Raw genomic sequence first — 57,671 nt, forward strand, 5'->3', positions numbered from 1 at the left:
ATTTGGAATGCAAATGCAAGAGGAACATATTTTGGGATAAATATCAAACACGAGAAAAGGCATTTTATACGTGCCACTATTGAAGGCATACTCTACGAAATTTATAGTATAGGCAAAACACTCGAAGACCATAGAACAATCAATTCCCTTACTGCAAACGGGAGCTTTGCTTCCATTCCATTTTGTACACAGCTACTTGCGGATATTTTTAACAAACCTATAAGTATAGGTGTTAACCCCGACAGTATTGCACAAGGGGCATTTTTGCTCAGCGCCACGGATTTAGGGATCTATGATTCTTTAGATAACGCTGCTAAATCTGTAAAAATGGCGACCACGTTCGAGCCTTTCAAGCAAAACAATCCTATTTATATGAAATATTTCGAATTATTTGAAAGATTAAGCGTTAAACTCCAAGAAGAATTTTCTGAAATAACACGTTTACAAAATGAGAATTGAAGTATTATTCCCATAAATTAAACCTTTGTTATAAAATTCAAAGATTATATCATTTATACCTCTACAATTTACCATGGTACATTGGTTAAAATCATTTTTTTATGGAAAAATAATTTTTTTAAACATCACATCCTACATCCTTTATTTTTTCTAAGACTACCTCTACCCTGCTAGGAATATAATTGTTCAAAATCCAACGGCGGTCATTTTTGGAAGACTGAAAACATACCTTTATATACATTTAGATAAATTAAATTTATACACCTAAATAGATTCATATTTAAATCTATATAACGTAGAAATCATTCTAAATATGCGTAAAATTTGGATATAGTAAAGTTTAATTTTCAATAGATAATTCAATCTATTTATTAACAATAAAACCCAATCAAATGAAAAACAACTACTTGTTGTACGGCATTGCTGTGCTCGTGCATCTGGGTGTCTTGTCCCAATCGGGACTAGCACACGCATCCACAGACCTAAGTTACAGTATCTCAAACCTATTATTATACGAACAGCCCCCCAATCAAGAACAGGCAGTCATTTCCGGTAAAGTGACTGATGAAAATGGAGAATCCGTACCGGGAGTTACCGTACTTATCAAAGGCACTACTATAGGTACCACCACTGATATCAACGGTGAATACACCATAGAATTTGAGGAGGATAACAGTATCCTCATCTTTTCCTTTATTGGATTCACTACCCAAGAAATCCCAACGGCAGGAAAATCCATCATCAATGTGACGCTGGCAATAGACGAGAAATCACTTGAAGAAGTGGTGGTAACAGCGTTGGGAATAGAGAAGGAGTCTAAAAAATTGGGGTATTCGGCCACTTCGGTGAATACAGATGAGCTGGTGACCAACAGGACAACCAATGTAATGGAGTCTCTGGAAGGAAAAGTAGCAGGGCTTAATATAACTCCTCCTGCAGCTGGTGCGGGCTCCAGTACCCAGATCAGATTGAGGGGACAGTCGGCTTTTGCCGGAGCGAATAATGCTCCACTGATAGTCATCAACGGCCTTCCTATGGATCAGGGAGCAAGAGGAGTAAATGGAGTCGGCCAACAACGGGATCGAGGAGACAACCTTCAAAATATCAATCCGGATGATATAGAAAGTATGACCGTACTCAAAGGAGCCACTGCGGCTGCTTTATATGGAGCCAGAGCTGCCAATGGGGCGATCATAATCACTACCAAATCCGGTAAGGCTGGTACAGGTATTGGGGTAGATTTTACCTCAAGTTATACCAGTTCCCAGCCACTGAATTTTATGGACGAACTGACCCAGACAGAATATGGGATCGGGACCGGTGGAGTCAGACCCCAGACACAAGGCGACGCACAGTCTTATGGGCAGTTTGGGTTTGGTGAAAGATTAGACGGAGCGCCTACCATAAATTTTGATGGTGAAATGCGCCCCTATTCAGCTTATCCTTATCAGTTATATGACTTTCTACAGAACGGATCAAACTGGACAAATACTATAGGTATTTCAGGTGGTACCGGAAAAGGCAGTTTTAGGGTGTCTTTTTCCAATGTAGATGCAAAAGGTATCCAGCCGATGAACGAATACACCAAAAGGATATTCAATGTAGGCATTAATCACAGTCTCTCAGATAAACTTAAATTCCAGCTAAATATCAATTATGCCAACGAGTACAATCTGAATCCTCCTCAAATCGGTACTCAAGGAGATGGTGCTATCAACTTCTTCAACAGGATGGGAATCTCCACCCCCATGGCCGCATATAGAGATAATGCGGTGGATCCAGCCACAGGTGCCGAGTTACGGACAAATGGATTTCTAGGGACTATAAACAATCCATACTACCCTCTTCAAGGTGGTCAATATTTCAAAGAAAGAAGAAACAGGCTTTTAGGAACGGCTACCTTACGCTATGAAATAACCGATTGGCTCTATGCTCAAGGAAGGATTAACTACGATTATGGAACTGTGTTCGCAGAATGGAACAGACTGAATGGTACCGGATCTGCTACCTTATTCCAGGACGATGGGACCTACCGGGGCAATTATGACCTGGCACAGACCATCACCACAGATATCAATGCGGACTTTTTAGTCGGGGTTGACAAGACGTTTGATAAATTCTCTGTTGAGGCAAGTTTTGGCGGTAACACCTGGCAGCCGCAGTGGCAAAACACAACCCAGTCTTCCAGCAATTTTGTGGTGGCAAACCTATATTCTATTGCAAACGGTACCATCAGAAACCAAGGCTATGGCTTTTCAGAAAGCCGTGTAAATTCCTTATATGGATTGGCAGAATTTGGTTATAACGGAATGCTATACCTCAACTTCACAGGTAGAAATGATTGGTTTTCAGTATTGAATCCTACAAATAATTCCAAATTTTACCCTTCTGTCTCAGGTAGTTTCATTTTTTCTGAACTACTGACCAATGTCACCTGGCTCTCTTATGCCAAACTACGGGGATCATGGGCAGAAGTAGGGAGCACAAACGGGGTGGGAACTTACGAAGGGCTCCTGACTTACAGCATAAACCAAAACCAGTTTAATGGTCAGACTTTAGCTGGTGTAAGCGGGAATTTTGCTCCCAATACTAATTTACAGCCATTCACAGTCACAGAAAAGGAAATCGGTCTGGAAGTGCGCCTCTTTGACAATAGATTGTTGCTGGATGTTGCCGCTTTTGAAAAAATCACCACTGATCAGATTCTAGATGTAAAACTATCCAATACTTCAGGATATACCGATTCCAAACAAAACACTGCTTCATTAAAAAACAGTGGACTGGAATTCCTCATTGAGTATGCCCCAATTGAAACAGCCAGTTTTCGTTGGACGAGTAGCTGGAACAGTGCTTACCTTACCACTAAAGTATTGGATGTGGGAAATGAAAGCGGAACTATGTTGGTGGTTTCTTTCAACGACACGGGGAATGAATTTCTAGGCCAGTTACGATACACAGAAGGATTCCCTATGAACCAGCTGTACACCAGAACCTACCTGAGAAATGAGAATGGTGACATACTGGTAACTGATCAAGGCCGGCTAAGAGCCACTAATTCCAGTACACCGGGAGGAGAAGATACAAATGGATTTCTGCCGATCGGAAGTTCTATCCCTAAGCATACAGGAGGTTGGACAAACACATTTACCTACAAGAAATTGAGTGTTGGTGTACATATAGATTACAAGTTTGGTGGGATGATTATGTCCTCCACTCATCTGAATATGCTTAGACAAGGGCACTCCCAGCTTTCTCTACAAGGCAGAAGAGAGGGCGAAAATGGACTGATATTCCCAGGTGTATATGATAACGGGGAGCCAAACACTACAGTGGTGTCAAATTTACAAGGCTTTTACGCTGACTATAGAAACCTACAAATCGGTGATCCGCTTGTTTTCAAATCGGATTTTGTAAAGCTGAGAAATGTATCAATATCCTACAACTTGACCGAAGCCATAAGCAGTTTGTCATTTATGAAATTCGTGAAAGGTCTGTCTATATCAGCTGCAGCCCGAAATCTCGCAATTCTTTATAAAGACCTGCCAGGCTTGGATCCTGAAGCAGTACAATCTTCAGGGGATTTTAGGGCAGGTTACGAAAACTCTTCCCTGCCTACTACCCGAAATTTTAACGTCAGCTTAAATGTTAAATTCTAAAGCCATGAAATCATTCAAGCAATATACTCTATTAGTGACCGCATTACTTCTTTTGGGGAGCTGTGACAAGGATTTTATAGATATTAATACAAATCCATATGCAGTGACAGAAATTGACCCGGCTTTGTTATTTGCCGGAGCTCAGAGAACCCATTTGGGAAATTGGACAGCAGAACACACCATTGTCCAGCAATTTGTAAATCCTTACAACCAAGGTGCTACGTTGGGATTTAATTTCAATGAAGATATAGATGGGGTAAGTAATCCCAAATGGGATCAATCCTATCCAGGCCCCATTAAGAACATGATGCAGGCCATGAGTTTATTAGGTCTGGATACGGAGCGAAGTAATCTGTACAATATGCTGAGGATATGGAAAGCCCAAGTATTCATGGGCTTGGTTGATTCCTACGGAGACATACCCTATTTCGATGCTGGAAAGGCAGTTACCGAAGGGGTATTCTTCCCGGCTTATGATGACGATGCGGCTATTTATGAAGATCTGCAAAAGGAATTGACTGAAGCTGTGTCTGCACTGAATCCGTCTGCAGACTATGTAGCAGAAGATTTGTTTTTTGGCAACAACAGTGAAAGTCCATCAGGCAATGCCTCAGCGCAGGTAGAGCAATGGAAAAAACTTGGCAATTCGCTTCTTCTAAGACTAGGAATGCGCTACTCGAAAATAGATGAATCCAAAGCTCAAGCCATAGTAACCCAAGCATTTAATGCCGGTGTGATGACTTCCAACGCTGACAATGCCTATGTGAAATACGACGGAACCTTATATACCCAAAATGAAAACAGCAACTTAAGGAATTTCTCCTATTTCAATTATGCGGCTGAGCCATTTGTGAACCAACTGAAGTCAACAAATGATCCCAGAGGTCAATATATACTGGCCATCTATGAGGATCCTGCAGCTGTGGCAAATGACTTTAATCCAGACACTGAACTAACCAACCAATACGGTGTTCCTGTGGGTGTGATCAGTACTGATCTGGCAGATCCAAATGGCCCATACCGGGGAGCCAGGGGTGGTGGACTTGACTATTCCCAGTTGAATATTTATTCAGTGGTGTCCCCCGCAGCTCCAGACTTTTGGGTTACCTATGCGCAGACATCCTTTCTGCTAGCGGAAGCTGTGCAAAGAGGATGGATAGCGGGAAACGCCCAGACTTATTATGAAAATGGTGTAAGAGCTGATTTGAAGGTATATGAACTTTATCCACAAACTAACCCGATTACTGATGCGGAAATCGAAGCATATTTGGCTCAGGATGGAGTTGCATATAATTCTGAGGATGCCCTGAAACTTATCAATATCCAGTATTGGATAGCAAACATCAGAAATGGAACAGAGGCTTTCGCAAATTTTAGAAGAAGTGGATTCCCAGAATTAAGCCCAAATCTGTCCAACAATAATCTCCAAGGTGGATTTGCAAGACGATTGTCCTATCCTGATTATGAAGGTTCTACCAATACGGATCACTACACCGCGGCTTCTGAAGCTATGGGTGGAGACAATTTACTTTCCCGTGTATTCTGGGATATTCCCTAAATTCCCGGAAAGAATCACGCATATTGTTTTCGTATGGGTCAATAATAGTATGAATAAAAAAATCGGATTTTAGGAATAGAGTAGAAAGATAGGGATTAGTTCCCTATCCGTCCTCTCACACCACCGTACGTACAATCCATGCACCTAAAAAAGGTGGCAGAACGTTCTGCCACCTTTTTTCATATTTAATATAGATCGGGTTATTATTTCTTTTGATTTGTAATCGAACTGATCTAACTACTACTTTACTCTCGTCCCTTCAGCATCAAACATGCCCATCAAATCACCATTCGCGTGGTCATCGTCCACTTTTGTCAGGGAAAGAGTTACATCATAGCCGCTTATGTTAAAGGCAGTATTGATCACATCTCCGCTGATCGTAGCTGAACTCATTTTCTTCTCTTCAGTAGCTCCTTCTTCCGTAAAATAGCCTGTTGTCTTACCATCTTTCGTTTCAAAGCGCAGAGGGATAGTAGCGTCGCCATTCGGGGTTCCTTTGACAAGTACATTCCATTTACCTTCAAAATATTTTTCATCCGGACTAGTTAGTGCAAACGCCAAACTAATCGATACTAACAGCACCAAGCTGCTTAAGAATGTAATTTTAATTTTCATATGATTATAATTTGATTTTAAAGGCCATCCCGATAGCTATCGGGAAGAATCTCGCATAACGGATAATCATCCCTCTGTGTGATGCTTTCGTCATGCTCGATTTCATAGGGATTTGGGTAAATGTTTTAAATTGATACAATAAGAAAAAAATACCTGAATACTCAAATTTTGGGGAAAGATTTTTTATACAAAAAGTCTTTATAGGTAAGATTTGATCCACGCAGATCCCTGATATAAACAGTAAGATCCTACAGAAAGTATGATGTGTAACGTCTCTGGGATTAGCAACATGGACATCAAAAAAAACCAAGCAAATTAGGGATGATGAAAGCTCGGCTGCCTTAAAAAGCAAATAGGAAAACATTTCTGTTTTCCTATTTGAGCCTCCTATCGGGATCGAACCAATGACCTACTGATTACAAGTCAGTTGCTCTACCAGCTGAGCTAAGGAGGCTTATTCCCTTATTGTGATGCAAATATAGCCGTTCACTTTATTTGCTCCAAACCCTCAGAAAAGAAAAATCCTATCTTCCTTATTCTGAGTGAGAAAAATTTAAAACTCCCTTAATATTGACAGCTTACTTTTCAATTTCCCGATTTCTTCTTCAGCTTTTTGAATTTTAAGATCAAACTGATCTTTCAACTTGTCTGCTGTTTTGGAGGCAGCAAAGAATTCTAAATTGTTTTTCCAAAGCGTGATGTTATTTTCCAACTCAGAAATTTGCTTACGGATACCATGCTCTTTCTTGTTCAGCGTTTTCACTGAATTAGGATCTGACTGTAGTCTGTTCAGATTTAACCTAAACAAAAAGTCTTCTCTTCCTTCACCTTCAGGACTTAACTTCTCCAGGTAAAGATCTACAGCTGTTTTGAATTGGGCTTGTATCTCTTTCATGGCTTTCCTTGGTACAAAACCTAGATCATTGAAATCACCAACTAACTTGGTCAACGCTTCCTCGGAAACTTCGCCACTGGCAGCTGCATCAGTTATCTGCTTGCAGATAGCCTGCTTGCTAACAAGATTATTTTCGAACTCAGCATTGGATTGCTTATTGGATTCTCTCCTATTGTCAAAGAAAGTATCACAAGCAAGCTTAAAACGCTTGTAAAGGCTGTCTCTGCTTTTCTCAGGTGTTGGGCCAAGTTTTTTCCAATCTTGCTGAAGCTTCACCAGAGCATTGGCTGTATTTTGCCAATCTGTATTGTCTTTTAATTCTTCTGCTTTAGTGATTAATTCCTCTGCTTTTGCTTGGTTAGTCGCCCGAATCTCATCTAATTCTTTAAAGAATAAATTCTTATTATGGAAGAATTGCTTGAAGGATGCCCAAAATGCCTTATTAATTTCCTTACCGGATTCTCTAGGCACTGGTCCTATTTTCTCCCAGCTTTTCTGAACTTCCAAGATCTCTTTAGTCTTGATATTCCAATCACGGATTCTATCAGCTTTAAATTCAGCGAAGGGCTTTAATGCCTCAATTAAAGCTTCTTTTTGGTCTTGATTTACCTTGAAAACTTCTTTTTGGCCTTCATAGAAGTCCTTTCTACGATCATATACCGCATCAGATGCACCTTTGAATTTTTGCCATAATGCCTCTTGCTCATCTCTAGGAACAGGGCCAATGTGTTTAAATTCTTCATGAAGGTCATTCAAAGCTTTGATTGCATCTTTTAGATCTTTTACATCTTTCAATGCCACAGCTTTTTCTACAAGCTCCAATTTACTTTCTAGGTTTTTCTTACGATCGAGTTCTTTGAGCTCAAAATAGATACTTCTATTGTCATAGAAGCGATCCATCAGTGCATTGTAGCTAGCCCAAAGACTTCTATTTTGTGAGGGTGGTACTTGACCTATACTTTTCCACTCTTCCTGTACAGCTTTGATTGTAGCCATACTTAAGGTGGTTTCTTCTCCATCGACTAGATCTCGGAGTTTATTTAGCAACTCAGTCTTCGCCGCTAAATTCGTTTCCTTTTTCTTCTCAGCCTCTTTACGAAGCGCTCCAAGTTGATGACGGTATTCGTAATAGTAAGTATTGAATTCTTTCTCTTCATCGCTTGGACGGAAGTCAAAATCATCTTCCATTCCACCTTCAGCTTTGAATTTCTCTAGCGCTTCCTCTTTTTCCTTTTGCGTGAATTCATCAAAAGCCGTCTTGATTTCATGGACAAGCTTATCAATTCTGTAAATATTATCTTGCTTAATCTTACTTTTCAGTAAAGCTACTAGTTCGATTTTGGAAAGTGTGGTGACATCAATTCCTTCTTCATGGTGTTCATCTTCTTCCTCTTCTGATTCGTTATCCTCAGACTCTGCATCTGTAGACGGTTTAGAGGGATTAGGCTCTTCCTCTGCTTTTGTCTCGGAGGTTACTCCTTCGTCACTTTCAGACGGAGCAGTTATTTCTTCATTTGAAGCAGGCTCAGTTATTTCGGATGATTGGATCTCAGCTTTAGCTTGGGATTCTTCAGCTAATTCTTCACTAGTTTCTGCAGGCTCAGCTGTGTCTTCTGAATCCTCGGATGGTTCTGTAGCAGTAGCTTTCTCTTCAGCAGTCTCAACTTCAGGTACAGACTCACTGGTCTGATCAGCCACAATTTCTTCGTTAGCTTCAGAATTAGTTTCCTTTTCGATACCCTTTGCCTCATCAGAATTGGAGGCTTGAGTCACCTTGTCCTTGTCGGACAAATCATTACTTTTATCAGTCATAAAAACAGTACTATTAGGCGGCAATATGGGCAAAAGTAGGGATTTTGCCTAATTTAATCTTGGATCAAGAGGATAATTTGCTATTACTTTAAACTCCCCTCCCATATTCTTGAGCAAGTTTTTCCATAGTTCTTCGGGGGTAAAATCAAACGTTTTCTCTCCTAGATTTTCTCTACAAATAATCCAAGTTTCATCTGACAACTCTTCATCCAATTGATCAGAACCCCATCCACTATAGCCTAGGAAAAAACGAACTGAATCCGGGTCAAATACACCTAATTTCAATTTTTCGACTAATGACTCATAATCTCCTCCCCACCAAATATTCTCCCCTAAAGAAATACTTCCCTCCAAGGTCTTTTCACCAACATATATAAAATGTAAGGTATTCTGTTCAACAGGCCCACCAACAAACACATCCTTATCCAAAAAAGCTAATGCTTCCACAAGTTCACCCAGTTTAAGGATTGAAGGTTTGTTAATTATTAGGCCAAAACTCCCCTCTTCGGAATGTTCACATAGTAAAACCACAGAGCGAACGAAATTTTCGTCTTGCAAAAATGGCTCGGAAATTAGAAGATCACCGGCCTTAGGGTTACGTTGTTCATCTTTACTCATTCTTATCTAAAATCTAATTTCTCGAAAAATATAGACCATAATTTTTTAAATGCAATGCCTATAGTAGTTTTATATGTAAGATTTTATTGATTAACAACCTCCTATGAACATCTCAGCAATACGTAAAGACTATTCTATTAAATCTCTGGATATCAGCGATGTAAATTCAAATCCAATTATCCAATTCGGGTTATGGTTTGAGGAGGCTATAAATGCAGAAGTTCTGGAAGTCAATGCCATGACTGTTTCTACTTTAGGCTTGGATGGCTCTCCCAATGCTAGAATTTTATTATTAAAAGGTGTCGATACAGGTTTTGTTTTTTTTACCAACTATATAAGCGAAAAAGGAAAGGAACTTGAAAAGCATAATACTGCTTCTTTGACTTTCTTCTGGCCTGAGTTGGAGCGTCAAGTTCGCGTACGGGGGGAAGTAGAAAAAATAACTGCTGAAGAATCCGATACCTATTTCTTCTCTAGACCTTTAGGATCACAAATTGGCGCATGGGTATCACCACAGAGTCAAGTGCTCGATTCACGAGCAGATCTTAATGATAGACTGTTAGATATTGAAAATCAGTTCACTAAGAAAGAAATAACAAGACCTCCTCATTGGGGTGGTTATCGATTGATGCCATCGACGATGGAATTCTGGCAAGGCAGACCAAGTCGACTTCATGACAGAATCAAATACGATCTAAAAGATGGTAAATGGACAATCGTAAGGCTAGCACCTTGATTACTTCAGCTCAAAAAGATTATCAGTACCTATCATGCGCTCCACAGTAAATCCTTCGCCATATTTCACTAGGATTTTATGACCAAATTCTCTAGCTCTAGCCTCAATAAATGGAAGAAAATCAGGATCAGATATAAAACTTGCAGGTTCTTCGCTTGAAGGATCGTAGAATTGAGATTGGAACGCTAAAATACTGTCGATTTTTATTTGCCAATAAGGAGTAATATCCATCACTAAATCTGGTTCAATGTAATTGTTTTGGATATAGTGATAGACAAATTTTGGTCTCCAGGCCTCTTGAGCAACCCCATCAAGATGGGTTTCTATCTTGCGAAGCCCGCTCATAAAGCAAGCAGTACTTGCCAGGTTAGATCCTTTTTCATGATCTGGGTGTCTATCAGATACAGCATTCGCCAAAACAATATCCGGCTTGTATTTTCTGATCATTTCGATCAGTTTCAACTGATGTGCTTCATCATTTTGAAAATACACATCCTTGAAACCTAAGTTTTCTCTGGCAGATAGTTTAAGAATTTTACTGGAAGCATCCGCTTCCTGAAGGCGTATTTCAGGCGTCCCACGCGTTCCCATTTCGCCCTGGGTAAAATCCACCACTCCTACTTTGTATCCTCTGGCTACGTGCGAAGCTATAGTTCCAGAACATCCTAACTCGGCATCATCAGGATGTGCGGAAAAAACTAAAATATCCAGCTTTGTCATTTTCTAATTTTGCTATTTAACACGAAGGTTCTGTCCTATTCTTAAAACTTCTCTGGTAGATATATTGTTTAATCTAGTCAACGAACTGACAGATACGCCGTATTTACGTGCTATGGATCCTAAACTTTCTCCTTTTCGAACTTTATGGTAAGCGTTTGTTCTAGCCTGAATGATATTTCCAAAAAGATCAGGAGTTATTAAATAGTTTTGGCCCAAAATTTTATAATCAGGAAAATCATATACCTTCTCAGCATCAAATGCTAACCCCCGATAGCGTAGCTCATAGTGCAGATGTGAACCTGTACTTCTACCTGTACTCCCCCCTTTTGCTATTAAGTCGCCGGCCTTTACTTCCTGGCCTACATCAACGAGTTGTTTAGATAAATGGCCATAAAGGGTTTCTATTCCATTTTTATGGCGAATTACAATATAATAGCCATAACCATATCTATCGTAAGATTTCACGCGCACTATTCCATCAAAACCGCTATATACAGGATCACCTGTATTCAAATCCAAGTCTGTTCCATAATGCCACCTTCGCCATCTATAGCCATAAGGTGAAGTTACTGGAGTTGTCTCTAAAGGCATTTTCCAATTGTATCCAAAAAATTCGTCATAAAGACGAATGTTTACAGTATCAGTAAAGGTTTTGGGATCGAAATTATAAATGTCAATTTTATTGGAATCCCATGATGAGTAATACTCAAATGCTGTGACCCAAATACTATCAATTTGAATTTGTTCAGAAACCTTGATAAGTTGATTAGTTGGCGCCCAGATCATGATATCCTGATCCTCACTAATGATTGAACGTACGCGACCTAGATTCACATTATTTTCGAAAATAATAGAATCAGTAACTGAAGATAGCGTCCTAAGGTAAGATTCCTGATCGAAAGCCCTCAATTCTATATTTCTCCTCTCTTGGCCTGCTCCAGAGGATTGTGTAGTGTTATTTTTCTTAATAATCTTTGGAAAAATTTGAGCATTGACACTTAAAGCGCCAATGCTCAGATTTATACAAAAGACTACAAATAGGATCGAATACCTCATTTATTGGGTTTAATCATTCTCGAACTCTGCCAAATAGCGCTCAGCATCTAAAGCGGCCATACAACCGGTACCCGCCGCAGTGACTGCCTGTCTGTAGATGTTATCTTGAGCATCTCCACAAGCAAAAACGCCTTCTACATTGGTTTTGGTACTTCCTGGGATAGTTTTGATATACCCGGCATCATCCATATGAATAAACTCTTTAAATATGCCGGTGTTTGGTTCATGACCAATAGCAACAAAGAAGCCAGAAATAGCGATTTCTGATTTTTCTCCTGTTTTGTTGTTAAAGATTCTTACCCCATTTACCTCATCATCCCCCAGTATCTCATCAGTCTCTGTATTCCACAGAACTTCGATCTTAGGATTGTTTATTACACGTTTTTGCATAATCTGAGATGCACGCATTTCATCTTTTCGGATTAGCATATAAACCTTACTACAGATGTTAGAAAGGTATAAGGCTTCTTCACAAGCAGTATCCCCTGCTCCAACTATCGCAACTTCCTGACCTCTAAAAAAGAAACCATCGCAAACAGCACATGCAGAAACACCTTTGCCGTTCAGACGAGTTTCACTTTCAATTCCAAGCCACTTGGCAGAAGCACCAGTTGAAATCAAAACCGTATCTGCGTGAATGGTGATTTGTTCATCGATGATCACCGTATGTGGCTTTGTAGTAAAATCTACACTTGTAGCTAAGCCATATTTTACTTGAGTACCAAAGCGTTCCGCTTGTTTTCTAAAGTCTTCCATCATCTCAGGGCCAGCCACTCCGTTTGGATAGCCTGGATAATTTTCAACATCATTTGTTATGGTCAATTGACCTCCTGGCTGTCCGCCAGTATATAGTACAGGAGAAAGTCCTGCTCTAGAAGCGTATATAGCTGCAGTATATCCTGCAGGTCCTGATCCAATGATCAAAACTTTTACTTTTTCAATTTCTGGTTTCATTAATAGTAAAGTATTAAATCGGGCAAATTTTATGAATTCTACTCTAGTAACAAAGTTGCATATTGTTAAAATTCCCTAAGCATTTGACACTGGGGAAATATTACACTGACGATCAGAACTAAGGCAAAACATGTTGAATAAAAAAAGGGGGCTAATAACCCCCTTGCTTGTATTGTTTGCTTACTTATCCGAGGTAAGGTTTTAGCGTCTTACTACGGGATGTATGTCTGAGACGGCGAATAGCCTTCTCTTTGATCTGTCTTACCCGCTCTCTTGTAAGGTTAAATTTCTCACCTATTTCTTCCAAGGTCATGGCATGTTCACCATTTAAACCAAAGTAAAGTGTGATTACATCAGCCTCCCGTTGCGTTAAGGTGGAAAGTGCACGTTGAACTTCCTTACGAAGGGAATCATTCATCAAGCCATCATCTGGCTTTTCGTCTCCGTCATTTTCCAATACATCCAATAGGCTGTTTTCTTCACCTTGTACGAATGGCGCATCCATGGATACGTGGCGACCAGAAATCTTCATTGTATCCACTACCTCATTCGCAGTTACTTCAAGCACCTCTGCCAATTCTTCTGGTGAAGGCTCACGCTCAAATTTCTGCTCTAGCTCACTGAATGTCTTGCTGATCTTATTCAATGAACCCACACGGTTCAATGGAAGACGAACAATTCTAGACTGCTCAGCCAGTGCCTGAAGGATAGATTGTCTAATCCACCATACGGCATAAGATATGAATTTAAATCCACGAGTTTCATCAAATCGCTGTGCAGCTTTAATCAATCCAAGGTTACCCTCATTGATCAAATCTCCCAAAGAAAGTCCTTGGTTTTGGTACTGCTTGGCAACTGATACTACAAATCGAAGATTGGCCTTAGTTAATTTCTCGAGGGCCAATTGGTCACCTTCTCGAATTCTCTTGGCCAGAACTACCTCTTCATCTGCTGTCAACAGGTCAACTTTTCCAATCTCTTGAAGATATTTATCCAGGGACTGACTTTCTCTGTTGGTAATCTGTTTGCTAATCTTTAGCTGCCTCATTCAGGAATATGATTTGTGAATTTTAATATATTAAGAGAATCAAATTAATCAATTGTTTCGATTAACCTTATGCACTCGGTGTTGGTTTTTCAGGTTTTGGCAATAATGCCTTTCTAGAAAGCTTAAATTTGCCAGTTTTCTTATCGACGTCAATCAATTTAACCTGTATTTCTTCGCCTGGCTCAAGTACACCATCCATAGTTTCTACACGTTCGTGCTTAATCTCGGAGATATGAAGTAAACCATCCTTACCCGGCATAAATTCCACAAAAGCTCCAAAAGGTTGAATATTTTTCACTTTACCAGTGTAAGTCTCCCCTATTTCAGGCTGAGCCACAATTGATTTGATACGTGAAAGCGCAGCATTAAGTTTATCTTGATTAGCAGAGAAAATATTAATTTTACCCTGATTGTCTATTTCTTCGATCACGATAGTAGCTCCAGTATCCTTCTGAATTTCCTGAATTACTTTACCGCCTGGCCCGATCACTGCACCGATCAATTCCTTTGGAATCATCATGATGAATGATCTTGGAGTATGTGGCTTCAATTCTGACTTAGGCGCCGCAAGTGTTTTAGTGATTTCATCTAAAATATGAAGTCTTCCGTCTTTAGCTTGAAGCAAAGCCTCTTTCAAAACAGAGTAATCCAATCCTTCTACTTTCAAATCCATCTGACAAGCAGTGATTCCTTTCGCAGTACCAGTCACTTTGAAATCCATATCACCTAGGTGATCTTCGTCTCCCAAAATATCAGATAAAATAGAGTACTTTCCGGTTTTCGCATCAGAGATCATACCCATTGCAATACCAGTTACTGCTGATTTGATAGGAATACCTGCATCCATCAAAGCTAATGAACCAGCACAAACCGTAGCCATAGAAGACGAACCGTTAGATTCCAAAATATCCGAAACGATACGAATTGTATATGGATTCTGATCAGCAGGAGGAAGTACCTTTTTCAAAGCTCTCATAGCAAGGTTGCCATGGCCTACTTCTCTTCTTCCTGGTCCTCTGTTTATTTTCACCTCACCGGTAGAGAATCCTGGGAAATTATAATGTAGATAGAACTTATTGTAACCTGAAATGGTCGCTCCATCTACCATCATTTCGTCCATCTTAGTACCTAAGGTACAGGTCGTCAATGATTGAGTTTCTCCTCTGGTAAATACCGCAGAACCGTGAGCAGATGGCAGGTAATCAACAACAGACCAAATAGGTCTCACTTCGTCAAGTTTTCTACCATCCAATCTTTTCTTCTCGTCTAAGGTCAAGTTTCTAGCTGCTTCTTTATGGATTTTGCTAAAATATGGACCAATTAAACTTGCTTCAAACTCATGCTCTTCGCCTAGGCTAGCTACAAATTCTTCTTTGATTTCTTTGATCAAAGAAGAACGTTCAGATTTATTAGCGATTAGTTTGCTTACTGATGCATAAAGTTTGTCATAAACATCAGCTCTCATTTTATCAAAAAGTGCTGGATCAGACTTCTCGTGATTGTATTCTCTTTTTACTTCTTTGCCTACAAGCTTGGTTAGCTCGATTTGAGCTTGGCAATGTCTCTTGATTTCTTCATGAGCGTATTGCATTGCTTCCAGCATCTCTTCTTCTTGGATCTCATTAGCTTCACCTTCTACCATTAAGATGAATTCTAGCGAACCAGCTACGATAAATTCTAAAGAAGCTTTTTCCAACTCTGTTGGGGATGGATTGATTTTCAGTTTACCATCTATTTTCGCTACTCGAACTTCTGAGATAGGGCCATTGAAAGGGATATCAGAAACAGCCAAAGCTGCAGAAGCAGCAAGACCAGCCAATGCATCTGGAAGCACATCCTCATCTCCACTGATTAATGTGATAGCGATCTGAGTATCTGCGTGGTAATCATCTGGGAAAATTGGGCGAATAGCTCTATCTACGATACGGCTAATCAAAATTTCGTAATCGGAAAGTCTTCCTTCTCTCTTTAAAAATCCTCCAGGAATCTTTCCTGAGGAAGCAAATTTCTCTTGGTAGTCAACAGACATAGGTAAAAAATCCACTCCTTCTCCAGCTTCCTTCTTGGACATTACTGTAGCCAAAAGCATAGCTTTCCCCATCTTTACTACTACTGATCCATCAGCCTGCTTTGCCAATGCACCTGTTTCTATTGTAATTTCTCTGCCATCTTCTAGGGTGATGGTCTTGGTGATTAAGTTCGGTAACATAAATGATTGTTAGTTTGCGTCGTTAGTGATAAAAGTCTTCGTATAACCTTAAAAATAAAAAAGTAAGGTCCTCACTCTAGAGAACCTTACTAGTTTGGTTATTTTCTGATTCCTAGCTCGGCGATGATTGATCTGTATCGCTCGATTTCTTTCTTGTGAAGGTAATCCAATAGGCTTCTTCTTTTACCTACAAGCTTCAACAAACCAAGTCTTGAGGAGTGATCCTTCTTATTTGACTTCAAATGCTCAGTCAAATGCTTGATTCTGTGTGTAAAGAGGGCAATCTGAGACTCAGGAGATCCTGTGTCAGTAGCAGATTTTAACCGTCCATGATTCTTAAATAACTCTTCTTTAATCTCTGAGGATAAATACATGTTTAGCTAAATTTTGTAAAACAACCACAAAGGTAAGGTTAATTTTGAGAAAATGAAAGCTTAATGCGCTTTTGAAACAAGAACTTTAAAGCGCTTCTGAATGCTTTTCCAGATATTCACATAGAAGTCCGGCTCGAACAATCTAGCATCCTTTCTAGCCTGCTTCACAAAAAACAATCCAAAAGGAAGTAAGCATAGATTTGAAAACCAAGTTCCAAATAAAGGGTCAGCAATCCCTTCTTTTGCCCATTTCTCCCCAGTAATTGTGAGCATGTAATAGACAATAAAGAAAATAATAGAAACCAGCACAGGCATTCCCAACCCACCCTTTTTGATGATGGCACCAAGTGGTGCACCAATCAAAAACATTGCAAAACACGCAAATGCTTGGGTATATTTTTGATACCATGAGATCTGATATCTTCTATATTCTCGTTGGTAATTGTCGATTTGGTCATTCTTAATTCCAAATGAATTCTTGAGGCTTCTTGAACTAGTCAATGCTATAGTAATTGAGGTCTGATTATAATTCCGACTTGTGACTAAGGAATCAATCCGGGCACGTTCCTTATCCGTCAAAGGAGCAGTCCTGCGTACTTTCAGTTCTTTTTTGGGAGGTACAATTCGATTAGTATCTAATTCAGCAAGTTTATTTTCCTCCAATTGCCTGTTTTTAGATGAAAGAAGAATCGAGTCATTTGTAGGGATTTTACTTGCAGCCTTGACTGACCTTGCAGAGGGAACAATAGAATCATCTGATGCTATTAATCTTGTTTCAGGATTATCAGTTAATACCGAAATGGTGTCGTTTTGGATTTGATTCTTTGCCTGTTCGAGAGAATCTGCAAGTGCTCTTTCCCTTTTCATTTTTAGTGTTTTGATAGAATCATCCAAAGATTTGCGTTCGGCTATATCAGCCGCAGGTTTGAACTTTCTATTTCTAGCAAAAAAGGAATAATTACTTTCCGCTTCCCTGTAATTTTGAAAGCGCTGCTCATTAACCAATGAACCAATTGAATCAAGTCCTTCCTTAATTTGGGAAATGTTTTTAATAGAGCGATTAGTAGACCATGCATCTTCCGCCGTCCTGTTGAGTTTGAAGGTATTATTCAAGTCAAACACAATCTCATTCTTATCAAATGACGTTCGCTTAAATTCTGCAGGCTTGCTATTGATTCCTCTACTTGGTCTGTCTTCACGGTAATTAATACCGTTATACAAAGTGAGCTTCATATAATTTTCGCTGAAAAAAGGCTCCATACTACCCGAATCAGCAAGAGTGACATCCAAGTTGGCTGATTCACCCCCGGCATGGCTATAAATCAAAATATCATTGAGCCCATACTCTCCTACTTTGTCATTTACCTTAATACTATACCCTGGAATACCATCGTAGAAAACACCCGCTTTGATATCCAGTGCAGGGGATTTCATCCGGATATCATATAGTAAACTGAAAGTCTTAAGGTTTACTTTCGGCACCAGATAATTATTAGAAAGGTAGGCTGCAAACGATAATACAATCACAAAAACTCCAATGGGCCGAAGTGCACGAAGCAAAGAGATTCCGCTACTTTTGATGGCTGTGAGCTCAAAATGCTCCCCTAGATTTCCAAAGGTCATCAAACTGGAAAGTAATACAGCTAGAGGTAATGCCATGGGAGAAATGCTGATCACGAAATACCCAATCAGCTCCATATAGATCCAAAAACCCAGGCCTTTCCCAAAAATCTCATCGAAGTATTTCAGCATGTTGACTGTCAACAAGATGAAATCCACGACAATAAAAGTCAATAAAAATGGGCCCAAAAATGACCCAAGTATAAGTTTATCTAGTTTCTTCATTATTCAAACTGCTCACAAGGCAAATACGAAGCCTCGGAGGCGAAGTTCAAAATTGGTAAAATCAATTGAGATTACCCACCAATAATATCTTTCAATCTTCCGATCATGCCTTCCCAAATCGCGATTAGCTCTTCATCATCGTAAACATCTGAATAATCAATCACTTTTAAAAACAGCGTTTGGGTAAGATCGTTTTCTTCCAGTTTAAATTCAATGAACGCATGATCTGACTCGTCTGGATTTTTCGGGTCATAAAATTCAAATTTCACATGGGAATTGCTACGTTGAGAAGCTAAACGGGCATAATGATCTTCATTGTCAAAATTGAAAATGTAATTCTTGTCCTCATTTATTTTCACTTCATCTGCAAACCATTCTTCTAATCCACTCGCAGTACTCAAATAATGGAATACTATCTTTTTGGAGGCATTGATTTGATAATCAGCCACAAACTTGTTTTTAACCATGATAATCACTTTTACACTATGTAAAAAATCATTTTTTTAAAGAACCTCAACTTGCATTTCACACTACAAGACCTCATATTTGCATTCCCATTCGAAAGGGAGGTTTCGGGGTTGATAATAAACGGTTGTCAACTAATTCAATTGACGGATGATTGTGCTTTAATATAGGCATTAATTTCAAAAATCAATACCCAAAAAATGTTTCTGATATTTTAGAAACTTCTTGAAGTAATTCAACCAACATTAAATATATCTGGCGAGGTATCCCGATGGCTATCGGGAGCAGGATTCATATCCGCCGCGGCGAACGGGAGTTCAATCTCCCAATTGAAATATTGAAATGAAATTATATTTGGCGAGGTAGCTCAGTTGGTTAGAGCGCAGGATTCATATCCGCCGCGGCGGACGGGAGTTCAATCTCCCAATTGAAATATTGAAATGAAATTATATTTGGCGAGGTAGCTCAGTTGGTTAGAGCGCAGGATTCATAACCCTGAGGTCGGGAGTTCAAATCTCCCTCTCGCTACAAAGGCTTTCAGAAATGGAAGCCTTTTTCTTTTATCAGAAGTGTATAATCTTAGTAGCGTAGGATTCATATCCGCCGCGGCGGACGGGAGTTCAAATCTCCCTCTCGCTACTAAAGGCTTTCAGAAATGGAAGCCTTTTTTTATTTTTGTATATGGATGAATTCGTCGTGTATGTTCTTTTTTCCAGATCATCAGGCAGAACCTATACAGGAATGACTTCTGACTTAATTACTAGATTCCATTTTCATAATTCTAAGTCCACCAAAGGATTTACGCTGCGATACAGACCATGGATTGTTATTTATGTTGAATTCTTCCAGCTTAAAAAAGATGCCATGAAGCGAGAAAAAGAACTTAAATCAGGCAAAGGAAGGGAATGGATTAAGAAAATTTTTCTACCTGACTTCACTTAGAACTCAGGATTCATATCCGCCGCGTCGGACGGGAGCCAACCTCCGGCAGGTAAATTCAAATCTCCTTCTCGTCCCGAATGCTTTCGGGAGCTTTCGGAAACGGAAGCCTTTTTCTTTATAATAGGAAATAAAGTCAAAAGAGGTCGCTTCATTCACAGTTATACTGCCCTATATCTTGCGGAAATATATTTCCCTATTTTTAGGGGATGACTTCGTCCGAAATAAAGAATCCACCTACCTCCATTTTTGAAAAACTCAAGTTTCTGGGACCTGGATTTATCCTTTCAGCTTCCATCGTTGGATCAGGGGAATTAATTGCCACAACCGTACTTGGAGCAGAGGGCGGATTTGTTACGTTTTGGATCATTCTTGTTAGTTGCCTAATAAAAGTGGCTATCCAATTGGAATTTGGGAAAAATGCGATCATCACTGGGAAGCCGCTTATGACATCTTTCTCCTTATTGCCGGGACCAAAAAACTGGGCAGTCTGGAGCACATTTTTATTAACGCTCTTCAAAATAATACAACTAGGCGGGATGATTGGCGGGGCAGCGATCGCACTAAGTATGCTAATTCCGCAACTCTCTCCTATTTTATTAGCATTCATCTTGGGAGCAGTTACCAGTCTATTGATTTATAGAAATTACTACAGTATAGTAGAGCGAACATCTATGTTTTTGGTTTTTGGCTTTACAATTTTTACGCTTGCATCTGTGATGGCAGTCAGTTATAGTCCATTTGCATTTACTATATCGGATGTACTTAGCGGGTTGACTTTTGAGTTGCCATCAGAATTGATTTTTGTGGCAATTGGAGCATTTGGAATTACTGGGGTTGCCAGTGACGAAATAATAGCCTACACCTATTGGTGCCTTGAGAAGGGTTATGCCAAATTTGCAGGTGAAAATGATGGGAGTAAGGAATGGGAAGAGCGAGCTAATGGCTGGATAAAAATCATGTATTTGGATGCCATCGTAGCAATGATTATTTATACCTTAGTCACCGCTGCATTTTATTTATTGGGAGCTTCCATTCTACACGGCAATGAAGATATACCTAGTGGCAATCACTTGATAGAAACCTTAGCCAATATTTACACACAAACATTGGGAGGAAGTGCCAGACTTGCTTATATAACAGGAGCATTTTTTGTGCTATTTTCAAGTGTCTTTGCAACGCTGGCCTATTGGACAAGATTATTCCCTGACATTTTCGGAGAGTTGGGTTGGATAGCTTATGAAGACCTGAAAACCAGAAAAACCTGGGTTGCCCTTTTAGCCTGGGTTTTGCCGGTTTTGTGGGCAATTGCCTTTGCCTTTGTGAAGCTTCCCGCATTTATGGTTTTATCTGGTGGCGTAGTTGGATCTGTCCTTCTTATACTGGTCGTGTATGCCGCAGTTCAGTTTCGATTTAAAAATAGCCCATTAAATCTGGCTTCCGGAATAATAACAACTATCCTATTTTGGCTGAGCGTTCTCTCTATTGGATTAGTATCGGTGTATGGAATTGTAAAGCTTTTCTAACGCAAAAACAGCTATAAATTATAAGCTTATTCTATCCTGGAAGAATTCAATCCGGATTGGTAATCTTTTCTAAAAATGATCTTATCTCATCGCTTTCTGGCCTAGGAGCATTTGGATGTATTAATTTCCCCTTGGGATCAAAAATCAAATACCTTGGAATCCGCGCTACATCCAGTGCTTTTAGATATTCAGATTCTTCTTTGTTTATGGCGACAAAAGATTGCTCTGGAATTGCGATATCATATTTCACAGCGACCTCCTCCCAAAACTTATATTTATCATCAACTGATAAAAATATCACTTCTACTCCTTTGCTTTTATAGGATTCATTTAAAGCTAGCGTTGCAGGGAATGCTTTGATACAAGGGAGGCACCAAGCTGCCCAAAGATCAATGTATAAGTAATTTCCTTTTTTTTGGTCTAAAAGCTCTTCAAAGCTGCTGAAGCTTTTTTGCAGCCCCATCAATTCAACATCTGGATTCAGATCTATGAGGCCTTGGTTAGAAGAATTCAGATAAAGTAGCTGGGCTGGATTATCCAATCGGTCTCCATATCGCTCAAGAATTTCATCTGCTTCCTTAAAGGATAAATGTGGGATTTCCTTTTGTAAATAATGAAAGAGTAGTGATTTTTCCTGGTAATTCAACTCATTTCCAGCAATCAGTGAATCAATTAATACCCTTGATTGAAGCTGAGTTTGATTGGCTAATATCAGGTCAGAAAACTCATCCAAATACACTCTGTTGCCTAGCTGAGAATCATCTATTTCTAGAATTGAACTGATAGACATTTGGGTATTGATAACCAAATTTTCAGGATCGTGTGCTTCCAATTTCGTGCGCTCCAATCCATTTTTAGAATCGTAGAAAGCTTTAAATTCTTCAGTAATTAAACCGGCATTCGCTAGGGAATCCAGCCAATCCAGCTCTCTTCGAAATCCCTGCATGGCTTCATCTTTGATTCTTTTCAGATCCTCATTAGTTTCCAATTCGAAGGGAAACGCCTTTGTCTCATTCCACAAAAAGTAGAAATCCTGGGCTTTTGAATGGGATTTACCATATAGCTCAGTATTTCTAAGTAATTCCAGATTGTAATCGTAAGGTGAGCGCTCTTTGCTGATGGAAGTAAGCCATGGCTTTTTGTCTTTCTCTTGGATTAGAATAGAATCTCCCTTTTCGAGAAAAAAAGTGAACTCTACTTGGCTATTGTCTCGATAAACTAAATCAAGTGATTCTTTTGAAGTATTTAGTACAAAATCAGTTTCAGGATTAAATGAGATTTCTACAGTAAGCTGATTATCATCTAAATACTTGATTATTGCCTTCCGTCGCTGAAAAAACTGCTGTGTGACACTATCTTCAAAAACCAATACAATTTGGCCTGGCCCAACAGAGTATATTCTGCTCTCTCCCTTTTCTTCAGAATTGCAGGAACAAAGACCAATAAGTCCCAGAAAAAAGCACATGAAATAAACATTGATATTAGTCTTTTGCATTGCGCTTAAATTGGTGTTCCAGACTTCTATCCTTTTCCAAACTTCTTAAAATAGCTGAATCCAGCCGATGGTTTCTGATGAAATTATAGGTTTTCCAAAAACTTGAATCAAGTTCATATTTGTTATTTTCCACTTCTTCATCTCTGCCAAGTGCATCTTTCGCTCGAATCTTTTTCAAATCCTCAGTCATAGGAACATCAAACCAGATAGTACTGATATCCATTTGATGTATGCCCACGTCACGATTTATCAATCTTAATTCCTTGTTGCGAATCATTTCCGGATAATAGACTCCATCGACTTCCCTAAACTTCGCGAAAGTCTGATACTCACCTGATTGATAACTAATTTGATATTCAACAATTGCATGGTTTCTACTGTTTATTTTCAAATAGCTGCTCCCATTTGGAGGATCTTTAGTGCTGAATGCTATTTGATAAATCGTGTCATTTCCCACAATCTCCTCTCCCATAAATCTCCGGTATGTTGGCAACTCTGGAATACCCATAAATCGATCCCCGTCTTTCCCAAACCAAGTTTTGGAATTGTAAGCATCACCTCGAAATCCATTATTATGTTGATAGGTTTTAATAATTTGGTTTGATGATCCGAGTGTACTTCCTGTTGATTTAATATGCTCTCTAATTCGCTGCTTCAGTATTGACATGGAAGAATCAACCTCACCCAATTCGTCGCTTTGTCGTAGCGATTCAAGCTTAATTCGAAGTGACAATCCATCCTTTTTATAGCTAACATCCTCTACCAACACAGCTGCCTCTACGAGCTTTGTAAACTCCTCGTAATTCGTAGATACTTTTCTGTAAAATCCTCTCAGTTGGTGACGATTGTCTGGATAGTTTTTGGGGATATTATCAATCGCTTTCGAAATCATCTCCTCCATAGAATTATCTTCAGGCATCACTGTCACTTCATTCAAAGAAAGTAATTGCCTTTGAAGCTTGAGTGTGTTCCTCGTTTTTGCTAGCGAAGAGATTGACACTTCCTTCTTTTCATATCCAATAGAAGAGATCACTACAATTTCATCCATGAACTGAGAAGGGAAAAAGAACTTAAACTCTCCTCGCTCATCTGCCAAAGCTGAAAAATCAGGGTAGTTCTTTAGGTACAGGTATGCAAATTGGACAAGAGAGGAATCTTCCTTGTCTATGACGACACCGGAAATGCTATTTGCTTGCTGATTTTGTGCGGCTACAAAATGAACCCAAAGAAAAAAGACAGAGAATACTAAAAATCGCATCACCTAATAAAATAAAAAGTCAGAGTATTATCAATAAAAAGATAGTCTAACATCCAAAAAGCCATCCGATGTATAGAAAATCTTTTGAATGCACACAAAAATTACCCACGTACATTTATTTAAAATCCTGGATTATAAATCTGCTCTCTCCAACACCAGTACCATATCCTGCTCCAAAGGATTTTCAAACTCAAGAATATGACTTTTTTGAGGTGCTTCTCCATCCAAATACCTATTGTTGATAGGATCAAACCAACGAGCATTGTATCTAATATCGTCAATTGAAAATAGCATTATAGGCTGATTGGTTGGAGAATAAATTAAAATGGTTGATTTATCCTCATTTGCCACTACGGACACAAAGTGATTATAAACCTTATCTCCAGGCTGATTAACTAGCAATTCATTTGCAGGCTTCAATTCCCACCAGTTAAAGTTGCTGATAAATTCATGTAAATAACCTATCTGATGGCTTCCATCAAAATCTATGCTTTCCTTCCAAGTATGCGTTCCTTCGGATGGTTCATGATTTTCTATTTCTTCTCCCTCTCTTAGCCAAGGCCATATCCCATTTGCTCCGTAAGTTATCCCCGAAATCGGAGCAGCAAATATGCTCCAATAAGAAGCGTTTCGTACATCTTTAGCAGTGATTTTAAAATTTATTTCCTCATAGTTGGGCTCGGTATTTATAATAGGCATAGGGCGAAGTTTGCTCCAACGGTCTGCAATTGGGCCCTTATTGATCCAGTTAACTGTATTGGCTTGATTCGAATGAGAAGATTGATAGGTGATTACATCATACCAATCTTGATCTTCATACAGGTCTCCCAGCCAGGATATTCCATGAGGATGTAGTGTGACTAAACCTTGATGCTTTCCCGCACCAAATACCTGAGAACCTATTGATTTCCATCTGTCTTCCAAATCACCGTAATATTTTCCATCACCACCGAGCGTCCAAAGCACATGGTTTCCTTGATATCTTGCCACGATATAGTTGGCCAGCAATACCGCTTCTCGGATGGGTAAATAATAGCCAGGACTAAATTCTGACCCCTCCCCGAAAGGTAGCGCCCATAAAATCACCGGTGAGACTAATAATCCCTTTTTATTGGCTTCTTCAATTTTCTGATCAATACGTTCGAAAAAAAATGTTGGATCGAGTGTGATCTTTCCTGATCCGGTAAATGCGACATTTCCTTCTGCATTGGTTGATCCTCCTCTCCACTGCGTAGTGACTAGCTGAATTGTGTTATAATTATGCTCTTTTCTATGACTCAAGTAATACTCCCATTCCTCATCGGTTGATTTCAGAGCGCCATTCCAAGCCGTACAGGCAGTCCAGAAAAATGGAGTTCCATCAGCATGGCTTAGGTGATAAGTACCTTTGGGTTGGATAAGGGTGCCGAGTTGATAGATGTCCAGTTCGCTTTGATTGGCTATGCATTCAAATGTGTCGCTGACTTCGTGCAGACCTGCGTTATTTTTATCAGAAGAGATAGTTTTAAAGCTCCAAGTTCCTACTTCATTGGGCATAAATCTGACTTTCCAGGTTTTTCCCCCGTCCCAAAAGCCTCTTACGGTTTTCTCCTGACCTGATGGAGATATAAAAGTGATATCGAAGGTGCTGACATCATATAGTGCATTTGAATAGTCCTTCGTACTCATGAACACTCGTTCAAACCTATCGTATTTAGCCGTTTGGCTGAAAGCAAAGTGGTGGAAAATGGAGAATGCAAGCGCCAAAAATATTTTAAAAACTTTCATAGGCTGAAGTTTCACTTATAGTATCATTTTAAAAGAATTAAGATAGTAAAATTTACAAGCTTCACCTTCATGCATTTTGGCAGGCGACGATCAGCCAAAAAAAACCTCATCTAATCTGTGTACTCTCCTGTGGTTAAACATAAAAAAAAGCCTTCCCGAGGGAAGGCTTCCAATAAAATAAGACAGTGCAACCTTATTTTACTCTTTCAACTACAGCTTTAAATGCTTCAGGGTGATTCATGGCCAAATCTGCCAAAACCTTACGGTTAAGTTCGATCTCACCTTTCTTCAATAATCCCATTAATTGAGAATAGGATACGCCGTGCTGTCTAGCACCTGCGTTGATACGCTGAATCCACAAAGCTCTGAATTCTCTTTTCTTCGCTTTACGATCTCTGTACGCATACTGAAGACCTTTCTCATACTTATTTTTGGCTACTGTCCATACGTTGCTACCTCTTCCGAAATAACCTCTTGTGGCTTTAAGCACTTTTTTTCTTCTTGCTCTGGACGCTACCGCGTTTACCGATCTAGGCATAGTGTTTTGTTTTTTGACGCATGGTGTCCCGAATTACCGGAATCTTTAAACCAATGTGCCTGGTGAATAAATAAACCTTAATTAATTGATTTTTAAGCTACTGTCGAAAATCAGATTCTCAACATGTCTCTTACTCTACCCTCATCAGATTCGTGAACAAGACCTGTTTTGGTCAAGTTTCTCTTTCTTTTGGTAGCTTTCTTAGTCAGGATGTGGCTTTTGAAAGCGTGTTTCCTTTTGATTTTGCCGGTTCCCGTTAAAGCGAACCTCTTCTTTGCACTGGATTTGGTTTTTACCTTTGGCATTTTGCTGTATTTATTTAGTTGAAATTTATTTCTTTCCTGCCTTCGGAGCGATGAAGATGTTCATTCTCTTTCCTTCCATTTTTGGAAGCTGCTCTACTGCACCATATTCGGCCAGCGCCTGAGCAAATTTCAGAAGAAGCATCTCTCCTCTTTCCTTAAAGACAATGCTACGGCCTACGAAATGTACGTAAGCCTTTACTTTTGCGCCTTCTTTGAGGAAGTTGATTGCATGCTTCAGTTTGAAGTTATAATCATGCTCATCTGTATTCGGTCCGAATCTGATTTCTTTCAAAACAATCTTCGCAGCATTGGATTTGATCTCCTTTTGCTTCTTTTTCTGCTCGTACTTAAACTTTGCGTAGTCAAGGATCTTACAAACTGGAGGTTCAACATTCGGAGAAATCTCTACAAGATCCAAGTCATTTTCCTGTGCGAGTTTGATGGCTTTTTCGAGCGGAAGTAATGCGTTACCGCCTTCGACGAAATCTCCAACCAGTCTTACTTCACGTGCTCTGATTTTGTGGTTTACTTTATAAGGCTCTTCCTGTCTACCTCTATAGGGTTGTCTTTGGTTTCTCAAGTTTGCGTTGATTGTTTTTATGAAATTGGATGCAAATATCGGAATTATTTCTAATTAAGAAAAACTGAATTAAATAATACAGTATTATTACTTACTTAATGATGCTGAAATAATGCCCTGAAAATAATTTATAAACTCCTCCGCTGAGAAGTTACCTAGATCTCCTTCACCATGTTTACGGACAGAAAGCTTTCGCTCTTCCTGCTCCTTTTCCCCTACTATCAGCATAAAAGGCACTTTTTTAACTTCAGAGTCACGGATTTTTCTTCCGATCTTTTCATCTCTGTTGTCAATAGAACCTGATATTCCCGCGTCTTCGAGGATTGACTTTATTTCCTCAGCATATTCTACATATTTCTCAGAAATAGGCAAAATATTTATCTGCTCCGGTGATAGCCATAAAGGGAAGTTACCTGCACAGTGCTCAATAAGCACTGCGACGAATCTCTCCAAAGAACCAAAGGGCGCTCTGTGGATCATCACAGGTCTATGCTTCTGATTGTCCGAGCCAATATACTCCAACTCGAATCGTTCTGGTAATTGATAATCTACCTGGATAGTTCCCAACTGCCATTTTCTTCCCAAAGCATCCTTCACCATAAAGTCCAACTTAGGGCCATAAAAAGCAGCCTCACCTAATTCTGTGACCGTTTCTAAGCCTTTCTCTGCAGCTGCTTCAATGATTGCTGATTCAGCTTTGTTCCAAGCTTCATCTCCTCCGATATACTTGGTAGGATTTTCTGGATCCCGTAAGGAAATCTGGGCAGTGTAATCATCAAAGCCCAAAGCTTTGAATACCCAAAGCACTAAATCAATCACCTTGATAAACTCTTCCTTCACCTGGTCTGGACGACAGAAAATATGTGCGTCATCCTGGGTAAATCCCCTTACACGGGTCAAGCCGTGTAATTCTCCGCTTTGTTCATAGCGATAAACAGTACCAAATTCTGCATAACGAATGGGCAATTCTTTGTAGGAATGTGGTTTATGCTTATAGATTTCGCAGTGATGTGGACAGTTCATAGGTTTCAGCAAAAACTCTTCCCCTTCATGGGGAGTGGTAATTGGCTGAAAAGAATCCTTACCATATTTCTCGTAGTGGCCTGAAGTCTCATACAAAACTTTATGCCCAATATGTGGAGTGATTACCTGTTGATATCCTGCTTTATCCTGCGCTTTCTTCAGGAAATTGACCAAACGCTCTCTTAATAAAGTGCCTTTTGGTAACCAAAGCGGAAGCCCCGCTCCTACTTTCTCCGAGAAAGTGAAAAGCTCCAACTCACGGCCTAATTTCCTGTGATCACGTTTCTTTGCTTCTTCCAGCAAGGTTAAGTAATCTGTGAGTTCTTTGGCTTTTGGGAATGTTACGCCATAGATACGGGTCAGCATTTTTCGCTTCTCATCCCCTCTCCAATAAGCTCCTGCGATGTTGGTCAGCTTTACAGCCTTTACAAATCCAGTATTAGGAATATGCGGTCCTCTACAAAGATCAACGAAGTTTCCCTGCTGATAAAAGGTAATTGAACCATCTTCAAGTCCTTCTAAAAGGTCGAGTTTGTACTCATCACCCTTTTTCTGGAAGTATTCTATGGCATCTTTCTTAGAAATATCACTACGGATATATTCATTCTTCTCACGTGCCAATTCGATAATTTTCTTCTCAATAGCTTCCAGTTCCGACCCATCCAATGTTTTATCACCAAAATCTACATCGTAATAGAAACCTGTTTCGATGGGAGGCCCGATACCGAATTTGATGCCGGGATGAAGGGATTCCAAAGCCTCTGCAAGCAAGTGAGCTGAAGAATGCCAAAAGGTGTTTTTTCCTTCCAGATCATTCCAGGTCAATAATTGGACTTTTGAATCTTCATGGATAGCCCGGGTAGCATCCCAAACCTGTCCATTTACTTTTGCGGCTAGAACGTTCCTGGCTAAACCCTCGCTGATACTTGCAGCAATCTGTAGTCCGGTAGTTCCTTTCTCGTACTCCTTCACAGTGCCATCCGGAAGGGTAATTTTAATAAGTCGTGACATTTGCTTTTTTTATTTCTGCCCATACAAACAGGCATAAAGATTAAGTTGCAAATATGCACAAGACGGATGCAATCAAAAAATATATGGGAAGGGAATATGGAAATGAACTCTTATTTCTTCACTGTATAAGCAATTAGCATCGGGTTTACAGAATCCTTCCCTTGTTCAACGCACTTTTACACTTAAAAACTCAATCCCAAACCTAGGCCTGCATGGATAGGCTGAAAATTCAAAGTTCCACCTGACTTATTTGGAAGATCAAAAAATGGAGTATATCCTACCCTAAAAAAGAAACCTCCTTCAGGCTTTTGATAGCGATATCCCACTCTAAATGGCAGGATTGCAGCCAAATGATTAGCTCCTCTGGTTTGGACTAAAGTTCCTGATTCAAAAGTAGAATTGACCTCATTTTGCAAATACGGCGTAATACCAACACCAAATTCAAGATGATGCTTACTTTTTCCAAACAAAGCTGAAACCTCTAGAGGCACTGCAGGATTCCAGATGGTAGAACCCTCGATCGGATCTGCCCAAAGCGAAAAACCTGCACTTCCGTTTAATTTGAATCCCCCTTTCTGATGAAAAATGCGACCATAATTGAACGCGTACTGGCCTGCATTTCCTCCAATTTCCAGAAAAACCGAATTTCGAGCTGTAAAGGTCTGCGAATCCTTTTGGGCTAAGCTATTGAAGGAAATTGCGATAACTAGAACTATAGCACAAATTATAGCCGGTTTGAGTTTAGGTGCTATCATAAGACAATTGATGTTTAGGATTCTTTCTGAAGAAAACTTCTTGTGGCTTTACTATCAACTAATACCTGATTTCGGAATTTATTACTAATTCTTTATTCATTTAAATACCTACTCTACTTTTTTAAAAACTCTTTCCAAAACTTACTCCTGCCCAATAAGGATCTATAGACCAACTTTTCCCTGCTCTTACAGGAACATTAATAATTGGCGTATAGCCAACCCTAAAAAAAAATCCACCTTCAGGTTTTTGGTATCGATATCCGACTCTAAGAGGAATGAAGGCGCCAAAAACCACTTTGTCACTGAATTCAAATGTTTCGGAATTAATATCTAAAGTTCTGCTTAAGTTCTGCTTAAGAATGAAGTAAACCCAAAACCCAATTCCAGATGATAGTTTGACTTGCCATATAAGGCTGTGACCTCTAAAGGAATAACGGGAAGCCAAATCGTCTTGAAATCATTTAGTTGATTACGCCACATAGAAAAACCTGCACTGGCATTCAATTTTAGCTTCCCTTTTTGATGAAATATTTTGCTGTAGTTGACTGCATATCTCCCAGAACTTCCTCCGAATTCAACAAACACCGAATTTCTGGCTGTAAAGGATTGGGGTTGCTTTTGGGCTAAGCAATTGGAGGAGATCGCGAGAACCAAAACTAACCCAAGTATAAGTGCTGGTTGGAATTTAGACACCTGCATAAGACAATTTAATGTTTAGAGTTCTTTCTGAATATGAATTATTACTTCTTTACAGTATAGACGATTAAAACTGGATTTTCAGAGTCTTTGGCCGCATAAGCAGCATGGGCAAAGCTTTTCCCTGTGCCTTTTACGTATTCCTCAAAAGCTTCTAGGCCAAGCTCAGCTTTCTTTTTTTGAAGAGTTTTGAAAAGGGTCTTTCCAGGAATAGTAACCCCAACTTTTGCATCGTTAAATTGATGAAGAATCGAATATGGATCAAAAACCTCATCTAAATCATCTGAAATCCTTCCTTTTATTATCCGAGTCTGTTGGCTTTCTCTATCATAAAACACATTGTAAAAATCCTCTTGATAATTAAAACCTGAGTAAAACTTAGATTCTGTTATAAACCATTGATGCGGCACAAAATATAGTTTTGATCTTTTATTGATAAAATCTAGCTCTTCAAGCGCAGTAGAGGATTCCTCAATATTTTTCAATTCATCGATACTTTGAGCATACTCACCAAAATCAAAAGCCAGTTTTGGTATGAATTCTCCCGACTTGACCTGATAAATTGTATCGTTAAAGGACATTCCAGAATAGATGGAATTTTCAGATTTCTTATATGTATTCCTTCCTGAATAATTCCCGTAGTATGCCTTTAATTCAAAAGGGAAAGCCATTAATGTATCTTTGAAATCAGTGTCTACACTTGATATGAAATACTTCCCAATCTCTCTTGGGTTAGCATAGAAATAATAGCGTTTTTCAAGGTCAGAATACACACCCGATTCAATGTGTTCCTTCAATTTTTCCTCCTTTATAAATTCTCCATCTAATGAAAACCACATCAATTTTGGTGGATAAACACCAAGTATAAGGACTTCATCCTTGACAATAATGGCATCATCAAAATCCAAGTATTTCTCTGGACCTTCCCCATAAGCCCGGATTTTTGAGAGATACTTCCCTGAACGATCGAAAATCTTAATACACTTGCAACCGAAAATATCTATAGTGAAGATCTTGTCCTCATAGAAAAATATCTTATTCAAACCTCCTAATTGAGCATCCTCAGAATCATCCTGTAGCCAGATATATTCGATTGCAGGCTCAAAGAATTCAGAGAGTGCCCCTTCTCTGGCTTCAGAGAGGTCAACATTAATGATTTTTAATCCATCGTTGGATTGATCTGAATTTGCCTCGCCACTGGATGAGCAAGAGGCTAAAAAGCTGGAAAGCAATAAAACTAAAAGTAGGTGAAGGTATTTCATCTACCCAAAATAGTGAATAGAATCCAATAACTAAAGAATAATTTGTCCAGAGATTTTTACCGCAAATGGCTTAGCATCAGTATTATCCAAATAAGTCATTCTATGGAAGAAGTCAACTCTGAAGAATCTAAAGATATTTTCTACACCATAGCCCAGTTCAATAAATGGTTTGGTAGGATCAAGTCTTCCAAAGGTCTCCATCGGATTTCCCATCGGATCCACAGTCGGTGCGTTTGCTATGTTTTGGTTGCTCACAGAACCAAAGAGAATATTCGCATTTGCCACAGCACGCCATTTTAGCTTTTTCAGCAAAGGAATTTTGTTAAGTAAAAAGCCTTCAAAATAATGTCTATATCTCAAACTTGCGTACTGATCTGAGGCAAATTCATTGAAATTCATCGTGTTGAAAGCAGCAGAAGTATAGAACAGGGTTTCATTCCCCAGATGATTTTTCAAGACAGGATATGGAACCTCACCGAATACTTTCCCCGCATCGAATTCATATCTGGATACACCAAACATCCCCACATTCAATCTTTGATAAACATAGAAATTCAACTTAGAATAAGCTATATCTCCTCCCAACCTGTTTATCCCTTTGGCATAGCTCAATTCGAAAATAGGCCATCTAAGTGGGCCTAAAGAAGTTCGTTCATTGTCATTGATCAAGATGGTTTCGTCACGACCGTATCGCAGGCCAAGCTTAGCTTCGGTAGTTGCAAAATTAGATTTATACTCTCCTGTGCCTTTTTCCAGATAATAAAAGTTATACAAAGGTTCGAATTCCATGAAGCTCAAATCTGAATACATGAGAAATCCTTTGAAGAACTCACGTTGAAAATTCACTTGATGCTTTGTGCTGAAATACGGTCTTCTTAGCGTCCCAAATCTACTTGCTGCCAGAAAAACACTATTTCCCTGCAAACTGGAAATCTCTAAGCCGACTTGGTCAATTTCCTTTTGTGTGAATAATGAGACGGAAGTCCAGTGCACTCTATCCAAAATACGGGTGACCTTGGCTGAGTATTTCAGCTGACTATCTTTGAAACCATAGCCCGCATAGCCACTAAATACCCATTTATTGCTGAATTTCAGATTCGTACGGAAGCCCATTCCGAGCCTCACTCCTTCTATATCGTTATAATTGAAAAATCCTGGCCATGGCCCTATATCCACTTTTCCTAAAGGCAAATAGCCAGTTCCAAAAAACTTAAGTCCTTCAGAATAAAATCGAACGATTGGGATTCTCTTCAAGGTATCCACCATTCTTAACACCGCTATTTCTTCCTGAGTCAGAATATCTTGACGATTTTCATTCCAAAACTCCTCACTCGCTTCATCATAATCAGGCAATAAGGTCACCGAGTGATTGAAAAACGATGTGGGTTGTGGATCGCCAACTTTAACACTATCCGCAGAGGTATAAAATTTCGCCAGGAGTCCCGCGGTTTTTGGGGTGATTTGGCCAATTTTTATCTGAACTCTAGTTTTGGAAGGAATCAAAGGGCCTGCTGTGGTAGGTGTCAACTCCTGTTGGATTTTTATTCGGTCTATAAAATTCAGGTTTGCTTCCTTTGGTATTGTCAAATCAACCTGCTTCAAAGCATACGTTTCCTTATTAATCCAAATGGTACCTGAAAATGCCAAGTCTTGCTCTCTCAGAGGATAGACTTTCAGTAAGTAGCAGGAATCGCTTCCTACCAAAACTGAATCAATTAAATCATAATCGTAAAACTGTTTCCACCCATCGGCGATAGGCGAAACAAATTCCTTCCCAACAATATTTAACCAGTTTTTATAAAAATTATATTCCTGAAAAGCAGAACCTGTAATTTGAGAAGTTGTAGATCCATCAGTAACTCCGACACCCGTCACTTTAGCTTTCTCTACCACTTCTTTTCTAAGCTCTGGATTATTTCTAAAGTAGAATTTGGAAAGGGTTTCTGAAAAGAACACAGGAAATATTTTCTCACCTTCATCATTGGTCAATTGCTTGATCGAATCCAAGACAGCAGAGACTTTCTGGACAGTTTTACGCTGCGTAAATTCCTCCGAAACATGGTCGATATCAATTTCTATCTTCGTATAGTTCTTTGTTTGATAAGCAGATAGCTGTCTTTTATCAAAGTCCTTTTTTCTATCGACTGCTTCTCGGATTATCTCAAAAGCCGGGTTTTCCCCCGCCTCAAAAACAAAAGCTTCCATCTCAAAATCAGAAGGTTTGAGCTGGAAATTGACCGTTTGCTCAGCTACTTGTTGGAGCGCTTTTACTCCACTGATATATCCCAGATAGCTCACAGAAATACTATCTGTAAGGTTTTTTGTCGCTATGCTATAATTCCCCTCAAAATCTGTAGAAACTCCAATTGTAGTGCCTTTCAATAAAACAGAAGCAAACGGAATTGGATCTCCGGTAGCAGAGTCAGTCACCTTCCCTTTCACCATAAATTGGCCAAAAGACTGGGTGCTAATTAGAAAGAAAAAAAGGAAAAAGTAATTGCGGAACATGAAGTATTTACAGCACTGAATAGAAATTCATGCAAAATAAATCCATTAACCATTCAAATTGCTACCTGAGCGGTTAAAATTTATAAAGGTTCTGCAAATCAGGAAAGGTATGGAAATGGAAATTTGAGAAATCCGCCACTATATTTGAGGCTGTAAACTGAGAAACATGATATACGATATTGCAATAATTGGTGGTGGGATTGTGGGATTGGCAACTGCCCTTAAAATTCAACAAGTACGACCTAACCTTAAAATCGCTATTTTGGAGAAGGAAAATCAGCTTGCAAAGCACCAGACGGGCAATAATAGCGGAGTAATTCACTCTGGGTTATATTACAAACCAGGCTCTCTCAAAGCAACCAACTGCATTACAGGATATCATGAACTCATTCAGTTCTGTGAAGAAGAGAAAATTCCATTTGAGATCACAGGAAAAGTAGTAGTTGCTACCCGCGAAGAGCAAAAGCCATTACTGAATAACTTGTATGAAAGAGGTATTCAGAACGGTTTGAAAGGAACGAAATACATTACCATAGATGAGTTGAAGGAATATGAACCCCACTGCGCAGGAGTAGCCGCGCTCCATGTTCCTCAGACAGGAATTGTTGATTATTTTAAAGTAGCACTTGCCTATGGAAGAAAAATAGTTCAAAACGGTGGTGAGATTTTTCTCAACCATAAAGTTCTTAAAATTAAGCAACAAGAAGGAATCAATTACATTGAAACTTCAAATAAAACTTTCCAAAGTAAACTAGTAATTAACTGCGCTGGACTGTATTCTGATAAGGTAGCCCAGATGAATGAAAAGGATCCAATTGATGTGAAAATCATTCCATTTAGAGGAGAGTACTTTAAACTTAAGAAGGAAAGAGAGTTTCTGGTAAAAAACCTGATTTATCCGGTACCGGATCCTAATTTTCCATTCCTTGGAGTACACTTCACCCGTATGATGAAAGGTGGTGTAGAAGCAGGTCCAAACGCCGTTTTGGCTTTCCGAAGGGAAGGATATAAAAAATCCCAAATCAATCTGAAAGAGCTCTCAGAATCCTTGGCTTGGCCTGGCTTCCAAAAAGTAGCTGCTAAATATTGGCAAACTGGATTTGGCGAGATGTATCGCTCATTTTCAAAAGCAGCATTTACCAAAGCACTTCAGGAATTAATTCCCGAAATCAAGGAATCAGACCTAGTAGAAGGAGGTGCTGGTGTAAGAGCTCAGGCCTGTGACCGGAAAGGAGGTCTTTTGGATGATTTTTCCATCCGGGAATCCGCGCATGCCATCAATGTCCTGAATGCTCCTTCTCCAGCTGCCACCAGTTCTCTGGCAATTGGTGGAACTGTGGCTGCACTTGCACTGAAAAGGTTTGATTGAAACAGTTTGGCGCAAGTCTCATGACTTGTGCCGTGGAAAGTGCAGTCTTCAGACTGCACTGAAAAAAATTAGTCATAAAATAAACAGTCTGAAGACTGTATTGGAATAGGTCTAAGTCATGAGACTTAGACCGGGTAAAGGTTTTTAATCCTCGAAGTAAACTTACACCTGCGTATTTACCGAATCAGGCAAATAACGGTTTGCGAGTTTGATCATTTCGTCACCTTTTACTAGATCGCTTGCGCTAAGCTCAGATGTATGCATATGACCGGAAGCTCCAAGAAGTTCCTGAACAGCATGAACGGTATTTTTGTGGAAATTATAGACTCTCTCGGATTTATCAGTAATCACTAAGCCTCGTACCAAGTTTGCTTTTTGCGTGGCAACTCCGGTTGGACATTCATTGGTGTTACAGCGAAGTGCCTGAATACATCCAATGCTGAACATAAAACCTCGACCTGAATTGCATAAATCGGCTCCAAGAGCTATGTTCTTTAATATGGCGAAAGCGCTGATTGCTTTACCAGAAGCTATAACTCTGATTTTGTCGCGGATCTGAAATTTCTCTAGGGTCATCCGGGTAAATATTAAGGCTGGCTCAAGAGGCAATCCCACACTGTCCGAGAATTCTAAAGGTGCAGCTCCAGTTCCTCCTTCTGCTCCATCCACAGTAATAAAATCCGGATAGATATTTTTGGCCACCATTTCTTTACAAATGGCTGTAAATTCTTCTGTTCTACCAATACAGAGCTTAAATCCTATAGGCTTCCCTCCGGACAGCTCTCTTAGTTTGCTGATGAACTCAAGCAATTCGAGAGGATTGGTAAAAGCGCTATGGGCAGGAGGCGAAAGGATAGTGGTTCCTTCCAGCACGCCACGGATTTCGGCTATTTCTGCTGTGTTTTTTATGCCGGGAAGTACTCCACCGTGACCAGGCTTTGCACCTTGTGAAATCTTAATTTCTATCATTTTTACTTCGGGCCAATTTGCTTTCTCTGCAAATTTCTCCTCACTGAAATTCCCATGCCCGTCCCGGCATCCAAAGTAACCTGTCCCTATTTGCCAGACTAGATCTCCACCTTGTCTGTGATGGTCAGATATTCCCCCTTCCCCAGTATTGTGCGAAAAGCCTCCTTTTTTTGCGCCAAGATTCAAAGCTTCGATGGCGTTAGAGCTGAGAGAACCAAAGCTCATCGCCGAAATATTAAAAATAGAAGAAGAATATGGCTGCTTACAAGAGTCATTCCCGATTGTCACGCGAGGATCTTCATCGTGTGTGTGAACCGCATAGATAGAATGCCTTAGACCTATGTAATCCTCTCCGCTAATATCGCGCTGTGTACCAAATGGATGGGTGTCATTTACATTCTTTGCACGTCGATAAACCAAGGAGCGAAGATTTCTGCTAAATGGACTACCATCTGTATTTGTTTCGATGAAATATTGTTGGATTTCGGGGCTTATTTTCTCCAGTAAATAACGAAAATGCCCAACCACCGGGAAATTCCGAAGAATCGCATGTGACTTCTGATTAATATCATAAATCCCTATAGCAAAGAGAACTACAATAATTCCAAGTATAAAATATCCGAATTTGAACTGTACAAACTGGAAGTACCACATCAAAAAAAATGTCAGTAGTGCTAGTAACACCAAGCTACCAAAAAACAGTTTTCTCATATCAAACTCTTATGAAGGTTAAGCTTACAATATAGCAAAAGACTAAGGCCTAATCCTGATCTATGAGGAATTCTTGAACTCTATGCTCTGCCCATGTAAATTCTTGCCCACGAACTACAAAGCCAGTGTGCCCACCTCTTTTGGGCATTTCCAGGGTAAGTAAATCCATTTTTTCTGCAAGGCTTACAGGATAGCATTCAGGACCTAGAAGTGGATCATTTAGCGCATTTATGATTAAAGTAGGGATTTGTATATCGGGCATCCAATTATCAGCACTTACGGATTGATAGAAATCTTCAGCATCCTTAAATCCATGAAGTTTGGCTGTGAAAAGCGTATCAAAAGAGTCAAAATCAGTGACTTTCTCCAGCAGTTCCAGATCTATTAAATCCGGATATTGAGTAGCCTTTGCGCGAATTTTAACTTTAAGTTTTCCTAAGAATCTATTCTTATAAAAAGCGTTCGATCTAACTCTCAATGTGGCAGCACTTGACAATAAATTGCAAGGAGTAGAATAGACTGCTGCCCGTTTAATTTCAACTGGTAAATCACTGCCTTTTTCCCCAAGATACTTTAGCGTCTGGGCCCCTCCCATACTTATTCCACTTAAAAAAATCTCTTCATAAGAATGGTTTTTTAGTACATAAGAAATCGTAGTGTCTAAATCATAGCTGGCTCCATGGTGATACAAGATTGGTCTTAAATTGATCTCACCACCACATGAACGATTGTTCCAAACCAGTACATCTATTTTATTGGAATTGAATAGCTTAACCATTCCTCTAACATAATGTCGCTCAGAATCCCCTTCTAACCCATGAGATATAATCAATAGTTTTGAGCTTCCCACTTTAGCCCAATCCAAATTCAAAAAATCTCCATCTGGAGTATCAATTTTTTCTCTGGTATAGCTTACATCAGAGACTTTCCTGAACAAACTGGGAATGATGGTTTCCAGATGTCCATTAAATAAATATACAGGAGGACCTTTGTAGCTTGGCTTGATAATACTCATTAAGCCTCAAAAATAGTAAGCTTTTCATGAAATCGAGCATTAAGAAAGCGTCACACACTGGGATGAATATGACATATGCGAGATTCCTCCCGATAGCTCCAGATAATTATCTGGTCGGGATGACCTCTAAAAAACTATTATAAACACATAAAATTCATGTTCTCTTAAAATCCAGAAAGTAATAACAGGCTACTTTTGTGCTATTAATTCTTCATAGGGTAATGATTTAAAAAGTGGAGCGGCATGTGCCAGCTCCTTTTTTTATAGGGTGAGTTCATAGACACGCTTAATTGCGATATCTAACTTTTTTTGTAGGTTTCTATAATGAGTGTTAAATGCCAATCCATTAAATCCATCTCTTTCAATGATCTCTTTGCCTATTTGAAGCTCTTCTATGATATGAGATAATTCAAACATACTTAGGGTAGGCTTCATTTTGTGGCGAATTTGCTGAATTTTGATGTCATTTTTTTCGGATGAACCTTCGGCATAGACTTCTTTCAGTTCGATTAGCCCCTTATGTATGGCTAATGTCAATTCTGTCTGAAATTCTTTATCGCCATCTGCCATGTCATAGATAAGCTGATTAAGCTCTGGATAAATTTGTTCCATATTGGTTAGTTGAATGAGGCTGTACCTGCAAGAAAACCTGTTGACCAAGCAGCTTGAAAATTAAAGCCACCGGTAATTCCGTCTATATTCAGGACTTCCCCGGCAAAGTAAAGATTTGGGTGATACTTACTTTCCAAGGATTCTGGATTTACCTCGTTCAAGGCAATTCCTCCAGCAGTTACAAATTCTTCTTTAAAGGTCGTTTTTCCTTCAACTTTCAAAGTATAGCAAAAAAGATTCTGTACCAACTTATTGATTTGCTTTTTCAATAGTGTGCCATATAATTGTCCAAAATCAATACCTGATCGCACACAGAAATGCTCCCAAAGTCTTCCGGGTATATCAAAAAGTGAATTGCTTTCTACTTTACGATTGGGATGAGCCACCATGTAACTTTTAATGTGAGAACTATATTGCTCCTCTCCCAAACCGCCATTCCAATTGATCAACGCTGTCGCTACATAGTTCTGGTCTTTTAGCCATTGTGCTCCAAAGGCTGACAATTTCAAAACTGCTGGTCCGCTAACCCCCCAATGCGTCACAAGTACTGGACCGCGATAAGTCAGTTTAGTCCCTTCGATTTTGACTATCCCGTCAGCTACGGATAGCCCCATCAGCTCACGGATAGATTCTTTTGGAGTATTAAAAGTGAAAAGTGAAGGTATGGGGTCTAAAACACTGTGATTTAGATTTTTGAGAAACAAATAACCACCTAATTTAGGATGCCCACCAGTAGCCACTATTAACTTATCAACTAAAAAAATCCCCTCATCTGTATCAAGTTGGTACTTGCTTGCAATAGGAGATATTGAATTTACACCACAAGATTTTCGAACTGAAATATTGAGTTTTTGAGCCTCTTTAAGCAAAGCATCAATGATAGATTGGGATGAATCTGAAACAGGAAACATTCTGCCATCAGCTTCAATCTTCAAAGCTACTCCTCTACTTTCAAACCAGTTGATCGTATCTTCTGATTTGTATTTGGTAAAAACCCGCTTTAGAAACTTCTCTCCTCTTGGATAGTTTTTTACCAATTTCGAAATTTCCATCGGTCGATGTGTGACGTTACACCTTCCTCCTCCGGACACTTTTACCTTAGACAAAAGCTTTGGTGATTTTTCGAAAATGGTAACATGTCTTCCGTCTCCACTTGCATGAATCGCAGCAAAAAAACCTGCAGCTCCACCACCTATTATTCCTATATTCAAAACTTATATTCGATTGAAATACAATTATTTATTACAATTACCTTTTCCTAGAGAATGAACCTAAAATCCCTCTTGTCAATTCTCTAAATATCGTCCTTCCTAATTGCCTTACCATCGTGTTTTTACTTAATTCTTCGAAAAGTGATTCATCCTGTGCGGTATTTCTAGTGGTCCGAGTTGGTGCTTTTGGACCTGGCAATTCAGCCTTCTTTTGTTTCTCTTCCAGATCAACCATTTTCTTCTCCAGCAGCTCAAAAGCACTTTCCCTATCTATGTCCTGATTGTATTTATAAATCAAGGCTGAATCTTTGACCGCAGCATCTATTTCCTCTGAATTCAATATATCCATGCGTGTAATGGGAGCTCTGACCAATGTGTGGGCAAGAGGTGTAGGAATTCCTTTTTCATTCAAGGCAGTAATTAACGCTTCGCCTATACCCATAGCTGTCAATACTTCCGATGTCTCATAATATGGTGAATCAGGATAGTTTTCAGCTGTTTTGGTAATTGCTTTACGATCTTTTGCAGTGAAAGCTCTCAAAGCATGCTGCACCTTTAACCCTAATTGACCTAAGATGCTATCCGGAACATCCGTCGGAGTTTGGGTACAGAAATAAACGCCTACTCCCTTTGATCGAATTAATTTGACTATAGTCTCGATCTTCTCAAGAAGATCTTTGGACGCATTAGAAAATACCAAATGAGCTTCATCGATGAACAGACAAAGTTTGGGCTGGTCAGCGTCTCCTTGCTCTGGGAAAGTCTCATAAATCTCCGAAAGCAGACTAAGCATAAAAGTAGAAAACAACTTTGGACGGCTTTGAATATCAGTCAGTCTAATGACTGATATTATACCTTTACCATCTTTGGTTCTTAAAAAATCCTCTACCTCAAATGATTTTTCCCCGAAGAATCGCTCTGCACCTTGCTGCTCCAGCTCGATTATCTTTCGCATAATCGTGTTAACAGAGGCTGATGAAACCTGACCATATTCTTTTTGGATAGCTTCTTTGCCTTCATTGGTAAAGAATTGAAGGACGCGCTTTAAATCTTTCAGATCCACCAATGGCATAAGATGAACATCACAATAGCGAAAAACAAGTGAGATTACACCTTGCTGTGTGTCATTAAGTTCGAGTATCTGAGCAATCAAAACAGGGCCAAATTCGGAGACAGTAGCCTTAAGCCTAACTCCTTTTTCATCAGAAATTGACATCAGTTCTATCGGTAACCCCATGGGTTCATATTCCACTCCTATTACCTGAGACCTATTTTTTATGAAGTCATTGGCAGTTCCAGGCTGAGCTAGTCCCGATAGATCACCTTTCAAATCCATCAAAACAGAAGGCACACCTTTCAATGCCAACTGCTCTGCAATCACTTGCAAAGTTTTTGTTTTTCCAGTTCCCGTTGCACCCGCTATCAATCCATGCCTGTTCATTGTTTTCAGTGCAATCTTGATTTGTGCACCTGTAATTGGCACTCCATCCAATACACCTGTACCAAGTACAATTGAGTCTTTTTTATATTTCTGACCTTCGGCCAAGTGGTTGATGAATTCTTCTGTCTTACTCATGGTCAAAATAGTTATTAAACCAAACTACAAAAAAACCTTTATGCCATCTGCAAAAAGGTTTTTCAATAAAAAAGGTATATGATTTTATTAATGAGTTACCATTGGATCAAGAGCCTTAGCCTGCTCGATAAAGTCAGCTACTTTTGATGCTGCAGGAACAGCTCTTGTCAATCCTTTTTCTTCCTGGGTTTTCACTAAAGCGGTATAAAGATTTTCAGCATTTCTGGTTCTTAATTCCTTTACTGTATCTACACCCGCTGCTTTCAGAAGTTCTGCAAATTGACTTGCAACTCCATTAATTCTAAATAGATCGGCCATATTTACCCACACGAGAATTTTACTTTCATCCAAGCCTGAGGCATTTGCAATAGCTTTTCTTCCTGCTTTAGACGCTCCTTTTTCTAATAAGCCTTCTACAGTAGAAATCCCAGCTGTTGAAAGTTTCTCTTTCATAGCAGGACCTATGCTCTCGATCATTGTGATTGGTTTTCCCATCTTTTCTAATTTTTACGATTAAATAATTTGACTGAAAATTGAGCTCAAAGAATACATTATTGAGCATTAACTAGAATTTAATCCTAAAATAAAGACAATTTTTAACTTCCAAAATCCATTTGGTAGATTATGGACAAGTTTGCCCTTTTGGAAACATTAACTTTACCTTGAAGAAACTTCTACCTTTATTGCTACAATTGAAAACATTATATCCCTGTGAACTTTAGATTTCGCCTTCCCCTAACTCTGATTATTTTTATAATTCTGGCTTTAAGTCAGGTTTCGCTCGCGCAAATAGGTCCAAATCTAGGACAAACAGATAGTTGGATGAAAGGAGCAAAAGCAGCTATTGAGAGAAATGATTACGAAACTGCAAATTCCATCTTCAGAAATCTGATTGATTCAGGGCAGCCTCTTCCTGAAGAAATGCCTTATCTATTTGCTGAGACTCTATTTCAGCTCAAGCAATATGACAACTCGGCAAATTTTCTCAACAAATACTTGGAGTTGACAGGTTTTACGGGCGCAAATTATAAAGGAGCTCAGGAACTTCAGCAACGATTAGAAGCGCCAATAAATGAAATTCAGCAATGCCAACTTTGCGATCGCAGAGGCTACCGCTTTAAGACTTGCTTCACCTGTGAGGGAAAGCGACAAATTGAGCAGGATTGTCATTATTGCAAAGCAAAAGGAGTAGTCGGCTGCAGTCGATGCAGTGGATCTGGGATGATCACAAAGATGAATATCTTCAAAATTGTCGAATATTTCGAATGTGAGAGATGCGCTGGAAAAGGAAGACTTACTTGTCCTGTGTGTGAAGGAAGCTTAAAGGAAGTTAGTTCTTGCCAGACTTGCAATGGAAGTGGTAAACTAAGCTCCGAAGACATATGTGATCATGAGGAAGAAACACATGAGCACTAAAGAATGCTCCTAGAATATATATTTTTTAAAAACCTGTGTATTGGGTTAACTGTAATAAAAAAAATATGATTATCTGTAATGATGCCAGTAGCCAAAATTTCTTTGCTCACCTGGTCGGATGCCTGAAGACGGGTGACCGAAGTGTCCTCAATGCTATTGTTGGCCAAAGCCTATATTGCTTTAGTCCCTTTACTGGTAAATAAAGCGGATATACATAAAAAACAATGGAACTGAAAGGATAACGGATGGAAAATTGGCATCGAACACCCTGTCTACCTTTAAGCAGGCGCTCAACCTCACAATTATAACTAAAACCCGCGTACTCTGTGAAATCCTCCTTGTGCACTGCGGTTAAAGGACTGTCAAAAAAAAAACCGGCCTAAGCCGGTTTCGATATTATTTACAGTATTTGGTATATGCTTCTTCTGCTCCGGGATATTCCAGAGCAGATGCGAGTTGAAAGTCTTCACAAGAACCTTTTACATTTTTCAAGGCAATTTTTAACAAGCCTCTGTTGAAGTACGCCTGTCCGAAATCCTTATCAACTGCAATTGCATTTCCATAAGCTTTCAAAGCTTCATCGGTTTTACCAAGCTGATGTAAAGCACGTCCCTTCATAAAAGAAGCCATAGCCGGTGCACCTGGAATTTCAGCTGCCTGATCAGAATAAAGCAGAGCATTGGTATAGTTCTTTTGATTGTAATGCACGTTCGCAAGACTAAGTAAAACCTGAAAATTATTCGGCTCTACTTCCAGCGCCTTTAGATAATCAACCATTGCTTCTTCATAATTCCCTTGCTCCTCATTTGCTCTACCTCTATTATAGAGCATGCGAACATCATTTGGCTTAAATTTTAAATCTTCAGAATACTCGTTTACGGCTTCAGAATATTCTCCTTTATTGAATAATTTATCCCCTGAACTAGTCCTCTTTTCCGAACAAGACCAAATGGATACTGAAATAAATAGAGCTATAAATGCTTGCTTACTCGTTTTCATTACTGTTGGTTTAAACTGCTACACTATTATCTCTAAGCGCATCATTAAGGGAAGTTTTGAGATCTGTGGAAGCTTTTCTTTGACCGATGATCAAAGCACAAGGAACCTGGAAAGTGCCTGCGTTAAAGTTTTTGGAGATAGAACCTGGAATAACTACAGAACGATCGGGAACGTAACCTTTATATTCAACAGGCTCAGATCCTGTCACATCGATGATCTTAGAACTGGCTGTCAACGTTACTCCAGCTCCAATTACTGCTTCTTTGCCGATTCTTACACCTTCTACTATGATGGCTCTAGAACCAATAAATGCACCGTCTTCGATAATAACCGGTGCTGCCTGTATAGGCTCTAAGACACCTCCAATACCTACTCCACCACTCAAATGAACATTTTTGCCGATCTGCGCACAAGATCCGACAGTAGCCCAAGTGTCAACCATCGTGCCACCGTCCACATATGCGCCGATATTAACATAACTTGGCATCATTACGACTCCGCTTGCTAAATACGCTCCATAACGGGCTACAGCATGTGGAACTACACGAACACCTTTTTCAGCGTAGTTATTTTTCAGTGCCATTTTATCATGGAATTCAAAAGGTCCTACTTCAATTGTTTCCATCTTTTGGATAGGGAAATAAAGAATTACTGCCTTTTTCACCCAGTCATTCACCTTCCAATTCCCATCGTCAGTAGGTTCCGCTACTCGTATTACACCTGCATCTAGATCGGCTATGACAGCTCTTATTGATTGTTGTGTGGTTTCTTCTTTTAATAACTCCCGGTTGTCCCAGGCCTTTTCAATGATGGTTTTCAGTTCCATTATTTTGGTTAGTTTCGTTTAATGAGTGAAAAATCAGCTTCCCTAATTCCAGTCTTGATCGCATCAAGCCTTAAGCCCGCCAAAGATACAAGAGCTTGGGGAAAGCTTGGCCTTTCACTGCGAGAAACACGCCAATACCAGCTAAACTTTCTAGGATTTTCACATATTTCTGAGGAAAATGAAGGAGATACACGCATTTATTCATCCCTAACGAAGGGTAACTCGTTTTGGGGAAGAATATCCTCACAAGTCAAACTTCTTAGAATTCTTCTGAAGGTTCGTCCAAAAATACTGATTTGCTGCACCTATGAATACCTTCTCATTGCCTCATTTTTCAAGAGAATAATAGGCTACAAATTGGTGTATGATGTGCAGGAAAACTATGTGAAAAACCTTGATCTGAATCCGAATTTAAGTGCCAATAAAAAAGTAAAAGTTGGACGAATAATAAGCCGGATGGAAAGAGTAAATGGAATCGATCTGTTCCTGCTTGCCGAGAAATGCTACGCTAAAGAGATGCCGGAAAAAACACCATTTTTGATTTTGGAAAATAAATTTGCCGGAGAAATTAACCAAGTTTCCCCTTTCAAAATACCTCAAAAAGATGGCTACAAATTTTTGATTTCGGGTACGCTTACTCCTGCCTTTGGCACACTCGAAGCCATCAGCTGGTTCAAGGAAATCGTAAAAGAATTCCCTGAATCTACACTTAAAATTATTGGACATTGCACCCTCCCCAGCTTTGGAATTGAGCTTCAAGAAGCCTATGAAAGTGTTCCTCAAATTCAGTTGAAATCATCTGGTTTCCCAATACCTCATGAGGACATAATTGCTGAATATTCAGGAGTAGACTTTTCAATTTTACCCTACCAAAACAGGGAATCCATCAAGGATAAAATGCCAACCAAACTATACGAATCAGCTGCTCTGGGAGTACCTGTTTTGATTGGTGGTAATCCTCAATGGCTAGATTTTTTAGCTCCATTTTCTGGAGGATTTCCTATAGACTTTTTCGATTTGCAAAATGCTTCTCAACAATTCAGGATTGCGCTAAACCAAGAATACTTTACCAAAAATCCTGATACTTCTGTCCTGTGGAAATCTCAGCAGGAACAGTTCATCAGAGCAATCTCCTCCCTTTAACTTCTAAACTGGATGTGGATTACTATCCACACTTATCCACCTACTTCCTATTTTTAACACCAATTTCTATGAAATGGAAACTGGCATAATCTCACATTTTGATAAGTAAAATCAATACTTAGCTAATTATAAGTAACTTAATTTCAATACTTTAGCTCAATTCTAACCTTAGACTAATTTATTTTTTAGCCAAGACTAAAACCATAAACACATTTCAAAACGGGTTATCCACAGGTGATTTAGTCACTATTGAATATATTTTTAGCTATATCTAAATTAATTTTTATATTTGTCTCAGTACAATTTTGAATACCATGACCTTAACTACAGCTGAGGAGAATTATCTGAAAGCCATCTATCACCTATCTGATGGAGCTACTAAAAGTGTGTCCACTAATGATGTCGCTGCAGAGATGAAAACCAAGCCAGCATCGGTTTCAGACATGCTTAGAAAACTGGGCGAAAAAGAGGTAATCGAATACCGAAAATATTATGGTGTCAATATTACTGAAGAGGGTAAAAAAAGAGCACTACAGACGATCCGAAAACATAGACTTTGGGAAGTGTTTTTGGTGGACAAATTGCAGTTCGCCTGGGACGAAGTACACGAGGTCGCGGAGGAGTTGGAGCACATCCAATCACCCCTACTTATCCAGCGGCTGGATGCCTATCTGAACTACCCAAAATTTGATCCCCACGGCGATCCAATTCCAGATGAATATGGGGATGTAAGATCTAGACCTAGGCTTGCACTTATCGAAATGGATATTGATCAATCGGGTCAGATCGTAGCCGTAAAAGATAGCTCTGCGGCCTTCTTAAAATACCTCGATAAAGTAGGTGCTTATATTGGAGCAAGAATCAAAATTTTAGATAAAGTGGAGTTTGATGGATCGATGGAAATTCTCGTGGATCAGAAGAAAACCCTCTTTATGTCGAAAGATGTGGCAGCAAATATTTTGGCAATCCAGTCATGAGAAACTTAGTTATCATACTTCCCCTGCTCCTGTTTTCTTATGCCTGTAAATTTGATAATCGGGAAGAGCGAATAAAGCCAAAAATAGTCGCTACCACCAGCATCTTGGCAGATGGGATTAGGAACCTCGTTGGAGAAAATGCGGAGGTGGTTTCCCTTATGCCAGCAGGTGTGGATCCACATCTGTATAAAGCATCTGTCCGTGATCTTGACCTACTCCAAAATGCAGATCTGGTAATTTACCACGGTCTCTTCCTGGAAGGAAAAATGACGGAGATTTTTGAGAAACTGTCCTTCAGTCAAAACCTGATCAATGTTTCTGAGACCATTCCCAATGATTTGCTTTTACGCTCAGGACCTGAAGCCCACTCGGTAGATCCCCACATCTGGTTTGATGTATCGCTTTGGTCTTTGGCTTTGGCTCATGCCTCGGAAGAAATCATAAAATGGAAGCCTGACTGGAAATCAACTGTAGAAAAAAACACAGATTCCTATCTTAGTAAACTCGCAGCTTTGCATCAGGATAATCTCACAAAGGTTGCGGAATTGCGCAAAGCAAATCAGGCGTTGATCACAGCCCATGATGCATTTTCTTATTTCGGGAAAGCATATAATCTGGAAGTTTTGGGTCTTCAGGGCTTGTCCACACTGAGTGAGCCAGGGCTGAGGGATTTGACAGGGTTGGTGAGCTTCATCGTGGAGCGAAATATTCACGCAGTCTTTGCGGAGCAGACTATTTCTCCCAAAGCAATCGAAGCCGTAGTCGCTGGGAGCGCCAATCAGAATCATGCTATCATATTAGCCGGACCCCTTTATACCGATAGTCTTGGTGCAGCAGACTCTTCTGCAGGCACCTATATAGGAATGGTAAAAACCAATGTTCAAGTAATTTTTGAAAGCCTAACGCAATGATCATAAACGTAGATTCCCCTATTTTAGAAATACACGACCTCACAGTCAGTTACGATCAAAGTCCAGTTCTTTGGAATGTGGATCTAAGCCTGCCAGCCGGAAAGTTGATTGGAATACTTGGGCCAAATGGTGCAGGAAAGTCAACCCTGATTAAAGCAATTATGGGATTAGTACCCATTACCGGAGGTTATGTCAAAATTTTTGACCGAGAGTTAAATGACGTAAGGAGCCGGATTAGTTACGTCCCACAGCGGGAATCTGTGGATTGGAACTTCCCCGCATCTGTACTCGACGTGGTGATGATGGGTACCTATGGTAAACTTGGACTGTTCCGGAGACCTGGCAAGAAAGAAAAGAAAATAGCAATGGACTGCTTGGAGAAAGTAGGCATGCAATCCTTTATAGACCGACAGATATCAGAGCTATCCGGAGGACAGCAACAACGGGTATTTATCGCAAGAGCTCTTGCCCAAGAAGCTGATTTGTATTTGATGGATGAGCCATTTGCAGGAGTTGATATGGCTACGGAAACTGCCATTTTCCAGCTTTTGCAAGAAATGACAGCCGCTGGAAAGACGGTGATTGTGGTGCATCATGATATACATTCTGCCATGAATTACTTTGATTGGATCATCATGCTAAACCTTCACTTAGTAGCATCAGGACCGAAAACCGATGTGGTTACAGAAGAGCTTCTAAGGAAAACCTACGGAGGTAAACTCAATCTCCTCACGAAGGTGACAGATATCATTAGACAAAAGGATTTTAACCCATTGAAAAGTTGATATGAGTGATTTTGTCTATTTCTTCACATTTCAGGATGCTTCCATTGCCTTTGTGGTAATCGGAATTACGCTCTTAGGCATAGGCTCCGCTTATGTGGGAACGTATAGTTTTCTTGACAAAAAAGCTTTGCTCGGGGATGCTATCTCTCACGCAGTCCTTCCAGGCATCTGTCTAGGATTTATACTGGCTGGAGAAAAGAACCCAATTTACATCGTCACCGGTGCATTCCTATCTGGGGCTCTGGCTACATTTCTAACCTCTTGGCTAAAAAGCAAAACCCGATTAAGTGATGATGCGATCATAGCTTCTATCCTATCCATATTCTTTGGTTTCGGAATAGTTCTTCTCACAGTCATTCAAAAGTCAGGAAATCCAGAAATGGCCGGGCTGAACCAGTTTATCTTTGGAAATGCTATCGCTATCCTTGAGGAGGATCTTTACATCTATGGAGGTTTGGCTGTTTTGATCATCATTACGCTTTCTGCCTTCCGCAAGGAATTTTCTATGCTCGTGTTCAATGCTGACTTTGGAAAGTCAATTGGCTACCCTATGGGCGCGATACGATTGATCTTTAATGTGCTGATGATTTTGGCGGTGGTGATCGGAATCCAGGCTATTGGCGTTGTATTGATGGCAGCTTTGCTAATTACACCGGGAGCAGCTGCAAGATTCTGGACAGATAAACTAGGGAATCTTCTGATTATCGCAGGCATGTTTTCAGCAGTTTCAGGAATCATAGGCACGTACGTATCCTTTGTAATTCCTCAGATGCCGACAGGTCCTTGGGTAGTTGTATGCCTTTCTCTTCTCGCTTTGATTTCATTCCTTTTTGCACCAAAGAAGGGGATACTGTCACGCTATATTGCGAGGAGGTATTACTTGAAAAAAACGCATCAAGACCATCTCCTGAAATTAATTTTTCATGGATTGGAAAGTGGCAAAAACACGTTTCCAATAGAAGAAATCTATCAGTCTTTTCCATACCGAAAGAGTGAAACTAAAGCCACGATTGATGAATTAATTAAAACTAATTTACTTACTAATAATCAAGGTTTTATAGACTTTACTTCTCAAGGAAAATCGGAGGCCAGACGAATTGTAAGACTTCACAGACTTTGGGAACTTTACCTCAATGAGTATATGAATATTGCCCCAGATCACGTGCATGATTCAGCCGAAAAACTGGAACACATCCTTACACCTGAACTCGAAGCATTGCTAGAGAACAGGCTAAATTATCCTAAACTCGATCCTCACCAAGAGAATATCCCCCGCGACAACGATGAGCTTTGACCAAAACGCTTTCTTGATTATTCTAACAGCCTCCCTGATATCCATATCATGTGGACTGTTAGGCGTATTTATGATGCTGCGCAAAATGTCCATGACCGGAGATGCCATTTCTCATGCGGTACTTCCGGGGATAGTAATAGGTTTCTTTATATCAGGAAGCCAGCGCGGACTGGAAGTCATCATAGGTGCTGGTATTTTGGGGATTTCGGCTACGCTAATTATTGATTGGCTGAAAAATAAAGCAAAGGTTCAGCTTGACGCATCCATCGGCATCACATTCACCCTGCTTTTTGCCATAGGAATTATCCTGATAAACATGCTTGCATATAAAGTGGACTTAGATCAGGAATGTGTGCTGTATGGTGAGATTGCATACCTTCCTATAGACCTCTGGATTACCAATTCAGGGTTTAGTATGGGGCCAAGAATCACCTACCTTGCGGTGTTGAATTTAGTTCTGGTAATCACTTTTATTTTCCTATTATACAAGGAGTTAAAACTTACAAGTTTCGACGAAAACTTTGGCTTAGTAATAGGTCTTCCTGCCGGAGCAATTAACCTTGCCTTGATGAGTATGGTATCCTATACCACAGTGAGTAGCTTCGAAGCAGTTGGTGCCATTTTGGTAGTGGCATTACTCGTCGTACCTCCTGCCACAGCTTTTCTTTGGACCAAAAAATTAACCTCACTCATCAAACTTACTTGCGCGTTAGGTATTTTTATTTCAATAGCGGGATATTATATGGCATATTTGGTGGATAGCTCTATTGCAGGAATGATGGTTGCCGTAGGAGGAATCATTTTCTTGGGTAGTGCTTTAATCAAAAGTATCAAGCCAAATTTCACATTCGGAACTTCCACATCCGTCAAGCCGTTGGAGAATTGAAAATTGACAGTATGAAATCGAGCATGACTCACTCGACACTCAGTGGAATAATTATCAGCTTTGGGAGATTCCATCTGACCGCTAAAAGACAATTAAAACAGATGAAAAAAATAGTAATCATTGGCTTAATTCTATTCACCGCTCAATTTGCGCAAGCGCAGGATAAAATAGAGTGGTTGAAATTTGAAGAGGCGGTAGCTGCTGCAGAAGCAAATCCAAAAATGCTGTTGGTGGATGTATACACGGATTGGTGTGGCTGGTGCAAGAAAATGGATAAGGAAACTTTCACTGATCCTGATGTAATCAAGTACATCAATGAGAAGTTTTATGCTGTCAAAATGAACGCGGAGGATGATAAGCGCAAGTTTGACTTCAAAGGTAAAGATTACACCGAGGCTAAAATGGCAGCAGCAATGCGTGTGCAGTCTTATCCTAATTTTGTGATCATCGATCCTACCTTAAAGAATATCACCCAACTTCCGGGATATAGACAACCAGTAGAATTTCTGGAAAGATTATCTGAGATAGTTGATAATGGAATTGGTACAGAATGAGTTTTTCCCTTTCTGATCAAAATGACACTATAATTGCTTTGGCTACTCCTCAGGGTGTTGGAGCAATTGCAGTGATTCGCCTTTCCGGCAAACAGGCTATCAGCTTAACCAATGAAGTTTTCTTTGGTAAAAATCTTGAAAAACAGGATTCCCACACAATTCATTTCGGAACGATCCGAGACGGCGAAAAAATCATCGATGAAGTACTGGTTTCCCTATTTATCGCACCTAAGTCGTTTACTAAGGAAAACGTCGTGGAAATCTCCACACATGGCTCTTCCTATATAATCAATCAGGTCCTTAAACTTCTTATCCGCAAGGGTGCCCGTCCTGCAAAGCCGGGAGAATTCACCCAGCGGGCATTTCTTAACGGACAGTTTGATCTGGCGCAGGCAGAGGCTGTAGCTGACCTTATTCATGCAGATTCCGAGACTTCACATCAGGCAGCACTTAGCCAAATGAGAGGTGGATTTAGCTCTGAAATTCAAGTACTTAGATCTAAATTAATCCATTTTGCTTCAATGATAGAACTGGAATTGGACTTTGGTGAAGAAGACGTGGAATTTGCTAGCCGGGAAGAATTACGGACGCTTGTAGAGCGGTTGTTAAGAGTAGTTGAGGAATTGATTTTGAGTTTCGATCTTGGTAACGTGATCAAAAATGGTGTACCAACCGTCATCGCTGGAAAGCCAAATGCAGGAAAGTCCACCCTACTCAATGCCCTACTCAATGAGGAGAAAGCAATCGTATCAGAAATTGCCGGAACCACCCGTGACTTTATAGAAGATGAAATCAATATCGGAGGAGTGATCTTCCGCTTTATAGATACAGCCGGATTAAGGGAAACTACGGATACCATTGAAGCAATCGGTGTGAGTAGAACTCAGGAAAAAATGAAGTCAGCTTCTTTGATTTTATATCTCTTTGATTTGGGAGATACTGACTTGATAGAGATCAACCGGGACATCAATAAGCTGGAAAACCAAGGCGTTCCTTTCTTGAAAGTTGCGAATAAAGTAGACAAAGGTAATCAGCAGTTAATTAGTGAGTTAAAAGCGAAACATCCAGATACAATTTTTATCTCCGCAGGGAACAAAGAGAATCTGGAAGGCTTGAAAGTCCGTATCCTTGAACTAGTCAATCTGGACAAATTCAGGACAGGAAATACGATCGTGACCAATGTACGACATTACGATTCCTTGGTAAAAACCCGCGAATCTTTACTTGATATACTGAGTGGTCTGGACAATGAAGTGACCAATGATTTTGTGGCGATGGATATCCGCCGCTCCTTACATTTTCTAGGAGAAATAACTGGGGAAATCACAACAGATGATCTGCTGGAGAATATATTTAGGAATTTCTGCATCGGGAAGTAGCCCATCAAAATAGTTCAAAACACCCACAATTAAGTACAATTTTAAACCTCTAAACAGCTCGTTTAGAGGTTTTTATGTTTTTAGCTATTTGTGACTATTTGTATACATTTGGGCAGGTTTTATCCACTTTTTGTACCTCGGATTTTGGAGGTACAAAAAGTTACACACTTGGGGAGATTATGAAACACTCAGAAACAGGCTGAAACAGCCTGAAACATAGTGACTCATAGAGAAACATCAACACTTCCATAAATAAATGGCATTTAAACGCAATCAAGGGCTATTATGAGTTCCAATATCAGAATACAAAGAGTATGTGAAAATTGCTCAAAACTATTTATTCAAAGACTACAGTCACCCGGTTTTGTGGGGATGACTGTGCCAAAAGAGCTTACAAGAAAAGAAAGAGAACTACCAAGGTGAAGGAAAGCTATGACCAGACCACACAGTTGATCAATGAAAAGTGGCATCAGGCAAACAACAAAGAATACCTCACTGTACAGGAAACTTGTGTGTATATAGGAATCAGCAGGTCTACCTTATGGAGGATAACCCGGTTATGCAGAATAGAACCCAAAATGATTGGCTCAAGGCTGATCTATTCAAAAAAAAAAATCGAACGTTTTATGAACGAATATTGATATGGCCCAAATACATGTAACCCTGAGAACGAAACCCATTCGAAACAACTAACGCAGTCTCTATTTAGACTTCTATCCCGTCGTGTTCGATCTAGTGAAAAAAGTGAAGACAAGAAGGGAGTTTTTGTACCTGCATATTTATGAAACTCCCGAAAATGTACTGGAGGAGGAATTTAATCAACTTACGTTGCTAAAAGCTGAAAAAAAACGTATGGAGCGAGAACTTCAGTTTTTAAGAGATGAGTTTGGTATTCTGGACAAATCCAACCAGAAACGTGATTTTCTACAGTATTTTGAATCCAAGATAAGGGAACACAGTGAATCAGACGGAAACAGAGGGAGAATAAATACTGATATCCTTATTCTTGAATCTAGCTAGGTAATCTATGGGTTTAAGCTTTGAACCGGGATAAACCAACCTTGAAATTACTAAATACATGAAAAGATCATCGATTCCTATTGATCCATAACCGATTGAATCATAAACTTTTCCCAATATCCTGTCTGGTCCAATCAGTTCAACAGAATTATTACTTACACTCGATAGAATGGATCTGAGAATTTAGCCCCGATCATTGGAAAAAGAGCTGTCTGACGCTGATGTCTATCAATTTCCATCTGAGCTTCACGTTAAAGACATCAAGATCATCTTCATCTCTAGAGCTGCCTATAGTCTTGACAACCCTATTGATTCTGGCAACTTTTTGAATAATTTGGACACTGAAACTACCGCCAGAATTTTTTTTCGCCCAACAAACATGAACTAAAAATAGTCGAGACACCCAAAACTGCAAAATTATATTACTTAACTAATTAAAATTCAATACCTTAATTTTTACCTAAAAGATACCCGGACAAAACAGGAGAATAATTGGTTGTTGTTTTACCAAATTCGCTAATTGTATAGCAAAAATAAATAACGTACTTTTAAAGTAGTTGTGAAATAGACCCCAATAGACCCCAATTTACTATAATCTTTACTGTATGACTATTATTAAAGGCATGAACAGTCAATATGTTAACTAATGAAAACATTCTGGGTTTTCTAGTAGCTTTTATACCTGCTTGTGTAAACATTGCCATACTGATTTATATCCTGCGTTTTATGCCCAGGGGAAAATTGATTAACATTTTTTCTTTTTTAATCTTATCCGTAATAGCGCTGCAGTTAGAACATTCATTGGTTAGGTTAAATGTTTCCGAATCTTTTGCCAGGTTTGTTAACCAGGTTTTTAGTATTGGCTGGCTTGCTATGGGCTGTCTGGTTCTTCATTTCTCTGTGGTGTTTACTGAAAATAAGCTAATGAATTCCACATTTTTTTACTTTTTGCTTTACGCACCTTATATTTTCTTTTTTTCTCTGTATCATGCTAATCCAACTCCGGTTCCACATGTAGCGAATAAGGTGTGGGGCTATATCATTGAATTCAGACCTAATAGCCTGGATCATCTTCAGAGATACTGGATGGCAGTTCTGGTATTCCTGGGGATTATTATACTTCTTAATTTTGCCTTTTCAAAAAAAGGAGAGCGCCCTAAAAAAAAGCAGTCCCTTATAATCACCATTGGAATAATAATTCCAAGTATTCAGGGGGTAATTACCCAATTGGTATTTCCTATGCTCGGCAAAGAGCAAATCCCTGTGACATCCACTTTTATTACTTTTCTCTCTATTACTATTATTATAGCACTCACCCGCTACAAGCTTTTTAATATTTCTGAGTCCCTAAAAGTAAAAGAAGTTTTAAATAAACTGACTATCCCTGTATTTTGTATTTCTCCAGATAAAAATTTGATATATTTTAACTCGGCTTTTGAAGATATATTTGGAATATGCAGTAATAAGCTTCATTCAGAAATATCACATATATTTTTAAATAAAGAAGAATATACAAAGTTTTGCAAAAAGTTATGTAAGGGTTCAGGAAAAACTGTCAAGAATTATGAGGCTACCATGCTAGCATATAATGAAAAACCAGTTCATATGTTGCTATCCAGTTATCCTATTTATAATAACGAGAAATCACAGGGTATCCTTTTCTTTGCAAATGATATAACCGAAAGGATTAAAACTGAAGAAGAATTAAAGGTCTCCAACCAACGGTATAAAATTATTACCAAAGCAACTGCGGAAGTAGTTTGGGATTTAGATATAGAAAAAGATCTGATTTTCTGGGGGGAAGGTTACAAAAGACTCTTTAATTACGATCTAAAAGAAAACATCACTGATACTAATCATTGGAAACAGCGAGTTCACCCTGATGATTATGAGTATGTAATAAATAGCCTGGAATCACATTTAAAAAATAATAAATCTCATAAGTGGGAAGTAGAGTATAGATATCGTAAAAGTGATGACTCTTATGCTAATATTTTAGATAGGGGGTACATCCTGAGAAATTCAGCTGGTAAAGCCCTAAGAATGGTAGGGGCAATGCAGGATATTACTTTCACAAAAGCTTATATCCAGAAGATTGAAAATCAAAATACCAGCTTGAAGGAAATCGCCTGGCTTCAATCCCATGTCGTCCGAGCTCCACTGGCTAAAATAATGGCAATTAACAATTTATTGATGGAGGATGGCCAAAACCCATCGGAAAAAAGTATGCTTATGGATGCTCTTGGATGTTCCTGTAAAGAACTAGATGAGGTAATCCATGAGGTCAGTAGAAAAATAGAAAAGATTAAAAGTAATAGTTAAGAATTTTTGGATATTCTTTTTATTCCTGACAACTAAAAACAACTAACTGCTGTCCCAAACGTGGAACATGGAAAAATCATTGTAGAACCTTCTTTAAGCCAATGCCCTTTTACGCAGGAACCAAGGAAGTGGGCTGAGGCATCTAAAACGGTAATAAATCTTATTTGAGTCTATCATACCGTTCATCGAGCAAATCTGAATATGCTTTTTGCATATCCATTGAAAGAAATGAACGCTTAATCCATTCCATCACTTTACCCTTTTGCTTTTCAAACCGTGTGAAAACCCGGGCTATTTGTCTATCCGTCAACCCCAAATCCGCTCCAAAGTCCCGAAAATCGAGTTGGGTGAATTTTCGCTTTCTACCACCCATTGTCAATGCCAGTTCTTCCTGATCTTCCGGATTGACAATTTTTGCATTCAACAGATCATAAGAAGGGGCAAGAACCCATCCTGCGGAAGACTGAATCATTGAAAAGTTTTTAAGGTGCATATCGTTATTCCCGGTCAAAAAGGAAAATACCGTGATTTCGAACAGAAAAAGCAGGTCAATACCGGATTGGTCAGAGTACTGGGCAACTGCCTTTCCTACCCGCTCCATTGAACTACGGTATTTGTCAAAAGCTTCAGTGATCTGAAACATATCGAGCATATGGATTTTACCTCCATTTTCCTCTCGGTCAATCCGTTTGGTTATGTAAGAAAGCTCACCTGAGGAAAGTTTGATCAAGGATGAAGGCACAACGCGAATCCCGAAAATTTCTGCCATCCGCATGGTTAGATGTTCATTGGCAGGTAATTCAGGGTAGGTTGAGGACGGAGGCTTAAAAATGTAATTTCCTCCCAATGCTCCCACTACTGTAAGCCGATTCTCCGCACTGTCTCCAACTCCCTTCAAAAATGACAAGGATAATTTTGGCTGAACGCCGGGAACAGAAACACTACGCTCCACCACCTGCAGGGCAAGTTCATCCATCTGATCCAATGTATAGGGCATGATCGGAGCAATAGTA

Annotated in this window: 50 protein-coding genes, 2 tRNA genes and 1 pseudogene (2 of these 53 only partly in view); 20 read left to right on the forward strand and 33 right to left on the reverse strand. The window is 39.5% G+C overall.

Annotation, left to right across the window (positions count from 1 at the left end; all coding sequences use genetic code 11):
- The 3 genes from SYJ56_RS02885 to SYJ56_RS02895 form a co-directional block, all read left to right on the forward strand.
- Window positions 1-459: the end of a gluconokinase gene (locus SYJ56_RS02885; RefSeq protein ID WP_323832130.1), read on the forward strand. Its footprint begins 1,062 nt before the window's first position; the window shows 459 of its 1,521 coding nt (coding positions 1,063-1,521); the start codon falls outside the window, past its left edge; it ends in the stop codon at window positions 457-459.
- Window positions 460-851: 392 nt separating this feature from the next.
- Complete coding sequence (locus SYJ56_RS02890; protein ID WP_323832131.1) at window positions 852-4,115, forward strand: SusC/RagA family TonB-linked outer membrane protein; 3,264 nt, start codon at window positions 852-854, stop codon at window positions 4,113-4,115.
- Between the two features lie 4 nt (window positions 4,116-4,119).
- On the forward strand, window positions 4,120-5,673 hold the full coding sequence (locus SYJ56_RS02895; RefSeq protein ID WP_323832132.1) for a SusD/RagB family nutrient-binding outer membrane lipoprotein: 1,554 nt from the start codon (window positions 4,120-4,122) through the stop codon (window positions 5,671-5,673).
- A 240-nt stretch (window positions 5,674-5,913) separates the two neighbouring features.
- On the opposite strand, the gene SYJ56_RS02900 is transcribed toward SYJ56_RS02895, so the two are convergent.
- The 4 genes from SYJ56_RS02900 to SYJ56_RS02915 form a co-directional block, all read right to left on the reverse strand.
- Window positions 5,914-6,234 carry a hypothetical protein gene (locus tag SYJ56_RS02900; protein WP_323832133.1) on the reverse strand — a complete coding sequence of 107 codons (321 nt, stop codon included), beginning with the start codon at window positions 6,232-6,234 and terminating at the stop codon, window positions 5,914-5,916.
- A 435-nt stretch (window positions 6,235-6,669) separates the two neighbouring features.
- Window positions 6,670-6,742 (reverse strand) — tRNA-Thr (locus SYJ56_RS02905).
- 99 nt (window positions 6,743-6,841) lie between these two features.
- The gene (locus SYJ56_RS02910; protein ID WP_323832134.1) at window positions 6,842-8,995 is read right to left on the reverse strand and encodes a DUF349 domain-containing protein; all 2,154 of its coding nucleotides are present in this window, start codon (window positions 8,993-8,995) and stop codon (window positions 6,842-6,844) included.
- A gap of 48 nt (window positions 8,996-9,043) precedes the next feature.
- Window positions 9,044-9,613, reverse strand: coding sequence for a YqgE/AlgH family protein (locus SYJ56_RS02915; protein ID WP_323832135.1), 570 nt, complete (start codon window positions 9,611-9,613; stop codon window positions 9,044-9,046).
- Window positions 9,614-9,716: 103 nt separating this feature from the next.
- Between SYJ56_RS02915 and pdxH the strand changes: the two genes are divergently transcribed.
- Window positions 9,717-10,349 (forward strand): pyridoxamine 5'-phosphate oxidase, encoded by a 633-nt coding sequence (gene pdxH / locus SYJ56_RS02920; RefSeq protein ID WP_323832136.1) that lies wholly within the window; start codon window positions 9,717-9,719, stop codon window positions 10,347-10,349.
- Here the strand turns inward: pdxH and bshB1 are convergent, their stop codons facing one another.
- From bshB1 to SYJ56_RS02960, 8 genes are all read right to left on the reverse strand, one after another.
- On the reverse strand, window positions 10,350-11,069 hold the full coding sequence (bshB1, locus tag SYJ56_RS02925) for a bacillithiol biosynthesis deacetylase BshB1 (protein WP_323832137.1): 720 nt from the start codon (window positions 11,067-11,069) through the stop codon (window positions 10,350-10,352).
- 12 nt (window positions 11,070-11,081) lie between these two features.
- Window positions 11,082-12,125, reverse strand: coding sequence for a M23 family metallopeptidase (locus SYJ56_RS02930; protein ID WP_323832138.1), 1,044 nt, complete (start codon window positions 12,123-12,125; stop codon window positions 11,082-11,084).
- 9 nt (window positions 12,126-12,134) lie between these two features.
- Complete coding sequence (gene trxB, locus SYJ56_RS02935) at window positions 12,135-13,079, reverse strand: thioredoxin-disulfide reductase (RefSeq protein ID WP_323832139.1); 945 nt, start codon at window positions 13,077-13,079, stop codon at window positions 12,135-12,137.
- 184 nt (window positions 13,080-13,263) lie between these two features.
- Window positions 13,264-14,127 carry a sigma-70 family RNA polymerase sigma factor gene (locus SYJ56_RS02940; RefSeq protein WP_057936313.1) on the reverse strand — a complete coding sequence of 288 codons (864 nt, stop codon included), beginning with the start codon at window positions 14,125-14,127 and terminating at the stop codon, window positions 13,264-13,266.
- A gap of 67 nt (window positions 14,128-14,194) precedes the next feature.
- Entirely contained in the window at window positions 14,195-16,336 is a 2,142-nt protein-coding gene (pnp, locus tag SYJ56_RS02945; protein WP_323832140.1) for a polyribonucleotide nucleotidyltransferase, read from the reverse strand.
- Between the two features lie 98 nt (window positions 16,337-16,434).
- On the reverse strand, window positions 16,435-16,710 hold the full coding sequence (gene rpsO, locus SYJ56_RS02950) for a 30S ribosomal protein S15 (RefSeq protein ID WP_057936311.1): 276 nt from the start codon (window positions 16,708-16,710) through the stop codon (window positions 16,435-16,437).
- Between the two features lie 60 nt (window positions 16,711-16,770).
- A complete protein-coding gene (locus SYJ56_RS02955) occupies window positions 16,771-18,555 on the reverse strand; it encodes an LptF/LptG family permease (protein WP_323832141.1) in 1,785 nt (594 codons plus the stop codon).
- 71 nt (window positions 18,556-18,626) lie between these two features.
- Entirely contained in the window at window positions 18,627-19,022 is a 396-nt protein-coding gene (locus SYJ56_RS02960) for an START-like domain-containing protein (protein ID WP_323822533.1), read from the reverse strand.
- A gap of 452 nt (window positions 19,023-19,474) precedes the next feature.
- Here SYJ56_RS02960 and SYJ56_RS02965 point away from each other — a divergent pair.
- From SYJ56_RS02965 to SYJ56_RS02975, 3 genes are all read left to right on the forward strand, one after another.
- Window positions 19,475-19,548 (forward strand) — tRNA-Met (locus SYJ56_RS02965).
- Window positions 19,549-19,701: 153 nt separating this feature from the next.
- On the forward strand, window positions 19,702-19,962 hold the full coding sequence (locus SYJ56_RS02970) for a GIY-YIG nuclease family protein (protein WP_323832142.1): 261 nt from the start codon (window positions 19,702-19,704) through the stop codon (window positions 19,960-19,962).
- 206 nt (window positions 19,963-20,168) lie between these two features.
- Window positions 20,169-21,485 carry an Nramp family divalent metal transporter gene (locus SYJ56_RS02975; RefSeq protein WP_323832143.1) on the forward strand — a complete coding sequence of 439 codons (1,317 nt, stop codon included), beginning with the start codon at window positions 20,169-20,171 and terminating at the stop codon, window positions 21,483-21,485.
- Window positions 21,486-21,531: 46 nt separating this feature from the next.
- On the opposite strand, the gene SYJ56_RS02980 is transcribed toward SYJ56_RS02975, so the two are convergent.
- The 11 genes from SYJ56_RS02980 to SYJ56_RS03030 form a co-directional block, all read right to left on the reverse strand.
- The gene (locus SYJ56_RS02980; protein WP_323832144.1) at window positions 21,532-22,980 is read right to left on the reverse strand and encodes a TlpA family protein disulfide reductase; all 1,449 of its coding nucleotides are present in this window, start codon (window positions 22,978-22,980) and stop codon (window positions 21,532-21,534) included.
- Entirely contained in the window at window positions 22,967-24,238 is a 1,272-nt protein-coding gene (locus tag SYJ56_RS02985; RefSeq protein ID WP_323832145.1) for a carboxypeptidase-like regulatory domain-containing protein, read from the reverse strand. Before SYJ56_RS02985 ends, SYJ56_RS02980 begins: the two co-directional genes overlap by 14 nt.
- Window positions 24,239-24,370: 132 nt before the next feature.
- Window positions 24,371-26,005 (reverse strand): glycoside hydrolase family 140 protein, encoded by a 1,635-nt coding sequence (locus SYJ56_RS02990; RefSeq protein ID WP_323832146.1) that lies wholly within the window; start codon window positions 26,003-26,005, stop codon window positions 24,371-24,373.
- A 193-nt stretch (window positions 26,006-26,198) separates the two neighbouring features.
- Window positions 26,199-26,543, reverse strand: coding sequence for a 50S ribosomal protein L20 (gene rplT / locus SYJ56_RS02995; protein ID WP_057936299.1), 345 nt, complete (start codon window positions 26,541-26,543; stop codon window positions 26,199-26,201).
- Window positions 26,544-26,653: 110 nt separating this feature from the next.
- Window positions 26,654-26,848 (reverse strand): 50S ribosomal protein L35, encoded by a 195-nt coding sequence (rpmI, locus tag SYJ56_RS03000; RefSeq protein WP_087941465.1) that lies wholly within the window; start codon window positions 26,846-26,848, stop codon window positions 26,654-26,656.
- Window positions 26,849-26,873: 25 nt separating this feature from the next.
- Window positions 26,874-27,428 (reverse strand): translation initiation factor IF-3, encoded by a 555-nt coding sequence (gene infC / locus SYJ56_RS03005; protein WP_323832147.1) that lies wholly within the window; start codon window positions 27,426-27,428, stop codon window positions 26,874-26,876.
- 87 nt (window positions 27,429-27,515) lie between these two features.
- Window positions 27,516-29,462, reverse strand: coding sequence for a threonine--tRNA ligase (thrS, locus tag SYJ56_RS03010; protein WP_323832148.1), 1,947 nt, complete (start codon window positions 29,460-29,462; stop codon window positions 27,516-27,518).
- 182 nt (window positions 29,463-29,644) lie between these two features.
- Complete coding sequence (locus SYJ56_RS03015; protein WP_323832149.1) at window positions 29,645-30,217, reverse strand: hypothetical protein; 573 nt, start codon at window positions 30,215-30,217, stop codon at window positions 29,645-29,647.
- A 342-nt stretch (window positions 30,218-30,559) separates the two neighbouring features.
- Entirely contained in the window at window positions 30,560-30,910 is a 351-nt protein-coding gene (locus tag SYJ56_RS03020; RefSeq protein ID WP_323832150.1) for a hypothetical protein, read from the reverse strand.
- Window positions 30,911-30,957: 47 nt separating this feature from the next.
- Window positions 30,958-32,175: a 6-bladed beta-propeller gene (locus tag SYJ56_RS03025; RefSeq protein ID WP_323832151.1), complete on the reverse strand. Its 1,218-nt coding sequence runs from the start codon at window positions 32,173-32,175 to the stop codon at window positions 30,958-30,960.
- 30 nt (window positions 32,176-32,205) lie between these two features.
- On the reverse strand, window positions 32,206-34,620 hold the full coding sequence (locus SYJ56_RS03030; protein ID WP_323832152.1) for a DUF5686 and carboxypeptidase-like regulatory domain-containing protein: 2,415 nt from the start codon (window positions 34,618-34,620) through the stop codon (window positions 32,206-32,208).
- A 229-nt stretch (window positions 34,621-34,849) separates the two neighbouring features.
- On the opposite strand from SYJ56_RS03030, the gene lhgO reads away from it, so the two are divergent.
- Entirely contained in the window at window positions 34,850-36,052 is a 1,203-nt protein-coding gene (lhgO, locus tag SYJ56_RS03035; RefSeq protein WP_323832153.1) for an L-2-hydroxyglutarate oxidase, read from the forward strand.
- A 162-nt stretch (window positions 36,053-36,214) separates the two neighbouring features.
- Here lhgO and SYJ56_RS03040 read toward each other — a convergent pair whose 3' ends face one another.
- The 6 genes from SYJ56_RS03040 to SYJ56_RS03065 form a co-directional block, all read right to left on the reverse strand.
- Window positions 36,215-37,732 carry an FMN-binding glutamate synthase family protein gene (locus tag SYJ56_RS03040; protein WP_323832154.1) on the reverse strand — a complete coding sequence of 506 codons (1,518 nt, stop codon included), beginning with the start codon at window positions 37,730-37,732 and terminating at the stop codon, window positions 36,215-36,217.
- A 49-nt stretch (window positions 37,733-37,781) separates the two neighbouring features.
- Window positions 37,782-38,747 (reverse strand): YheT family hydrolase, encoded by a 966-nt coding sequence (locus tag SYJ56_RS03045; protein WP_323832155.1) that lies wholly within the window; start codon window positions 38,745-38,747, stop codon window positions 37,782-37,784.
- Between the two features lie 261 nt (window positions 38,748-39,008).
- Window positions 39,009-39,359: a hypothetical protein gene (locus SYJ56_RS03050; protein WP_323832156.1), complete on the reverse strand. Its 351-nt coding sequence runs from the start codon at window positions 39,357-39,359 to the stop codon at window positions 39,009-39,011.
- Between the two features lie 5 nt (window positions 39,360-39,364).
- Entirely contained in the window at window positions 39,365-40,570 is a 1,206-nt protein-coding gene (locus SYJ56_RS03055) for a BaiN/RdsA family NAD(P)/FAD-dependent oxidoreductase (RefSeq protein ID WP_323832157.1), read from the reverse strand.
- A 37-nt stretch (window positions 40,571-40,607) separates the two neighbouring features.
- Window positions 40,608-42,146: a helicase HerA-like domain-containing protein gene (locus SYJ56_RS03060; protein ID WP_323832158.1), complete on the reverse strand. Its 1,539-nt coding sequence runs from the start codon at window positions 42,144-42,146 to the stop codon at window positions 40,608-40,610.
- An 87-nt stretch (window positions 42,147-42,233) separates the two neighbouring features.
- Entirely contained in the window at window positions 42,234-42,641 is a 408-nt protein-coding gene (locus SYJ56_RS03065; protein ID WP_323832159.1) for a DUF4332 domain-containing protein, read from the reverse strand.
- 327 nt (window positions 42,642-42,968) lie between these two features.
- Here SYJ56_RS03065 and SYJ56_RS03070 point away from each other — a divergent pair, with 327 nt between their 5' ends.
- A complete protein-coding gene (locus SYJ56_RS03070; protein WP_323832160.1) occupies window positions 42,969-43,562 on the forward strand; it encodes a tetratricopeptide repeat protein in 594 nt (197 codons plus the stop codon).
- Window positions 43,563-43,958: 396 nt separating this feature from the next.
- Here the strand turns inward: SYJ56_RS03070 and SYJ56_RS03075 are convergent, their stop codons facing one another.
- Together SYJ56_RS03075 and SYJ56_RS03080 are read right to left on the reverse strand one after the other, a co-directional pair.
- The gene (locus tag SYJ56_RS03075) at window positions 43,959-44,561 is read right to left on the reverse strand and encodes a tetratricopeptide repeat protein (protein ID WP_323832161.1); all 603 of its coding nucleotides are present in this window, start codon (window positions 44,559-44,561) and stop codon (window positions 43,959-43,961) included.
- Between the two features lie 10 nt (window positions 44,562-44,571).
- Window positions 44,572-45,387, reverse strand: coding sequence for a 2,3,4,5-tetrahydropyridine-2,6-dicarboxylate N-succinyltransferase (locus SYJ56_RS03080; protein ID WP_323832162.1), 816 nt, complete (start codon window positions 45,385-45,387; stop codon window positions 44,572-44,574).
- A gap of 21 nt (window positions 45,388-45,408) precedes the next feature.
- Here SYJ56_RS03080 and SYJ56_RS03085 point away from each other — a divergent pair, with 21 nt between their 5' ends.
- The 10 genes from SYJ56_RS03085 to SYJ56_RS03130 all read left to right on the forward strand — a co-directional run bounded on the left by SYJ56_RS03085 (window position 45,409) and on the right by SYJ56_RS03130 (window position 54,336).
- Entirely contained in the window at window positions 45,409-46,530 is a 1,122-nt protein-coding gene (locus tag SYJ56_RS03085) for a glycosyltransferase family protein (RefSeq protein WP_323832163.1), read from the forward strand.
- Between the two features lie 314 nt (window positions 46,531-46,844).
- Window positions 46,845-47,507, forward strand: a complete 663-nt coding sequence (locus SYJ56_RS03090; RefSeq protein WP_323832164.1) for a metal-dependent transcriptional regulator — start codon at window positions 46,845-46,847, stop codon at window positions 47,505-47,507.
- Window positions 47,504-48,418 (forward strand): metal ABC transporter solute-binding protein, Zn/Mn family, encoded by a 915-nt coding sequence (locus SYJ56_RS03095; protein WP_323832165.1) that lies wholly within the window; start codon window positions 47,504-47,506, stop codon window positions 48,416-48,418. The genes SYJ56_RS03090 and SYJ56_RS03095 overlap by 4 nt, the downstream gene beginning before the upstream one ends.
- Window positions 48,415-49,203, forward strand: coding sequence for a metal ABC transporter ATP-binding protein (locus SYJ56_RS03100; RefSeq protein WP_323832166.1), 789 nt, complete (start codon window positions 48,415-48,417; stop codon window positions 49,201-49,203). Before SYJ56_RS03095 ends, SYJ56_RS03100 begins: the two co-directional genes overlap by 4 nt.
- A 1-nt stretch (window position 49,204) precedes the next feature.
- Window positions 49,205-50,497, forward strand: coding sequence for a metal ABC transporter permease (locus SYJ56_RS03105; protein ID WP_323832167.1), 1,293 nt, complete (start codon window positions 49,205-49,207; stop codon window positions 50,495-50,497).
- Window positions 50,487-51,383 (forward strand): metal ABC transporter permease, encoded by an 897-nt coding sequence (locus SYJ56_RS03110; protein ID WP_323832168.1) that lies wholly within the window; start codon window positions 50,487-50,489, stop codon window positions 51,381-51,383. Before SYJ56_RS03105 ends, SYJ56_RS03110 begins: the two co-directional genes overlap by 11 nt.
- 101 nt (window positions 51,384-51,484) lie before the next feature.
- Window positions 51,485-51,937, forward strand: a complete 453-nt coding sequence (locus tag SYJ56_RS03115; RefSeq protein ID WP_323832169.1) for a thioredoxin family protein — start codon at window positions 51,485-51,487, stop codon at window positions 51,935-51,937.
- The gene (mnmE, locus tag SYJ56_RS03120; protein ID WP_323832170.1) at window positions 51,934-53,316 is read left to right on the forward strand and encodes a tRNA uridine-5-carboxymethylaminomethyl(34) synthesis GTPase MnmE; all 1,383 of its coding nucleotides are present in this window, start codon (window positions 51,934-51,936) and stop codon (window positions 53,314-53,316) included. Before SYJ56_RS03115 ends, mnmE begins: the two co-directional genes overlap by 4 nt.
- Window positions 53,317-53,639: 323 nt before the next feature.
- On the forward strand, window positions 53,640-53,957 hold the full coding sequence (locus SYJ56_RS03125; protein WP_323832171.1) for a helix-turn-helix domain-containing protein: 318 nt from the start codon (window positions 53,640-53,642) through the stop codon (window positions 53,955-53,957).
- Between the two features lie 103 nt (window positions 53,958-54,060).
- Window positions 54,061-54,336, forward strand: coding sequence for a hypothetical protein (locus SYJ56_RS03130; protein ID WP_323832172.1), 276 nt, complete (start codon window positions 54,061-54,063; stop codon window positions 54,334-54,336).
- Here the strand turns inward: SYJ56_RS03130 and SYJ56_RS26040 are convergent.
- A pseudogene (locus SYJ56_RS26040) lies at window positions 54,298-54,739 on the reverse strand (IS1634 family transposase); the annotation flags it as partial. The gene SYJ56_RS03130 and the pseudogene SYJ56_RS26040 overlap by 39 nt on opposite strands.
- Before the next feature lie 233 nt (window positions 54,740-54,972).
- Between SYJ56_RS26040 and SYJ56_RS03140 the strand changes: the two are divergent.
- Window positions 54,973-56,658, forward strand: coding sequence for a PAS domain-containing protein (locus tag SYJ56_RS03140; RefSeq protein ID WP_323832174.1), 1,686 nt, complete (start codon window positions 54,973-54,975; stop codon window positions 56,656-56,658).
- A gap of 160 nt (window positions 56,659-56,818) precedes the next feature.
- On the opposite strand, the gene SYJ56_RS03145 is transcribed toward SYJ56_RS03140, so the two are convergent.
- On the reverse strand, window positions 56,819-57,671 hold the 3' portion of the coding sequence (locus SYJ56_RS03145; protein WP_323832175.1) for a HipA domain-containing protein. It continues 86 nt past the right edge of the window; the window shows 853 of its 939 coding nt (coding positions 87-939); the start codon falls outside the window, past its right edge — the gene reads right to left on this strand; it ends in the stop codon at window positions 56,819-56,821.

The organism is Algoriphagus aurantiacus, assembly GCF_035156405.1.
Taxonomy (GTDB): domain Bacteria; phylum Bacteroidota; class Bacteroidia; order Cytophagales; family Cyclobacteriaceae; genus Algoriphagus; species Algoriphagus aurantiacus.

Bases quoted from the DNA above. Each gene is read 5' to 3' on its own strand.
- rpsO (WP_057936311.1), bottom strand. From the start codon at position 16,710: ATGTATTTATCCTCAGAGATTAAAGAAGAGTTATTTAAGAATCATGGA.
- SYJ56_RS03105 (WP_323832167.1), top strand. From the start codon at position 49,205: ATGAGTGATTTTGTCTATTTCTTCACATTTCAGGATGCTTCCATTGCC.
- SYJ56_RS03015 (WP_323832149.1), bottom strand. From the start codon at position 30,217: ATGATAGCACCTAAACTCAAACCGGCTATAATTTGTGCTATAGTTCTA.
- SYJ56_RS02980 (WP_323832144.1), bottom strand. From the start codon at position 22,980: ATGCAAAAGACTAATATCAATGTTTATTTCATGTGCTTTTTTCTGGGA.
- SYJ56_RS03040 (WP_323832154.1), bottom strand. From the start codon at position 37,732: ATGAGAAAACTGTTTTTTGGTAGCTTGGTGTTACTAGCACTACTGACA.
- SYJ56_RS02910 (WP_323832134.1), bottom strand. From the start codon at position 8,995: ATGACTGATAAAAGTAATGATTTGTCCGACAAGGACAAGGTGACTCAA.
- pnp (WP_323832140.1), bottom strand. From the start codon at position 16,336: ATGTTACCGAACTTAATCACCAAGACCATCACCCTAGAAGATGGCAGA.
- SYJ56_RS03140 (WP_323832174.1), top strand. From the start codon at position 54,973: ATGTTAACTAATGAAAACATTCTGGGTTTTCTAGTAGCTTTTATACCT.
- SYJ56_RS02955 (WP_323832141.1), bottom strand. From the start codon at position 18,555: ATGAAGAAACTAGATAAACTTATACTTGGGTCATTTTTGGGCCCATTT.
- SYJ56_RS03085 (WP_323832163.1), top strand. From the start codon at position 45,409: ATGAGTGAAAAATCAGCTTCCCTAATTCCAGTCTTGATCGCATCAAGC.
- SYJ56_RS02985 (WP_323832145.1), bottom strand. From the start codon at position 24,238: ATGCGATTTTTAGTATTCTCTGTCTTTTTTCTTTGGGTTCATTTTGTA.
- lhgO (WP_323832153.1), top strand. From the start codon at position 34,850: ATGATATACGATATTGCAATAATTGGTGGTGGGATTGTGGGATTGGCA.
- SYJ56_RS03110 (WP_323832168.1), top strand. From the start codon at position 50,487: ATGAGCTTTGACCAAAACGCTTTCTTGATTATTCTAACAGCCTCCCTG.
- SYJ56_RS03090 (WP_323832164.1), top strand. From the start codon at position 46,845: ATGACCTTAACTACAGCTGAGGAGAATTATCTGAAAGCCATCTATCAC.
- SYJ56_RS02915 (WP_323832135.1), bottom strand. From the start codon at position 9,613: ATGAGTAAAGATGAACAACGTAACCCTAAGGCCGGTGATCTTCTAATT.
- rpmI (WP_087941465.1), bottom strand. From the start codon at position 26,848: ATGCCAAAGGTAAAAACCAAATCCAGTGCAAAGAAGAGGTTCGCTTTA.
- SYJ56_RS02890 (WP_323832131.1), top strand. From the start codon at position 852: ATGAAAAACAACTACTTGTTGTACGGCATTGCTGTGCTCGTGCATCTG.
- rplT (WP_057936299.1), bottom strand. From the start codon at position 26,543: ATGCCTAGATCGGTAAACGCGGTAGCGTCCAGAGCAAGAAGAAAAAAA.
- mnmE (WP_323832170.1), top strand. From the start codon at position 51,934: ATGAGTTTTTCCCTTTCTGATCAAAATGACACTATAATTGCTTTGGCT.
- SYJ56_RS03050 (WP_323832156.1), bottom strand. From the start codon at position 39,359: ATGGAACAAATTTATCCAGAGCTTAATCAGCTTATCTATGACATGGCA.
- SYJ56_RS03115 (WP_323832169.1), top strand. From the start codon at position 51,485: ATGAAAAAAATAGTAATCATTGGCTTAATTCTATTCACCGCTCAATTT.
- SYJ56_RS02970 (WP_323832142.1), top strand. From the start codon at position 19,702: ATGGATGAATTCGTCGTGTATGTTCTTTTTTCCAGATCATCAGGCAGA.
- SYJ56_RS03030 (WP_323832152.1), bottom strand. From the start codon at position 34,620: ATGGTGAAAGGGAAGGTGACTGACTCTGCTACCGGAGATCCAATTCCG.
- SYJ56_RS03075 (WP_323832161.1), bottom strand. From the start codon at position 44,561: ATGAAAACGAGTAAGCAAGCATTTATAGCTCTATTTATTTCAGTATCC.
- SYJ56_RS02930 (WP_323832138.1), bottom strand. From the start codon at position 12,125: ATGAGGTATTCGATCCTATTTGTAGTCTTTTGTATAAATCTGAGCATT.
- SYJ56_RS03080 (WP_323832162.1), bottom strand. From the start codon at position 45,387: ATGGAACTGAAAACCATCATTGAAAAGGCCTGGGACAACCGGGAGTTA.
- SYJ56_RS02960 (WP_323822533.1), bottom strand. From the start codon at position 19,022: ATGGTTAAAAACAAGTTTGTGGCTGATTATCAAATCAATGCCTCCAAA.
- SYJ56_RS03025 (WP_323832151.1), bottom strand. From the start codon at position 32,175: ATGAAATACCTTCACCTACTTTTAGTTTTATTGCTTTCCAGCTTTTTA.
- SYJ56_RS03095 (WP_323832165.1), top strand. From the start codon at position 47,504: ATGAGAAACTTAGTTATCATACTTCCCCTGCTCCTGTTTTCTTATGCC.
- SYJ56_RS03045 (WP_323832155.1), bottom strand. From the start codon at position 38,747: ATGAGTATTATCAAGCCAAGCTACAAAGGTCCTCCTGTATATTTATTT.
- trxB (WP_323832139.1), bottom strand. From the start codon at position 13,079: ATGAAACCAGAAATTGAAAAAGTAAAAGTTTTGATCATTGGATCAGGA.
- bshB1 (WP_323832137.1), bottom strand. From the start codon at position 11,069: ATGACAAAGCTGGATATTTTAGTTTTTTCCGCACATCCTGATGATGCC.
- SYJ56_RS03070 (WP_323832160.1), top strand. From the start codon at position 42,969: ATGAAAGGAGCAAAAGCAGCTATTGAGAGAAATGATTACGAAACTGCA.
- thrS (WP_323832148.1), bottom strand. From the start codon at position 29,462: ATGTCACGACTTATTAAAATTACCCTTCCGGATGGCACTGTGAAGGAG.
- SYJ56_RS03100 (WP_323832166.1), top strand. From the start codon at position 48,415: ATGATCATAAACGTAGATTCCCCTATTTTAGAAATACACGACCTCACA.
- pdxH (WP_323832136.1), top strand. From the start codon at position 9,717: ATGAACATCTCAGCAATACGTAAAGACTATTCTATTAAATCTCTGGAT.
- SYJ56_RS03065 (WP_323832159.1), bottom strand. From the start codon at position 42,641: ATGGGAAAACCAATCACAATGATCGAGAGCATAGGTCCTGCTATGAAA.
- SYJ56_RS02895 (WP_323832132.1), top strand. From the start codon at position 4,120: ATGAAATCATTCAAGCAATATACTCTATTAGTGACCGCATTACTTCTT.
- SYJ56_RS03060 (WP_323832158.1), bottom strand. From the start codon at position 42,146: ATGAGTAAGACAGAAGAATTCATCAACCACTTGGCCGAAGGTCAGAAA.
- SYJ56_RS02940 (WP_057936313.1), bottom strand. From the start codon at position 14,127: ATGAGGCAGCTAAAGATTAGCAAACAGATTACCAACAGAGAAAGTCAG.
- SYJ56_RS02990 (WP_323832146.1), bottom strand. From the start codon at position 26,005: ATGAAAGTTTTTAAAATATTTTTGGCGCTTGCATTCTCCATTTTCCAC.
- SYJ56_RS02975 (WP_323832143.1), top strand. From the start codon at position 20,169: ATGACTTCGTCCGAAATAAAGAATCCACCTACCTCCATTTTTGAAAAA.